A 56,903-nucleotide genomic window follows, 5' to 3' on the forward strand; every position below is an offset into this window, starting at 1 on the left:
GCATCGATCCAATGAAAGTGTCTGTGTCGCGTGGGGACCGCTTTCGGGCGTTGGCCGTCATCGACGATGGGCCACCCTTCAGTGCGGCTGGAGAAGGCGCATCCTCCGGCAAGGTCGCTGGCCATCACTCGTATTGTGGCGTCGACGCATCGGTCCTGTTCGTGGACCCGACATCTTTCGCGCCGGCCGACTCTTGACCGAATTTCCTGTGATCGGTCGCCTGATCAAGAACAAGTGTTCTGGCATACCTAGGGAGCAGGAGGAGAGCAACTGGTGCTGGGCGGCTGCCTCCAAGATGATCATCAAGTATCAGACTGGGAAAGTGGTCACGCAATGCAACATCGTGAAGAACGGTAAGGCCGCATCGGTGTGCAAGAACGTTGCAGGGACTAACGCGAACGTCAGGCGAGCCTTGGATCGGTACGGCGTGAATGCGGGCACCGAGGTCCCCACCGAGTGGGCGAGGAACGTATCGGAGATCAAGGCGGGCCGTCCGGTGTACGGGACGATCCGCTGGCGTGAGGGCGGAGGGCATGCCCTTGTGATTCGGGGCTGGTATGACACGGGCTACTCCTACGGAGTCTCCTACGCCGATCCTTGGACTGGGACGACGACGTCGAAGGAGTGGGGTCAGTATCTTTCGAACTCCAGATGGGCCGCCGGGACCCAACTTATCCATCTCTACAAGAAGTAGGTAAGAGCGTGTCCAAGGTCTTTGTGCGCAGCTTGGCTGTGATCATCAGTTCGGCGGGTTTTCTAGTTGTGCAGACCGCGGGGGCGCAGGCGGCGTCTGACGTCGTCCCGGAATCGGTGTCGGTCTGGTTCGAGCAGGAGGCTGCGAGCGTCGTACGCGATGTTCTTCACGACGGCGCGTTCGGCGTTGAGGGGGAAGGACGGACCGCCGGGGGTGAGTACGCAGTGGGTGCACCGACCAGGCTCTTCGAGTGGAGCGACGATCTCGGGGGTGAGGGAAACCTGCCGCCTGTGGAGGCGACCGAGGTATGGGTGGCGCCCTTCATCTACGGTGGGCAGGTCAGAGGAACGGTGGCGGCAGAGCTCATCGGGCGCGATGTGATCTTTGCCTACCTTGACGATGATGTCACCGGTGGCCTGGCGCTGATGAACTCGCCCGGTGAGCAGGTGGTCCAAGATCCACGGCTCGGCGGCCTGCTGTCACTAGACGAGTCGGGTGCAGCGCAAGGGATGTCAGCGGTTGCCCGGGCGGTCGTTCAGGACGTTGACGATCTGCAGGAGCTGCGCGAGGTGCTGGACGCCGCCGAGGAGCGGGCCAACCATATGGGAGGTGATGCCGCCGTGGCGGGCGGTGCCGGTGACATCTCTCCAGCGTCATCGGGAGGCTCGTTGGGCTCTTCGGGCCCAATCGCCGGAGGGGTGCTCATGGTCATGAGCGTGGGACTGGTGGTGGCCTCCAAGGATCGGCGCGCGACGACGGCTCGCAGAGGTGCCTCCTAGGACGTACGGATTGCCCGCTGCGCCACCGGGCGTCCTCCCGTAGCCTCGGACCGTGCGGCTTCGGGTGATGACCTACAACATCAAGAGCCTCGAGCTCGACGGTGCTGGCGCGCGCCGCGTCGTGCGCGCGCAGCGTCCGGACGTCCTGCTGCTGCAGGAGGCGCCCCGGTGGGTGCGGGGTCGACGTCGCCCCGTCTCATGGCGACGAACTTCTCTCAAGCTTGGCCGCGTCTCCCATCGTGGGTATCTGTGAGATTGGATGACGAGAATGTTGGAAAGTGGCGTGCCTGGGTGGCTCGAGCGCCTTGATACGGCGCTCCGTAACGTGCAAGACGAGCATATTTGTTACTTCCCCGCTCCGGCGCCAGGGATTCCTTTAAGTCAGGCGCCGTGGCCCGCTATTCCGCCGGCCGAGCTCCAGGACATGGAGTCCTGGTGGGACTGGGCGGCCTCCTTCGATCTGGGCGAAGAGGTAGCGCGAAACCTGCTCTACCTCCCCTTAGGGGGCGTGGCGCTGCCCGCGGAGTACGCAGCCGGGCACGCCGATTGGTATTGCATGATTGCGGCCCAGACGCAGCCCGCGGAGACTGCGGACTCGTACTGGAGTCCGTCGTGGATGCCGCTCATCGGATCGCCCGAGGTGGCCTGGGCTGTCGATGTGGCAGACGACCGGGCTCCTGTGATCTTCGCGCCTCTGGACGGAGACTCATCCAAGGTGGTCGGTTACGGAGGCGTCCGGTGGTTGGCGGACACGTTGAGCGAGCTGCTCGAGCACGGATTCTTCCGCAGGAACTATGACCGAGGTGCGCCGTGGGACCGATCGGGGCTGCCGCTGCCCGAGTCTCTTCGGGAGTTGCGCGTGTTCACGGAGCCCGGATACTAGGGTCGCGCGACGCAGCGCGCTCAGAGGTATCGCCGCCCGTCGTTCGGAGTCCCTCGGGCGGTGGCCGCGACGCCAACGGGCGGTGCTGCGCGCCCCGGACGTGCCGCATAGCCTCGCGGTGTGGACCTGCGCGTGATGACGTACAACATCAAGAGCCTCGAGCTCGACGGTGCTGCCGCGCGCCGTGTCGTGCGCGCGCAGCGTCCGGACGTCCTGCTGCTGCAGGAGGCGCCCCGGTGGGTACGGGGTCGACGCCGCACGCGCAGCTTCGCGCGGGACGTCGGCATGGTCGTGGTCGCGGGTGGCATCGCGGGACGGGGTGCGGCGATCGCCGTCGCCCCACATCTCGTGCCTCAGGTCGTCGAAGGGCGGGGCGTGGCGTTCGAGCCACGGACGGTGCGCTTCCGCCAAGGGTTCCCGACGCCGCGCGGCTACGCGCTCGCCCGTCTTGCCCGCAGCGACGGAGAGGGCGGGGTGCTCACGTTCGTGTCGGTGCACCTGTCTGCGCAGCGCCCGCAGCGTGCACAGCACGTCCCCGTGTACGTGGAGCTGGCGGCTCGCGAGGCGCCGGACCTGGTGCTCGGCGGCGACCTCAACGAGAACCCGCGCGGGCCGAGCGTCCTCGCGCTCCAGCCGCCGCTGCGGGACGCCGACGCCGACCAGGCGCACACCGAGCCCGTGGACGTGCCACGCACCAGGCTCGACGGGTTCCTCGTCGGCAGCACAGTCACGGTCCACGGGGTCACCGTGCCGGACGGGCCCGACGTCCTCGTCGGAAGCGACCACCGTCCCGCCGTGCTCGACATGAGCTGGTAGGGCCGCGGCCCGGGCCCCGTCAGGCCGGGCGGGGCAGGTGGACGCGGAACGTCGTCGCGCCGGGCGTGGTCGTGACGCTGAGCTCGCCGCCGTGCGCGGCGACGATCGCGTGCGCGATCGCGAGCCCGAGACCGGTCGATCCGGCCTCGTGACCGCGTGCCGAGTCGCCCCGGGTGAAGCGGTCGAACAGGAGCGGCAGCAGGTCCGGGGTGATGCCGGGACCGTCGTCGGACACGTCGACGTCGACGCCTCCGTCGGCAGCCGCGCGCAGCCGGAGGGTCACGCTCGTCCCCGGTGAGGTGTGCACGCGCGCGTTCGACAGCAGGTTGACGAGCACCTGGCGCAGGCGTGCGTCGTCGCCCGTCACCTCGAAGGCTGTCGCGTCTTCGTCCTCGGCGGGCAGGTCGAGCCGCCAGACATGGTCCGGGCCCGCAGCGTGCGCGTCCGCCAGGCACTCGACCGCGAGCTGCAGCAGGTCGACCGTCTCGCGCTCGAGCGGCCGGCCGGCGTCGAGCCGCGCGAGCAGCAGGAGGTCCTCGACGAGCCCGGACATCCGCACCGACTCGGACTCGATCCTGGCGAGAGCCTGGGAGGTCGCCGCGGGCACCTGGTCGTCGGAGCGGCGCACGAGCTCCGCGTAACCGCGGATCGAGGCGAGCGGGGTCCGCAGCTCGTGGGAGGCGTCCGCGACGAACTGCCGGACCTGCGTCTCCGAGGTGAAGCGAGCGGAGAGCGCCTTCTCGACGTGGTCGATCATCCGGTTCAGCGCGGCCCCGACGCGACCGACCTCGGTGCGCGTGTCGTCGTCGTCGACCCGCTCGGGGAGGTTGACCGCGCCCTCGTGCAGAGGAAGGTGGGCGATGCGCGTCGCAGTGTGCGTGACGTGCGCGAGCGGGCGCAGCGCACGCCGCACGAGGATGCTCGCGGCGATCGCCGCGAGCAAGCCCGCTGCGACGCCGATGCCGATCTCGACCGTGAGGTACCTCGTCAGGGTCGCCGTCGTGCCGTCGAGCGACAGGCCCGTGACCTGGATCGACGACGGCGTTGTTGCGGTCGCGCCGTCACGCTCGACCGCGACCACCCGGTAGGAGCCCAGCCCGGGCAGGTCGACCGTCCGTGGAGTGCCGTCAGGTTCGACCGATGTGAGGATCGCGAGCTGGTCCGCTGTGAGGTCTTGCACGGTGCCGTCATCGTCGAGATACCCCTGCTCGCGCACCTCGCCCTCCTGGAGGCGCAGCCCCAGGGTCCCTGTGGACTGGCCCGGTACCGCGAGGAATGGTGGGCGGCCGTCGCCGACGTGCGGGGCGCCCGGCGCCGTCGTCGACGGATCGGTCACGTCCGACGGCGACGGTACGTCGTCAGGGACCGGGAAGGCGGGAGCGCTGCCGTCCGGCGCACGGCCCGCACGCATCGACGCGGCACCGAGCGAGTCGTCGATCCGCTCGACGAGGCTCGCACGCAGTGCGAGCGTCGAGACGGTGGCGAGAGCGAGGCACACGCCCGCGAGGAGCGCGACGACCGTGACGACGAGGCGGCGCTGCAGCGACCAGGCTCGACGCGGGGCGCGACCCGCAGCGTCCGCGACCGGGGCACGGGCGCCAGGTCCGGCCGTCACACGACGTCCACGCCAGGCTTGAGCACGTAGCCCACCCCGCGCAACGTGTGGATCATGGGCTCGCGGCCAGCATCGATCTTCTTGCGCAGGTACGAGATGTACAGCTCGACGATGTTCGCCTGCCCGCCGAAGTCGTAGCTCCACACCCGGTCGAGGATCTGCGCCTTCGACACGACCCGACGGGCGTTGCGCATGAGGAACCGCAGCAGCTCGAACTCGGTCGCCGTGAGGTGCACGGGCGTGCCCGCCCGCACGACGTCGTGGGCGTCCTCGTCGAGCACGAGGTCACCGACGACGAGAACCGCCTCCTCGCGCTCCTGTCGTGCGCCCGCGCGGCGCAGCAGGACGCGGAGCCGCGCGACGACCTCCTCGAGGGAGAACGGCTTCGTCACGTAGTCGTCGCCCCCCGCCGTCAGTCCCGCGACCCGGTCCTCGACCGCGTCCTTCGCCGTGAGGAACAGGACAGGCGCGTGGCAGCCACGCTCCCGGATGCGGCGCAGGACCGCGAGGCCGTCGAGGTCGGGAAGCATCATGTCGAGCACGACGACGTCGGGATCGTGGGTGCGTGCGACGTCGACTGCGGACCGGCCGTCGTGCGCGGTACGCACGTCCCAGCCCTCGTAGCGCAGGGCGGTCGCGACGAGCTCTGCGAGGTTGGGCTCGTCATCGACGACGAGTGCGCGGATCGGCTGTCCGTCCGGGCGGGTGAACTCCGAACGGTCGACAGCGGGCGGGCTCATGGGACGAGCGTGCCCCGCCGCCCTGCGAACCACGTCAGGGGCTCCTGTGCGTCACCTGTGAGGCTGCTGTCCCCAGCGGACACTCTGGGCGAAACGACGCGACGCCCCGACCGGGTCTGCGCGAGATCCACACACCGACGCCCTACGGTGGACGGGTGAGTCTTCCGCCGACCCGCCCGCACGAGCAGCAGCGCCCCGATGCCCCGACCGTGCCGATCGCACGAGTCGAGCCGCGGACGCCAGCTCTCGGCACCCCCGCGCTCGGGACGCCCGCCGCTGCCCCCGGGGGCTCGCACGCGCCCGCGCACGCGCGACCCGCAGGCGACACGACGGCGTCGACCCGCACCGTCGTCGACGCGACGGAAGCGCGTGTCGCACCGCGCGTCGTCGGCCTTCTCGTCGCCCTCCTCGGCGTGGTCGCGCTCGCGTACGTGACCCGGCTGGCCCTCGGGACCGTCTGGGGGCAGGCGCTCGACGAGAGCGCGCTCGCGGGCACGTCGTTCGGCAAGGGCACGCTGTGGAAGGTCGGCGAGCCCGTGCTCGACGTCGTCTCCAACTCGTTCGTCGTCCTCGCCCTCGGCGGGGCGATCCTCATCTCCCTCCTGCGTCGCCGTTGGGGCCTCGCGGCCCAGGTCGTGGTCCTCGTCGCGGGAGCGAACCTCACGACGCAGATCCTCAAGCACCAGGTGCTCGAGCGTGGGCACCTCGGCGTGCTGACCGAGCGTCCGGGCAACTCGCTCCCGTCCGGGCACACGACGGTCGCGGCGTCGGTGTCGATCGCGCTGCTGCTCGTCGTGCCGCGCAGGATGCGGCCCGCGGTCGCGCTGCTCGGCGCCGTGTACACGGCGCTCACGGGAGTCTCGACGCTCGTGGGGGGCTGGCACCGGCCGTCCGACGTGGTCGCGGCGCTCCTCGTCGTCCTCGTGTGGACGGCGCTCGTGCTCGCGCTCACCCCGTCGACAGGTATCGACCGGAAGGCGAAGCACACGTCCGTCGGGACGACCGTCGCGACGACCCTCCTCGCGATCGGCACGGCCGTCGCGGGAGTGCTCGCGGCCGGTCTGCTGACCGGCGCGGTCAGCCTGTTCGCAGACCGGGGCCAGGAGGTCGTCGACTACGTGGGGACGGCGTTCGCCGTCGTCGCGACGACGGGACTCGTCTTCATGGTCAGCCTGCTGCTGCGCCAGTCCACGGCCCGGGGCCGCGCGGAGTACTGACCACCGGGCACCCCGGGGCCGCGCTCAGCGGTGGTGGCGTTCGTGCACCGCGCCCACCGCGGCGACGGCCAGCGTCACGAAGGCCGACGCCGCAAGACCCGCCGCGAGGTCGATCCGCAGCAGCAGCGCACCCGCACCAGCCCCGGCAAGGATGAGCACGACCGCGAGGAAGCGGCGCCCGCTCCCGCTGCCCGCGGCGCGCGCCGCACCCGAACCGAGCACGGAGTCCGCAGCCAGACCCGTGATCGTCGACGTCACGACGACCGTCGTCACGTCCTTGACCGCGATGACGCGGGCGACCGCCGCCTGCAACCCCATGACGGCGCCGAGGACGCACGTCACGCTCACCGCGAGCACGTGCGGAAGCTCGGGGACGAGCAGCACGGTCAGCGCGAGCGCCGCCATGACACCACCGACCACGCCGAGCAGCGCCGTCGACCGGCTGCTCCAGCCGCCACGGCCGCGCAGCGCCCGCCCCGCCACCGCAGCCCCCGCCATGAACCCGCCGAGGGCGACGACCGGGCCGAGCACGGGCAGCCCGTCGGCACCCATGAGGCCCATGCCGAGGATGACGACGTTGCCCGTCATGTTGCCGGTGAACACACGGTCGAGGCCGAGGTAGCCGACCGCGTCGATGATGCCGGTCGAGAAGGTCAGGATGAGCATGAGCGCCAGGTGCATCCGGTCGGACGCGACGCCGCGAATTCGGTCGATCACGTGGACCATTGTGCGGGGCCGTCCGCTCAGCCTTGTGACACGTTCGTTTCATGGCGGAAAACTGCTGTTCGCAGCGTCCTCCTACCGTGGCGGCATGTCACACGAGATCTTGCACCGGGGAGCGGGCCCGACGACGTCGCCCACCTATCTGCCTGCCGAGCTCGACACCGTGCTGTGGGGACGCCTCCCGTGCGCCGCTGACGCGCCGGTCCTGACGATCGACCCGGGCACCGCGGTCACGTTCGACACGATCAGCCACGAGGGGATTCTCGAGGACCAGGGCCGCGACCCGCGCGCCTTCTTCGGGGGCCACGGCGTGGACGGCGACCACGTGCTCGACGACGCGGTCGAGCTCGCGGCGTCCGACCATCCCCGCACGTGGGGGGTCGACGGGCCGCACGTCGTGACGGGCCCCGTCCGCGTCGCCGGAGCGCGTCGCGGCGACCTCCTCGCGATGACGCTCGTCGACGCGACGCCGCGCGTCCCGTACGGCGTCATCTCGAACCGGCACGGCAAGGGCGTGCTGCCCGGGGAGATGCCCGCGGACGGTGAGACGTTCTCGGCGTTCGCCGCGGTCGACGAGGCCGGCACGCACGGCCTGCTGCCGCTCGTCCCGGGCGGTGAACGGCACGTGCGGTTCCCGCTCGCGCCGTTCCTCGGGATCATGGGCGTCGCGGTCGACGACGACACACGCCCCCACTCGGTCCCCCCGGGCGCGCACGGCGGCAACATCGACATCAAGCTCCTGACGGCCGGCAGCACGCTGTACCTGCCGATCCAGGTCGACGGCGCGCTCGCGTACGTGGGCGACCCGCACTTCGCGCAGGGGGACGGCGAGGTCGCGCTCACGGCGATGGAGGCGTCGCTGCGCGCGACCGTCCGGTTCGACGTCGTGGCGCGCGAGGACGCGGTCGCGCAGTTCGGCGACCTCGTCGGGCCGCTCGCACGCACGAGCGAGCACCTCGTGCCGACGGGCATGGACGAGGACCTCGACACGGCGGTCGCGAACTGCGTGCGGGCGGCGCTCGCGCTGCTCGAGGCGCGGTACGGCATGGACCGGCGGATGGCGTACGCCTACCTGAGCGCTGCGACGGACTTCGACATCTCGCAGGTCGTCGACGTGGTCAAGGGCGTGCACGCGCGCATCCGTCTGGCGGACTTCGCATGAGCGCGGACCTGCTCACGGCGGCCGTCCTGCACGCAGACGGCGAGGTTCCCGACGGCCTGCTCGAGGCGTTCTGGGCGTACGAGCGCGCCCTCGGCACGGACGACGTCGCGGAGCTCGACCGGCTCTTCGCTGCGGGCCCGCACACGCTCCGGGGCGACGCTGCGGGCCTCCTCGTGGGGCACGCGCAGATCGCCGCGTTCCGGTCCTCGCGCGGGGGAGCGCCGAGCCGCACGGTCCTCGAGGTGCACGTCCGGACGATCACGCCCGACGACGCTCTCGTCGTCGCCGTGACCGCGCTCGCGCGCGGAGGACGGGGGCGGCAGACGCAGCTCTGGCACCGCGGGTCCGACGGATGGGCCGTGCGCGCGGCCGACGTGACCGTCCCGGCGCCGCGCGTGGACGGGCGGGTGTGGCGCGTCGTCGGCGAGCCCCTCGTCCCTGGAGCGCGCCCGGAGGCGCACGCGCAGCGCGGGCACGGCGCCGCTCCGGGGGCCCCGCTCCCGCTCGCAGGCGAGACCGTCGCCGTGAAGGACCTCTTCGCGGTCGCCGGCCAGCGCATCGGCGCAGGCAACCCTGCCTGGCTCGCGGGAGCGCCCGTCGAGACGCAGCACGCCTGGGCGGTCGCGGCGCTCGTCGACGCGGGCGCCGACGTCGTCGGCATCGCGCGCACCGACGAGCTCGCGTACTCCCTCGCCGGGACCAACGCGCACCACGGCACCCCGCCCAACCCCGCCGCTCCTGGAAGAGTCCCCGGCGGCTCGACCTCCGGCCCGGCGTCGGCCGTGAGCCTCGGGCACGCGAGCATCGCGCTCGGCACGGACACCGGTGGCTCCGTCCGCGTTCCCGCTGCTTACCAGGGCCTGTGGGGACTGCGCACGACCCACGGCGCAGTCCCGCGCGACGGCCTCGTGCCGCTCGCCCCCTCGTTCGACACGGTCGGCTGCCTCGCCCGCACACCCGAGGTGCTCGCGCGGGCGACGCACGCGCTCCTTCCCGGCACCTCCGTCCCGGCGGACGGCGCGAGCCGCGCAGCCGACGTCGTCGTGCTGCCCGCGCTCGTCGCGCACGCAGACCCGGACGTCGCGGACGCGATCCGCGCCTTCGCCGCACTGCAGGGCTGGGAGACCGCAGAGATCCTGGGCGGCGCCGACCTGCCCGCCTGGCGCACCGCCTTCCAGACCGTCCAAGCCTGGGAGGCGTGGCGCGCGCACGGCGCATGGCTCGAGGAGGTCGGCCTCGACGTCCTCGGCGCGGACGTGCGCGCCCGCTTCGCGCACGCCGCGACCGTGACCGACGCCGCCGCCCGCAGCGCCCGCGAGGTTGTCACCCAGGTCCGCGAGACGATCCGCGCCGCCCTCGGCGACGCGATCGTCGCGCTGCCCGCAGCCTCGTCCGTCGCACCCTCCCTCGCGGGCGGTACCGCCGACGCGGCCACCGTCGACGCGGCCCGGCAGCGGACGATGGAGCTGACCTGCATCGCCGGGATCGCAGGCCTGCCCGCGCTCACCGTCCCCCTGCGCACCGCCGCAGGACTGCCGTGCGGAGTGAGCCTCCTCGGCGCCCCGGGGCGCGACGCCGAACTGCTCGCCGTCGCCGTCACCCTCGCCGCCCGGCACCGCTGACACAGGTTTTACCTCACCGAAACAGGCGTTGCAGCCCGCTTAACATCCGCTCCGTACCGTCGAGAGCGGAGAGGAGGTGACGCATGAACGTCACCGAGTTCAACGCCCTGACCAGGGACGACGCGATCGCCGCGCTCGTCGCGTGCGCCGCCGTGCCCGCCTGGGCCGCCCAGGTCGCCGACGGGCGGCCCTATGCCGACACGCAGTCGCTGCTCGCCCACGCCGACCACCTCGCGGCCGCCTGGACCGACGACGAGGTCGACGCCGCGCTCGCGGACCACCCCCGCCTCGGCGAGGACCACGCGGGGACGGGGGCGAGCGCCGAGGCGTCCGCCCGCGAGCAGGCCGCCCTGCGCGCGAGCGCCGACCCGGGCGAGCGCCTCGCCGCGGGCAACCGCCTGTACGAGCAGCGCTTCGGCCGCGTCTACCTCGTCCGCGCCGCAGGCCGCACCGCCCCCGAGATCCTCGCCCTCCTCGACGAGCGGCTCGGAAACGACCCCGTGACCGAGCTGCGCGTCGTCGCGCGCGAGCTCCGCGAGATCTGCGCGCTGCGCCTCGCCGGTCTCCTCGACCACGCGCTGACCAGCGCAACTCTCGACCCGACGGGCGGACCCGCATGACCACGTTCTCCTCGCACGTCCTCGACGCCGCCCACGGCGGCCCCGCCGTCGGCGTCCACCTCGAGCTGCGCGACGCCGCAGGCAGCGTCGTCGCGAGCGCCCGCACCGACGGTGACGGCCGCTTCCGGCTCGACCGCGAGATCGCCGGCGGCCCTCACGACCTCGTCATCGCTGCAGGGGACTACCTCACCGCGGTCGACACCCCCACGTTCCTCACGCGGGTCGTCCTCGGCTTCGAGGTCGACCCCGCCCAGGACCACTACCACGTGGCTCTCCTCCTGAGCCCGTTCGCCTGCACCGCCTACCGAGGGAGCTGACATGACCACCGCCTCCGACATCGTCCTGGGAGCCAACCAGTACGGGAAGGGCGAGGTTCGCCTCGTGCGCGTCACCCGGGACTCCGCGACGCACCAGATCGAGGACCTCAACGTCACGACGCAGCTCCTCGGCGACTTCACCGACTGCCACGCGACCGGCGACAACGCCAAGGTCGTCGCGACCGACACGCAGAAGAACACGGTGTACGCGTTCGCTCGCGAGCACGGCATCGGCACCCCCGAGGAGTTCCTGCTGCGGCTCAGCAAGCACTTCACCGGCAGCTTCGAGTGGGTCACCGGCGCGGTGCTGTCCGCGGAGTCGTACGCGTGGGACCGGATCGCGGTCGACGGCGTCGGCCACGACCACGCGTTCGCCCGGGCGGGCGGCGAGGTGCGCCGCACGACCGTCATCACGGAGGGTGACGAGACGGTCGTCGTCTCGGGCTTCACCGACGCGACCGTGCTGAAGTCGACCGGTTCCGAGTTCCACGGCTTCCCGCGCGACCGCTACACGACCCTCACCGAGACGGACGACCGCATCCTGGCGACGTCGGTCACGGCCTGGTGGCGCTACGCGAGCACCGACGTCGACTTCGACAAGACCTACGACGCCGTGCGCCGGCTCATGCTCGAGACGTTCGCGACGCAGCACTCGCTGTCGCTCCAGCAGACCATCTTCGAGATGGGCAGCGCCGTGCTCGAGGTGTTCGACGAGATCGTCGAGGTACGCCTCTCCTGCCCGAACAAGCACCACTTCCTGGTCGACCTCGAGCCGTTCGGGCTCGACAACCCGGGCGAGGTCTTCTTCGCCGCCGACCGCCCGTACGGGCTCATCCAGGCGACGGTCGAGCGTTCGGGCGGCACGCGTCGCCCCGACGTCTGGGCTGCCGTCGCCGGGTTCTGCTGAGGGCGGCGCGATGACTCCCGACGTGCGGACGGCCCCGGTGCAGGCGCCCACGCCTGGGCCCGGCCCGGTCGGCGTGCTGCGCGCCCGCCAGGTGCTCGTCGACGGCGCGCTCCGGCCGGCGACGCTCGTCCTCGCCGAGGGCCGGGTCGCGGCCGTCGCACCGTACGACGCCGCACCGTACGACGCCGCATCCGCGGACACGTGGACCGTGCCGGACGGGCACGTCGTCCTGCCGGGCGTCGTCGACACGCACGTGCACGTCAACGAGCCAGGCCGCACCTCCTGGGAGGGCTTCGCGTCCGCGACGCGCGCCGCGGCACGCGGCGGCGTCACGACGGTCGTCGACATGCCGCTCAACTCGGTCCCGCCCACGACGACCGTCGCGGGCCTCGAGGCGAAGCGCGCGGCGGCGACCGCTGCGGGGCTCGCGGTCGACGTCGCCCTGTGGGGCGGCGCCGTCCCCGGCAACGTGCGCGAGCTCGCGGGCCTGTGGGACGCGGGCGTCATGGGTTTCAAGTGCTTCCTGTCACCCTCGGGGGTGCCCGAGTTCGGGCACCTCGAGGACGACGCGGCGCTCGACGAGCACCTGCGCGAGATCGCCCGGCTGGACGCGCTCATGGTGGTCCACGCGGAGGACCCGGCCGAGCTCGAGGCCGCCGCCCACGGGCCGAGCCGCTCCTACCAGGACTTCCTCGCGTCCCGCCCCGACTCCGCCGAGACCGCAGCGATCGCGCGGCTGATCGACTCCGTCCGGCGCACGGGCGCCCGCACGCACCTCCTGCACCTGTCGAGCGCCCGCGCGCTCGACCTCCTCGTGGACGCCCGCGCTGAGGGCCTGCCGCTCACCGTCGAGACGTGCCACCACTACCTGTGCTTCGCCGCCGAGTCCATCCCGGACGCGGCGCCGCAGCTCAAGTGCTGCCCGCCGATCCGCTCCGAGGCCAACCGCGACCTGCTGTGGCAGGCGCTCGCCGACGGCGTGATCGACTGCGTCGTCTCCGACCACTCGCCCTCGACCGCCGACGAGAAGCAGCGCGGCGACGGCGACCTGCAAGCCGCGTGGGGCGGCATCTCCGGCCTCGAGGTCGGATTCGTCGCCCTCGCCGACGAGGCCCGACGCCGCGGCGTCTCCCTCGCGGACGTCTCACGCTGGACGTCGGCCGCGACCGCGCGGCTCGTCGGCCTCGACGCGCGCGGCAGCCGTCCGGCCAAGGGCCGGATCGCCGTCGGCTCCGCCGCGGACCTCCTCGTCTACGACCCGCACGCGCGCGTCGTCGTCGACCAAGAGCTCCTCGCGCACCGCAACCCGATCTCCGCGTACCACGGGCGCCAGATCCGTGGCGCCGTCACGACGACCGTCCTCGGCGGGCGCGTCCTCGACCTCGAGGCGCCCGCGGGAGGCGCGCTCCTGACCCGGCCCTGACCCTCCCGACCCTCGCCGCCCGACCCGCACCCGACCCCCGAAGGACCACGATGTCGAGCCAGATCGCACCACCGCCCCGCCTGCTCATGGGCCCGGGCCCGGTCAACGCGGACCCGCGGGTGCTGCGCGCGATGTCCGCCCAGCTCGTCGGTCAGTACGACCCGGTCATGACCGGCTACATGACCGAGACGATGGGTCTCCTGCGCGGCGTGCTCCGCACGGACAACGAGCAGACGCTCCTCGTCGACGGCACCTCCCGCGCGGGCATCGAGGCGGCGCTCGTGTCGCTCGTCGAGCCGGGCGACCGCGTGCTCGTCCCCGTGTTCGGGAGGTTCGGGCACCTCCTCGTCGAGATCGCCGAGCGGTGCGGCGCCGAGGTGCACACGATCGAGAGGCCCTGGGGAGAGGTGTTCGAGCCCGAGGAGATCGAGGCGGCCGTCGAGCGCGTACGGCCGTCCGTCGTCGCGGTCGTCCACGGCGACACGTCGACGACCCTCGCGCAGCCGCTCGGCGGGCTCGGCGAGATCTGCCGACGCCACGACGCGATCCTCTACGTCGACGCGACCGCGTCCCTCGGCGGCAACGACCTCGCGACGGACACGCTCGGGCTCGACGTCGTCACGGCCGGCCTGCAGAAGTGCCTCGGCGGGCCGTCGGGCAGCGCACCGATCACGCTCTCCGAGCGTGCCGTCGAGCGGATCGTCGCCCGCCGCCACACCGAGGCGGGCATCCGCGACGCCGACGAGCAGGACGCGGCCGGCCGCCGCATCGCGTCGAACTACCTCGACCTCGCGCAGATCATGGACTACTGGGGGCCGCGCCGCCTCAACCACCACACCGAGGCCACGACGATGCTCTACGGCGCCCGCGAGTGCGCCCGCCTCCTCGTCGAGGAGGGCATGGACGCCGCCGTCGAGCGCCACCGCCTGCACGGCGCGGCCATGGCCGCGGGCGTCGCGGGCCTCGGCCTCGAGCTCTACGGCGACCAGCGGCACAAGATGAACAACGTCGTCGGCGTCGTCATCCCCGACGGTGTGGTCGGCGACGCGGTCCGCAGCGAGATGCTCGCCGACTACGGCATCGAGATCGGCACGTCCTTCGGGCCGCTGCACGGCCGAGTGTGGCGCATCGGCACGATGGGCTACAACGCCCGCAAGGACGCCGTGCTCACGACGCTCGCCGCGTTCGAGCAGGTGCTGCGGCGCGCAGGCGTGCGTGTCCCGCCGGGCGGCGGCGTCGACGGAGCCCAGGCGGTGTACGCCTCATGACGGCCACCACGCTCAGCCCTCTCGTCACGGACGTCCTCGCGCGCTGCGACGAGCTCGCCGCGATCTCCGCGCGCCCCGACCGCCTCGAGCGCCTCCACCTCACTCCCGAGCACGCCCGCGCGCACGACCTCGTCGAGCAGTGGATGCAGGCCGCCGGCATGCGCACGTGGCAGGACGCGGCAGGCAACCGCTGGGGCCGCGTCGAGGGCGCGACGCCCGGCCTGCCCGCGCTCGTCCTCGGCTCCCACACCGACACCGTCCCCGACGCAGGCCGCTACGACGGCATGCTCGGCGTGGTCCTCGCGATCGCCGTCGTGTCCCAGGTCGCCGACCTGCTCGCGGACGCGCCGTTCGCGATCGAGGTCGTCGCCTTCAGCGACGAGGAAGGCACCCGGTTCGCGACGCCGCTCCTCGGCTCCCGCGCCGTCGCCGGCCTGTGGGACCCGGCGCTCCTCGACGTGACCGACGCCGACGGCGTCAGCCTCTGGGGTGCCCTCGAGGCGTTCGGCCTCGACCCCGAACGCGTCGGCGAGGCCGCCCGGCACCCTGCCGAGATCGTCGGCTACCTCGAGACGCACATCGAGCAGGGCCCCGAGCTCGAGGCAGCCGACCGGTCGCTCGCCGTCGTCTCGTCGATCGCCGGCGCCCGACGCTTCGCGATCACCGTCACGGGCGAGGCCCGGCACGCGGGCGGCACGCCGTACCCGCGGCGGCGCGACGCGCTCGCCGGCGCGAGCGAGATCGTCGTCGCGATCGAGGCAGCCGCCCGCCCGACCGCCTGCCTCGCCACCGTCGGCCGCCTCACGGTCGAGCCGGGCGCCGTCAACGTCATCGCGGGCCGTGCCGAGCTCACGCTCGACCTGCGCGCCGAGAGCGACACCGAGCGCGACGCGATGTACGAGCGCCTCCTCGACGAGATGCACGTCGTGTGCGCGCGCCGCGGCCTCGCCCTCGACGTCCGCGAGACGCACTCCGCGCCGTCGACCCCGTGCGCCCCCTGGCTGCAGGACGCCGTCGCGGACGGCGTGCGCGCCTCGGGAGACCCCGACCCGACCGTCATGTGGAGCCGTGCAGGTCACGACGGCATGGCGGTCGCTGCGGTCGCCGACGTCGGCATGCTGTTCCTGCGCTGCCACGACGGCATCAGCCACCACCGCGACGAGGACGTCCGTGCGGTCGACGTCGCCCGCGCCCTCGAGGCGTTCGAGGCGGCGGTCCGCTCGTGCGCCGGCCGCGTCGCCGGGAGCCAGGCACGATGACCGCCCGCCCGGCCGACGCCGCGCACCGCACCGTCGTCGACGTCCCCCCGGCCACGCGCATCGAAGCGCGTATCGAGGCCGCGATGAGCGAGCTGTCCCGCCAGGAGCGGCGCGCCGCCGAGACCCTGCTCGAGCACCTCGGCGACCTCGCCACCTACCGTGCGAGCGAGCTCGCCAGGCTCGCGGACGTCTCCAAGGCGACGATGAGCCGGCTGTTCCGCAGCCTCGGCTTCGCCGACTTCGAAGAGGTGCGCGAGCACCTGCGCGACCTGCGGTCCGCAGGCGAGCCCCGCCACGTCGAGGCGCCGTCGTCCCTCGTGGCGCGCGCCCACGCGGAGGCGGAGGTGGTCCGTGAGGCGCTCGCCGTGCTCGACGACGCCGTCGTCGCCGACGTCCAGGACCACCTCGTCGCCGCGCGGCGCGTGCTCGTCCTCGGCTGGCGCAACAGCTACCCCGTCGCGCTCCACCTGCGCGAGCAGCTCCTGCAGGCGCGCAGCCTGGTCGTCGTCGCACCGACGCCCGGGCAGGTCGTCGGCGAGGAGCTCGTCGATCTCGGTCCGGACGACGTCGTCGTCGCGGTCGGCTTCCGGCGCCGTCCTACAGTCTTCGGGCCGGCCGTCGCCGCAGCCGCCGCGACCGGCGCCTACGTCGTGCTGCTCTCCGACCCGTCAGGGCACCGGCACGCCGCGTCCGCCCACGCGTGGCTGAGCTGCCCCGTCGCATCGGGGCTCGCGTTCGACAGCTACGCGGCGCCCATGGCCGTCGCGGCAGTCCTCGCCGACGGCGTCCTGGGACGCACGGGGCCCGCCGGTCGCGAGCGCACGAGCCGCATCTCGCACAGCTTCGAGGCTTTGCAGGAGGTCGAGCGATGGATCTGACCACCGTCACCAGCTACCGGCGCGCCCGGACCGTCGACGACCTCGAGCTCGCCCCCGGCGAGACCTTCGTCGCGGGCGGCACCTGGCTCTTCTCCCAGCCGCAGCCTGGCGTGACGGGGCTCGTCGACCTGACCAGCCTCGGGTGGGAGGACTGGGAGGTGCTGCCCGACGGCGACCTGCGCGTCGCCGCGACCTGCACCGTCGAGCGCCTCCAGCAGGTCCCGGCGGGCGTCGTCGGCCCCGCGCACGCGCTCGTGCGGTCGTGCGCGGACGCGTTCCTCATGTCGTTCAAGGTCCAGACCGCCGCGACCGTCGGGGGCAACGTCGCCATGGCGCTCCCGGCCGGCGCGATGATCTCGCTCCTGGCCGCCCTCGACGCGACCGCCGTCGTGTGGGGGCCGGGCGGCCCGCGGCGCGAGGCCGTCGCCTCGCTCGTGCGCGGGGTCCGCGAGACGAGCCTCGCGCCCGGAGAGGTGCTGCGCGCGATCGACGTGCCGCGCCGCGCGCTCGCAGGCCGCCACGCGATGCGCAAGATCGCCCTGACGAGGCTCGGGCGCTCGTCGTGCGTCGTCGTCGGCCGCGTCGATCTTGACGGCACCGCGACCGTGACCGTCAGCGCGGCCACGCCGCGCCCCGCCGTCCTGCGCTTCCCGACGCTCCCGACATCCGCCGACCTGCGCGACGCCGTCGCGCACGTCGGCACGGACGTCGGCTGGTATGCCGACGCGCACGGCCCCGCCGACTGGCGCGCCGCGATGGCCGCCCAGCTGGCCGAGCAGGTGCGGGACGAGCTCGCGACACCCGAGCAGGAGCAACCTGCCGGACAGGAGGACCGATGAGCATCACGATCGACGGCCGCACCGCGGCGAGCGAGCCCGCGCCGGGTCAGTGCCTGCGCACGTTCTTGCGCGACGAGGGCGCGCTCGGCGTGAAGAAGGGCTGTGACGCGGGCGACTGCGGCGCGTGCACCGTCATGCTCGACGGTGCCCCCGTGCACTCGTGCCTCACCCCCGCCCACCGCGCCGAGGGGCGCGAGGTCACGACCGTCTCCGGGCTCGGTACGCCCGAGGCGCTCAGCACTGTCCAGCAGCGCTTCGTCGACGCCGCGGGGTTCCAGTGCGGCTTCTGCACCGCCGGCTTCGTCGTCACGGCGTCCGCGCTCGCCGACGACAGCGGCGACCTGCCGCCCATGACGGACACCGAGCTCGAGCGCACGTTCAAGGGGAACCTGTGCCGCTGCACGGGGTACCGCTCGGTGCGCGACGCGCTCGCCGGGACGTGCAACGTCGACCGGGCGGCGCACAGCAGCGCGGGCGACGCCCCGCACGGACGCTCCCTCGCCGCGCCCGCGGGCCCGCGGATCGTCACGGGGACCGAGGAGTTCACGCTCGACCAGCCGACCGTCGGGGTGCTCCACCTCGCGGTGCTGCGCAGCCCGCACGCGCACGCCCGCATCACCGCGATCGACGCGACACGTGCCCGCTCCCTCCCCGGTGTGCGGCTCGTGCTCACGCACGAGGACGTGCCCGACGTCCTGTACTCGACGGGCCGCCACGAGTCACGGCTCGACGACCCGGACGACACGCGCATGCTCGACCGTGTGGTCCGCTTCCGCGGGCAGCGCGTCGCGGCGGTCGTCGCGGAGTCGGTGCGGATCGCGCACGCGGCGATCGAGCTGATCGACGTGACGTACGAGGTGCTCGCGCACGTCGTCGACCCCGAGCTGGCGCGTCAGCCGGGCGCGCCGCTCGTGCACGGCGACAAGGAGCCGGACGCGAGCCGCATCGCCGAGCCGGGGCGCAACGTCGTCGCGCAGACGCACGGCGAGGTGGGCGACGTCGCGGCGGGCCTCGCGGAGGCGGACGTCGTCGTGACGGGCACGTGGCGCACTGCTCGCGTCACGCACGCGAGCCTCGAGACGCACGGCGCGCGCGCGTGGGTCGACTCGGCGGGGAGGCTCGTCGTGCGCAGCTCGACGCAGGTGCCGTTCCTCGTGCGCGACGAGCTCGCGCACGTCCTCGACCTCGACCCTGAGCGGGTGCGCGTCTTCACCGCGCGCGTCGGCGGCGGGTTCGGCGGCAAGCAGGAGCTGCTCGTCGAGGACCTCGTGAGCCTCGCCGCCCTGCGGCTCGGGGAGCCCGTGCAGTGGGAGCTGACGCGCGAGGAGCAGTTCGCGGCCGTGCCGCTGCGGCACCCGATGCGCGTCTCGGTGACCCTCGGCGCTCGCTCGGACGGGACGCTCACGGCGATGCAGGTCGACGTCCTCTCCGACACGGGCGCGTACGGCAACCACGGCCCCGGCGTGCTGTTCCACGGCTGCCACGAGTCGGTCGCGACGTACCGCTGCGCCAACAAGCGTGTCGACGCCGAGGCCGTCTACACGCACAACCCGCCGTCGGGCGCGTTCCGCGGGTACGGGCTCGGCCAGGTGGTGTTCGGCATCGAGTCGGCGATGGACGAGCTCGCGCAGCGGCTCGGCATGTCGCCGTTCGACCTGCGGCGGCGCAACGTCGTCGTGCCTGGTGACGACTTCGTCGTCAACGGACCGCCCGGCGGCGACCTGGCGTTCGGGTCGTACGGCCTCGACCAGTGTCTCGACCTCGTCGAGGCAGACCTCGCCGCGGCGGTCGCGCGCGGGGTCGACGCCGACGTGCCCGCGGGCTGGCGCGTCGCCGACGGCATGGCGGCCGCAATGATCGCGACGATCCCGCCGCGCGGCCACCACTCCTACGCCGCAGTCACGATGGGGCTCGACGGGTCGGTGACCGTCGCGGTGGGGACGGCGGAGTTCGGCAACGGCACCGCGACCGTGCACACGCAGCTCGCCGCGACCGAGCTCGGCGTCCCCGCGGACCGGGTGCGGCTGCAGACGGCGGACACGGACACGTCCGGCTACGACACGGGTGCGTACGGCTCGACCGGGTCCGTCGTCGCCGGCGGCGCCGTCGTGAACGCCGCGCGGGCGCTGCGCGACGCGCTCGTGGCGCGCGCCGAGGAGCGCGTCCTCGCCCCGGTCGGGGCCGTCGCCGGGACGAGCGCGGGGGCCCGGGTCGCCGAGACGCCGCGAGAGACGGGTCGCGTCGACGCCGACGGCGTCGTCGTCGCCGGGGTCCTCGTGCCGTGGCAGGTGCTGCTCGACGAGCCGATGACGTGCGAGGGCGAGCACCACGGCTCGCCGCGCTCGGTCGCGTTCAACGTGCAGGGCGTGCTGGTCGCCGTCGACCCCGCGACGGGAGAGGTGCGGGTGCTGCACGCGGTCCAGGCGGTCGACGCGGGCGTCGTCGTCAACCCGGAGCAGCTGCGAGGGCAGGTCGAGGGAGGGTTCGCGCAGGGCCTCGGTGGCGCGTTGTACGAAGAGGTCATGCTCGACGACGGCGCCGTCACCACCCGGACGTTCCGCGACTACCGGGTGCCGCAGATGGCGGACGTCCCGCCGATCACCGTCCTGTTCGCCGACACGTACGACGCGATCGGGCCGCGCGGCGCGAAGTCCATGAGCGAGGCGCCGTACAACCCGGTCGCCCCGGCGGTCGCGAACGCGATCGCTCGCGCGCTCGGCGTGCGGCCGCACGAGCTGCCGATGTCCCGCGACCGCGTCTGGCGTCTCGCGAACGCCTGAGGCGGGTGCGGGACGGCCGTGGTCCCGCCGGGCGGCGCCGTCGCCGAGGGAGGCCACTGCCCGCGAGGTAGGCCCCTGCACGGGAGGTAGGGGGCTGCAAGGCACTGTCTCGCGTGGGCGCCTCTGTCTCGCGTGGGTGGCCCTACCTCGGCGGCCGGGTTCGGGCTGGCGAGCCCCAGCACGCGAGGTAGGCCCCAGCACGCGAGGTAGGGGGTTGCAGGGCCCTGTCGCGCGTGGAGGGCCCTACGTCGGCGGCCGGGGTAGGGCCGAGGGCGGGGGGATGAGCGTGGCGCCTGGGATCGGCGGCGCTCAGGCCGCCGAGAGCGGTCGCGCCGCGCGGCCCGCGCGGGCCGCGAGGATCTCCGCGAGGACGGAGACGGCGAGCTCGCCCGGCGTGCGGGCGCCGACGTCGAGCCCGAGCGGGGAGCGTACGGACGCGACGAGCGCGGGGTCGACGCCGTCGGCCAGGAGCGTCGCGGCGCGGCGGTCGCGCGTGCGGCGGGACGCCATCGCCCCGACGAACCCGGTGCCGGCGCGCAGCGCCAGGCCGAGGGCCGCGGCGTCGTACCGCTCGTCGTGCGCCATGACGCACAGCGCGTCGCGCACGCCGAGACCGAGCGTCGGCAGCACGCGCTGCGGCCACGCGGCGACGACGTGCGTCGCGTCCGGGAAGCGCTCCTTCGTGCAGAACACGGGGCGCGGGTCGCACACGACGACGGACCAGCCGGCGGCGGCTCCGAGCGTGCACAGGGCTGCCGCCTCGGCGGTCGCGCCGAGGAGGACGAGCCGTGGCGCCGCCGCCTGCTCCTCCCAGAACAGGGGCGCGCCGTCGGGCGCGGACGCGTGGTCGCGACCGGTCGCGGGACCGTCTACGACGACGCCGTAGCGCGCCGAGAGCCCCTCCGCCGCGCGCTCGAGCTGGTGCAGGGCGTCGGGGGAGTCGTCGAGGAGGCGCACGAGCACCTCGATCCGACCACCGCAGGTGACACCCATGGACAGGTCGTCGGTCAGCGGGCCGAGGCCGAGCTGGTCGGGCGGCGAGCCTGCGGGCTCGAACAGGGCGGCGACGTCCGCGGCACGGTCAGCGTCCGACGACGCGGCGTCGGCCCGGCCGAGCACGTGCGCGGGCGCGCCCGCGAGCACGGCGACGCACGCCTCGTGGACCTGGGACTCGACGCAACCGCCGGTCAGCGAACCGAGGACGGCGCCGTCGTCGCGCACGGCCATCGACGTTCCCACGGGCCGGGGCGCGCTCCCGTGCACCGCGACGATCGTCGCGACGGCGACGCGGTGACCCTGGCGCTGCCACGCCAGCAGGTCTCGGGAGAGCTCGAGCATGCGGACGACGCTACGGAACAGATGTTTCAGGGCCGTAAGCGCCCGGAGACGTCCGCGCAACACTCCCCGCGCAGCATGGTCGCAGCAGCAGGACCAGACGAGGGAGACCACCATGACCATCACCACCGAGCCCACCACCGCCATCGAGACGCGGTGGCTCGACCTGGCCGTCGACCTTGCCGTCCGCAACGTCGCTGAGGGCGGCGGACCGTTCGGCGCCGTGATCGTGCGCGGCGGGGAGCTCGTCGCGACGGGCCAGAACCGCGTGACGCGCGACCTCGACCCGACGGCTCACGCGGAGGTCCAGGCGATCCGCGCCGCGTGCCGCAAGCTCGGCTCGTTCTCGCTCGCGGGCTGCGAGCTGTACACGTCGTGCGAGCCGTGCCCGTTGTGCGCGTCGGCCTCGCTGTGGTCGCGGATCGACCGCGTCGTCTTCGCCGCGGACCGGCACGACGCCGCAGCCGGCGGCTTCGACGACCGCGCCTTCTACGAGCTCATGACGCAGGAGCCCCGCACGTGGCCGACGCCGGTCGAGGGTGTGCGGACCGCCGCAGCCTTCACGCCGTTCGACGCGTGGAACTCGCACGCGGCTCGCACGGACTACTGAACGCCCCGGCTGCGCAGAGGTTTACCGCAGTGAAACGTCCGTTGCGCCCTCCTGAAATACGTCCCACCTAGTTTCAGTGGCGTAGGGGAAAAGCGGGTGCGGCTGGGGCCGCCCGACAGAAAAGAGATCCGCATGACCGTCTCGACCACGACCCACCGCCGTCGTCTCGGCCTGAAGGCTGCAGCGTTCGCCGCAGCCGCCACGCTCGCCCTCGCGGGGTGCAGCAGCGAGAGCGACGCAGCGGACAGCCCGGCGCCGGGTGGCGCGGCCGCCGACCTCGGCACGCTGACCGTCCAGCTCTCCTGGATCAAGAACGCCGAGTTTGCGGGCGAGTTCTTCGCGATCGAGAAGGGGTATTTCAAGGACGCCGGGTTCAGCGACGTCATCCTCAACGCGGGCCCGGGCGCGACCGAGTCGATCGTCCTGTCGGGCGGCGCGGACTTCGGCCTCTCGAACGCGGTCTCCGTCGGTTCTGTCATCGCGGAGGAGGGCGCGCCGCTGAAGATCGTCGGCACGACGTTCCAGAAGAACCCGTTCACGATCCTGTCCCTCAAGGACGGCGGCAACATCGCGACGCCCGCCGACCTCGTGGGCAAGAAGATCGGCGTCCAGGCCGGACCGAACGAGGCGCTGTTCGACGCGCTCCTCGTGGCGAACGGCATCGACGCGAGCACGGTCGAGAAGGTCCCGGTCGAGTACGACCCGGCGCCGCTCGTCAACGGCGACGTCGACGGGTTCCTCGCGTATGTGACGAACGAGGCGATCACGGTCGAGGCGGAGGGGCACCCGGTGACGAACCTGCTCTTCGCCGACAACGGTCTGCCGTTCGTCGCGGAGTCGGTCGTCACGACCGACGAGATGATCGAGAAGAGCCCGGAGAAGGTCAAGGCATTCCTCAAGGCCGAGATCCTCGGCTGGAAGGACGCGGTCGCCGACCCTGAGGAGGGTGCGCGCCTCGCTGTCGAGAAGTACGGCAAGGACCTCGGGCTCGACCTGGAGAAGGAGGTCGAGCAGGCGACCGTCCAGACGTCGCTGATCGTCACGGACGACACGAAGGCCAACGGTCTGTTCACGATCTCGGACGAGCTGGTCGCGCAGAACCTTGCGACGCTCAAGGCGTCGGGCATCGAGCTCGAGGCGTCCGACCTGTTCGACCTGTCGCTGCTCGCCGAGCTCCTCGCGGCTGAGCCGGACCTCACGAAGTAGGGGAAGCACGATGACCGTCACGGTGGCGGGCTCCGCTGCCCAGGGAGTCGCGGGCTCCCTGGGCACGGGGGTCCGGATCGAGAACCTCACGAAGACCTTCGGCTCGGGCAGGCGCACGGTCACGGCGCTCGACGACGCGACGCTGTTCACGGACCAGGGGACGTTCCTGTCGCTCCTCGGTCCGTCCGGCTGCGGCAAGTCGACGATCCTGCGGATCCTCGCGGGGCTCGAGCAGCCGACGAGCGGGACGGCCCTCGTCGACGGCCGCACGCCGCTCGAGCTGCGCGAGGCGCACGAGCTGGGGATCGCGTTCCAGGACTCGGCCCTGCTGCCGTGGCGGTCGGTCGTAGCGAACATCCGCCTGCCGTTCGAGGTGGCCGGTGTTCGCCCCGACGACGCGCTCGTCGAGGAGCTGATCAGGCTCGTCGGTCTCGAGGGGTTCGAGAAGGCGAAGCCGTCGCAGCTCTCGGGAGGCATGCGGCAGCGCGTGTCGATCGCGCGTGCGCTCGTCGTCCGGCCGAGCGTCCTCCTCCTCGACGAGCCGTTCGGTGCGCTCGACGACATGACGAGGCAGCGTCTCAACCTCGAGCTGTTGCGGATCTGGACGGAGAAGCCGGCGACGACCCTCATGGTCACGCACGGCATCTCCGAGGCGATCTTCCTCTCGGACCGTGTCGCGGTGATGAGCGCACGCCCGGGGCGGGTCAAGGAGGTCATCGAGGTAGACCTCCCGCGGCCGCGCCTCCCGGAGATGCAGCGCACGCCGGAGTTCCACGCGCTGTGCGACCACGCGTCCGACCTGCTGTTCGGGTCGGGCGGGGTGGTCGGGGAGGAGCCGTGACGACGGCCGAGCGGCTGCGGGGCTGGCTCCCGGGCGCCGTCGGCCTCGTGGCCCTCGTCGCGCTCTGGTGGGTCGCGGCGGTGACGGTCCTCGCGGGCTCGACGCTGCCGACGCCGGGGGGCGTCGTCAGGGTGCTCGTCGACGACGGGTGGGCGTTCTACTCCGCGAACTTCGGGGTGACGATCGAGGAGGCGGTGCGGGGGTTCCTGATCGGCAACGGGCTCGCGCTCGCGCTCGCGTCGCTCGTCCTGCTCGTGCCGGTGGTCGAGCGGGTCGTCATGCAGGTCGCGGTCATCAGCTACTGCCTGCCGCTCGTCGCGATCCTGCCGATCATCTACATCGTCATCGGACCGCCGCCGTCGGGCGAGCCGTCCGGGACCGCGGTCGTCCTCGCTGGGCTGTCGGTGTTCTTCACGACGGTCGTCGGCGCTGTCCTGGGGCTGCGCTCGGCGGACCGAGCGAGCCTCGACGTCGTGACGGTCTACGGCGGCGGCAGGTGGAAGCAGCTCACGAAGGTGCAGCTCGTCGCGTCGCTGCCGAGCGTCGTCTCGGCACTGCAGGTCGCGGCGCCTGCAGCGGTGCTGGGCGCGATCCTCGGCGAGTACATCGGCGGGATGGACCGCGGTGTCGGTCCGGCGCTCGTCAACGCGCAGCAGTCGCTCGCGTCCGAGCGTGCGTGGGGGATCGCGCTCGTGTGCGCGCTCGTCGCAGGGGCGGGCTACGCGTTCTTCGGCCTCGTCGCCCGGTGGGTGACGCCGTGGGCCGACGGTCGGACGGAGGCGGCACGATGAGCCAGACCAGCACGGGCGTGGCGGTGCGCGCCGGAGGCCCGGGGACGCTGCGGGCCGCAGGCCACGGGACGCTGCGCGCGGCGACCCGGGGGACGCTGCGCGTCGTGGTCGACGCCGCCACGACCCTGGCGATCGTCCTCGTCCTGTGGGTGGGCGCGCTGCGCGTCTTCGACGTCTCGCCGTACGTGGGCAAGGGACCGCGCGACGTGTGGGAGTACCTCGTCGAGGTGCCGAAGGCGGCCGCGAACCGCGCGGAGATCGTCACGCTGCTCGGCGAGACGCTGCGCGACGCGTCGCTGGGCTTCGTCACGGGCATGGTCGCCGCGCTCGTCCTCGCGGGGGCGATCGTGCTGTCGCGCGGCGTCGAAGCGACGGTCATGCCGGTCGCGATGCTGCTGCGCTCGGTGCCCCTCATCGCGCTCGCGCCGATCATCTTCCTGCTGCTGGGGCGTGGCGCGGTCACGGTCGCGGTCATGAGCGGGATCGTCGTGCTGTTCCCGGCGCTCGTGACGATCGTGTTCGGGCTGCGCTCGGCGTCGCCCCAGATGCGCGACGTCGTGCACGTGTTCGGCGGCTCGGACCGGGCGGTCCTGACGAAGGTCGCGCTGCCCTCGGCGCTGCCGGCGCTGTTCGCGTCGGTGCGCGTGGCGGTCCCCGCGGCGATCACGGGGGCGCTCATCGCGGAGTGGCTCGCGACGGGGCAGGGCATCGGGTACGGCGTCGTGTCGGCGGTGGGGCGCGCGCAGAACACCAAGGTCTGGGCGATGGTCGCTGCGATCACGCTGGCCTCGCTCGTGCTGTACACGCTCGCGCAGCTCGTCGAGCGCCTCGTGCTGGCCCGGTTCGGGGACGGCGGTGGTCCTCGCTGACGGCCGCGGCGTCGAGCCGCGGCCGTGGCAGCGTCCCCGTGCGTCGGGGCTCGTGCTCGCGGCTGGCGCCGGCACGCGGATGGGCGTACCCAAGGCGCTCGTGCGCGACGTCGACGGGCGCACGTGGCTGAGCCGCGCCGTCGAGGTCCTCGAGGAGGGTGGATGCGAGGACGTGACGGTCGTGCTCGGGGCGCAGGCCGACGTCGCGCGCACGCTCGTGCCAGCGGGTGTGCGGGTCGTGACGGCGCACGGCTGGGCGGCGGGCTTGTCGGCGTCGCTCGCGGCGGGGCTCGCGTGCTTCCTCGGTGACGACGAGCGCGCCCGCGCTGACTGCGCGGTCGTCTCGCTCGTCGACCTGCCGGGCCTGAGGCCTGCCGCGGTGCGCCGCGTGCTCGGCTCCGCGCCGTGCGCGGCGAGCCTTCGGCGCGCGGTGTACGACGACGCTCCCGGGCATCCCGTGGTCGTCGGGAGGGACCACTGGGTTGCGCTCCTGCGGCAGGTGGATCGTGCTGGTGGCGACCGCGGTGCGGGCCCGTACCTGCGTCGCGCGGGCTGCGAGCCGGTCGACTGCACGGACATCGGCGGAGGGTGCGACGTCGACTCCCCGCCGCGCGGGTGACGTCCACAGCGGGCTGACGCCCCGGCTCGCGCGGTCCGATGCATCCCTTACGCTGGCTGCGAGTGCGCCGCGGTGGCGCGCTCGCTCGGCAGAGGAAGCAGGCTGGCCATGTCGCAAGGACGCAAGCTCGTCATCGTGGAGTCCCCCGCGAAGGCGCGCACGATCGCGTCGTACCTGGGTGACGGGTACGAGGTCGAGGCGAGCGTGGGGCACATCCGTGACCTCCCGCAGCCGTCCGAGCTGCCTGCCGAGATGAAGAAGGGCCCGTTCGGCAAGTTCGCGGTCGACGTCGAGAACGGCTTCACGCCGTACTACGAGGTGTACGGCGACAAGAAGAAGAAGGTCGCCGAGCTGAAGCGTCTGCTCAAGGACGCCGACGAGCTCTTCCTGGCCACTGATGAGGACCGCGAGGGCGAGGCCATCGCGTGGCACCTCCTCGAGGCGCTCAAGCCGAAGGTTCCGGTCAAGCGCATGGTGTTCCACGAGATCACCCGCGAGGCGATCACGCGGGCGCTCGAGAACACCCGGGAGATAGACGAGCGTCTGGTCGACGCGCAGGAGACGCGCCGCATCCTCGACCGCCTGTACGGCTACGAGGTGTCGCCGGTGCTGTGGCGCAAGGTTCGGCAGGGCCTGTCTGCGGGGCGTGTGCAGTCGGTCGCGACACGGCTGGTCGTGGAGCGCGAGCGGGAGCGCATGGCGTTCGTCGCCGCCGAGTACTGGGACCTCACGGCCGAGTTCACGACGCCGCAGGGCGAGCGTGACGACCAGTGGTTCAACGCTCGTCTGACGTCGCTCGACGGCGCGCGCGTCGCGTCGGGCCGCGACTTCTCGGACCGTGGTGAGCTCAAGTCCTCGTCGACGGTGCACCTCGACGAGGAGACGGCTCGCGCCGTCGCCGCGGCGATCGAGGGTCAGGCCGCGACGGTGCGCAGCCTCGAGACCAAGCCGTACACGCGCCGTCCGGCGGCGCCGTTCACGACGTCGACGCTCCAGCAGGAGGCGTCGCGCAAGCTCCGCATGAGCTCTCGCCAGACGATGCGCACCGCGCAGACGCTCTACGAGAACGGGTACATCACCTACATGCGTACGGACTCGCCGGCACTGTCGACGCAGGCGATCGACGCCGCGCGCCGTCAGGCGTCCGAGCTGTACGGCGCTGCGTACGTCCCCGACAAGCCGCGCCACTACGCGTCGAAGGCGAAGGGTGCGCAGGAGGCTCACGAGGCCATCCGCCCTGCTGGTGACTCGTTCCGCACGCCTGCGCAGGTCGCGGGCGAGCTGTCGGGCGACCAGTTCAAGCTGTACGAGCTCATCTGGAAGCGCACGGTCGCATCTCAGATGGGTGATGCGCGCGGGTCGACGGCGTCGGTGCGCCTGGGGGTCGACGGCACCCGCGCGGACGGCACGAAGGTCGACGCCGTGTTCTCGGCGTCGGGCACGGTCATCACGTTCCGGGGCTTCCTCGCCGCGTACGAGGAAGGTCGCGACACCGACCGGTATGACGACGACGCGAAGAAGGACGGTGAGTCGCGCCTGCCCGAGATGGCGGAGGGGGACGCGCTCGCGAGCCGCGACCTGACGGCGGACGGGCACACGACGTCGGCTCCGCCGCGCTTCACGGAGGCGAGCCTCGTCAAGGCGCTCGAGGAGCGCGGCATCGGCCGCCCGTCGACGTACGCGTCGACGATCTCGACGATCCTCGACCGCGGCTACGTGTTCTCCCGCGGGCAGGCGCTCGTACCGTCGTGGATCGCGTTCGCGGTCGTGCGGCTCCTCGAGGAGCACTTCGACCGTCTGGTCGACTACGACTTCACGGCCGCGATGGAGGCGGACCTCGACCAGATCGCTGCGGGCGACGTGGACCGCACGGCGTGGCTGTCGAAGTTCTACTTCGGCGACGGCGCCGACTCGAAGGACAGCCTCAAGGCTCTCGTCGACAACCTCGGCGACATCGACGCACGCGACATCAACTCGGTCCCTATCGGCGAGGGCATCGTCCTGCGCGTCGGCCGCTACGGGCCGTACATCGAGGACACCGCCGCCGAGGTCAAGGAGGGTGAGAACCCGCCGCGCGCCTCGGTGCCGGACGACGTCGCGCCCGACGAGCTGACGGTCGCGAAGGCTCGTGAGCTGATCGAGACGCAGGCGGACGGCGACATCGTGCTCGGGGCTGACCCGCAGAGCGGTCACCCGATCGTCGCGCGTTCCGGCCGGTACGGCCCCTATGTCACGGAAGTGCTGCCCGAGCCGAAGCTGGAGGAGGGGCTGTCCGCGGCGGCGAAGAAGCGAGCGCTCGCGGCGCTCCCGAAACCCCGCACGGCGTCCTTGTTCAAGGACATGTCGCTGCAGACGATCACTCTCGAGGATGCGCTGCGGTTGCTGTCGCTCCCGCGCGTGGTGGGCGTCGACCCGGAGACGGGCGCGGAGATCACGGCGCAGAACGGCCGGTACGGGCCGTACCTGAAGAAGGGCACGGACTCGCGGACGATCGCGAGCGAGGACCTGCTGCTGACGATCACGCTCGAGGAGGCGCTCGCGATCTACGCGCAGCCCAAGCGTGGCCGCGGCGCGACGGCGGCGGCGCCGCTCAAGGAGCTGGGCGAGGACCCGACGTCGGGCAAGCCGATCGTCGTCAAGGACGGCCGCTTCGGCCCGTACGTGACTGACGGGACGACGAACCGGACGCTGCCGAAGGACGCGTCGATCGAGTCGATCACGCACGAGCAGGCGGTCGAGCTCCTCGCGGAGAAGCGCGCGAAGACCCCGGCGAAGAAGACGGCTGCGAAGAAGGCGCCGGCCAAGAAGCCGGCGGCGAAGAAGGCCCCGGCGAAGGCACCTGCCAAGAAGCCGGCGGCGAAAAAGACGGCCGAGTAGCGGCGTCGCACGCCCGCGCCGGACGCCCCTCCCCTCCCTCCCCTCTGCCTCCCTCCCTTCTCCCTCCCTCCCTCCTCCCTCGCGACCGATCGCCCCAGTGCACACGTGGGGTGTGCACCAGGGCGATCGGTGCGGCAGGGCTGGGCGCTTCCTGCGGGGCGGATCGCCCCGCTGCACACGCGAGGGGTGGGACCAGGCGATCGGCGAGGGAGTCGGGCGGGTCGCTACGTGGCGGGCCGCTCAGATTGCGGTGCGCTCGGCGAGCACCGCGCGGATCGTCCTGACAGTCTCGTCGGGGCGCTGCACGATGTCGTCGTACGTGAAGCGGAGCACGAGATAGCCAGCCGCTGCCAGGCGGTTGTCCCGGGTGCGGTCCTGCTGGAAGCGGTCTTCGTGCGCACGTCGACCGTCGATCTCGACGATGACGCGTTGTGCAGCGAACAGAACGTCGGCTCGCCCGATCAACCGTCCGTGCACGTCCCGCACGGACGCGTCGGCCTCCCACCCGGTGATCTTCGCTGTGTCGAGAAGATCGTGGGCGCAGCTCTCGGCGTGACTGTGGGCGCCGCGCTCAGTGAGGTCGAGGAGCTTGCGAACCTGTGCGTTCCCGCGAGCACGCGGCTGCGCTGTGAGGCGGTTGCGCAGCTCGTCCCTGCTCAAGAGGTCGCGGGACGCGAGCCACGCGAGCAGGTCGCGGGCGGCGACGAGCGGCAGCCAGGCGAGGGCGTCGACGAACGCTCGCTCCCGGGCGGCGACGAACGCACTCGGCAGCGCGAGGGACGGGACAGCGGCGACCTCGCTCCGTTCCAGTCGGACGCGTCGGGGCCGGATCCCGCCCCCGTGGTCGTCACCGGGGCGGTCCGTCCAGACGTCGACCGTCGACAACGCGGGGATCGGCGCTCCGTGGAACGCGGCCGCAGCCGGACCGAGCAGGATCGACCCGGGGCGCGTGAGCCAGGCTGCCACTCCCAGGCAGCGCGCGGTCACGTCCTCGTCAGACAGGACAAGCCCGCGACCGACGATTCTCTTCCAGGATCCGGTCGCGATGCGGTAGTCGACCTGGCGGCGGGACATCCCTGCGTCCCGCGCCTGGGCTGAGGTGAACACGCCGAGCTGGCGGCGCGCGACGGGAGGGATCCAGGTTCGGTCGATCAACGAGGGCATTGTCAGAGAGTGCTCGCTCGAGCGTCTGCACGAGCAGTCGATCTCTTCCCAGGGGACGAGGCCGTCACCCTCGAGCGCTGTGGGCCTCTACCGGAGCAGCGGCCAGCCGCGGTCGATCGGGCCACCGTGGCCCGACCGATCGCCCGGTTGCACGCGTGAGATGTGCAGCAAGGGGATCGGTGCGAAGCAGGGGGCGGGAGACAGGCGACCGATTGCCCGGGTGCACACGTCACGTGTGCACCCGGGCGATCGGAGCTTCCGGGAAGGGAGTCTCAGGCATCCGAGAACGGAGCCTCAGGCTTCCGGGAGGGTTCCCTCGGGGTTTCTGGAGGGCACCCGGTCGAGTCCGTGGGCTACTCGGCGGCGAGGCCGTCCAGGACCGGCATGCGGGCCGCCCGGATCGACGGCCACACGGCCGCGACGAGCCCGACCAGCGCTGCGAGCACGACCATCCCGCCGAGAGTGCCCCACGGGATCACGAGCTGCGTCATGCCCTCGTCCTTGAACACGGCGGGCAGCGCGGTCGCGATGCCCACGCCCACGCCGACGCCGAGGATCGTGCCGAACAGGGCGGTCAGCACCGACTCGATCGCGACCATCGTCGAGAGCTGGAGCCTGCCCAGACCGACGGCCCGCAGCAGCGCCACCTCGCGGGTGCGTTCGATGATCGACAGCGCGAGCGTGTTGACGATCCCGAGCACCGCGATGAGGACGCTCAGGCCGAGCAGCGCGTAGATGACCGTGAGCATCATGTTCACCTGGTCGGCGAGCGCGTTGACCATCTCCTCGGAGTCCATCACCGAGATCACGAAGTACGGCTTGGCGATCTCGACGAGGTCGGCGCGAAGCTGGTCCGTCGTGACGCCGTCGGCTGCGGTCGCGAACGCGACGGCGATCCCGGAGAGCTCCGGTCGCACGACCTTCTCGTAGACGTCGCGAGGGACGAACATCGCGCCGCCGAACGCCTGCGAGTCGATGATCGCGCCGATGCGGACCTGCGTGCCGGCCGTGCCGTCGGTGACGCCCTGCTCGGAGCCGAGGGTGACGACGTCGCCGACCTTCCAGCCGTTGCTCTTCGCCGCCGGCTTGAGCGCGAGGGCCTCACCGCGTCCGTAGGAGGCGAGCTCGCCGTCCTCCACCGTGACGTCGATCGAGCGTTCCCAGAGCGCAGGCTCCGCGGAGAACACGAACTGCGGGGTGCTGATGCCGGACGCGAACGTCACGCCGTAGTCGGCGACGTCGAGCGCGGCGACCGACGGTGTGGCCGCCATGGCGTCGGCGACCTGCTGAGGGAGGTCTCCGCCCTGCGACTGGACGATGAGGTCCGCCTTGAGGTCGGACTCGATGACGGAGCCGATCGACGCGGTCGTGGACGCCGCGAGGACGCCCGAGGCGCTCACGAGGACCATGCCGATCATGAGGGCGCCAGCGGTCGACGCCGTGCGGCGGGGGTTGCGCACGACGTTGCCGCGTGCGAGCCCGCCGAGCGGCTTGCCCAGCGCGGCGAACGGCGCCGCGAGCACCGGGACGACCCAGCGGGCGAGGATGGGAGCGAGGACCAGCATGCCCACGACGAGCGTGACCGCACCGATCCCGAGCATCGTCGGGGCGCCCTCGACCACGAGGCCGTCGGCGGTCTTGGCGAGCGACGCGTACGCGACGCCGCCGATGCCCGCGAGCGTGAGCACCGCACCGATCGCGGTGCGCACGCGCAGCCCCTTCTCGGAGGGCGCCTCCGCGCGCATCGCCTCGACGGGCGCGGTCAGGGCCGCCCGCCGGGCGGGGATCGCGGCCGCGACGAGCGAGACGACGGTGCCGACGACGAGCGAGATCACGACCGTGTCGGCGGTCAGCTCGACCGCGCCGCCCATCTCCATGCCCATGCCGGACAGGAGTGCGGACAGGCCCGCGGCGATGCCGATGCCGAGCCCGATGCCGACCGCGGAGCCGAGCACGCCGATGACGAGCGCCTGGCCGAGGATCGACGCGAACACCTGCGACGGGCTCGCACCGATCGCCCGCAGGAGCGCGAACTCCCGCATGCGTTCGCGCACGCTCATCGAGAACGTGTTGGCGATGAGGAACCCGCCGACGAAGAGCGAGACCCCGGCGAACACGAGGAGGAACACCTGGATGAAGCCGAGCATCTCGCCGATGGCGTCGCTCTGCTCCTCGCGCATCGCGTCGCCCGTGACGACCTCGGCGGTGGCCGCGCCGTCGACGGAGGTGCTCGCGAGCTTCTGCGCGACGGCGTCGCGGAGCTGGGTCTCGCTCACCCCGGGCTTGCCGAACACGGAGATGGTGGGGACGGTGCCCTCGGGGGCGTAGGCGGCCGCGGCGACCTCGGGGTCGAGGCCGATGAGCAGCGCGCCGGCCATCGTCGCGTCGAAGTGCGCGAGACCGGAGACGGTCACGTCGCGGATGTCGCCCGCGAGGATGATCTTGGTGCGGTCGCCGGTCGTGAGGCCGGCACGCTCGGCGGTCGACTCCTCGAGGACGATCTGCTCGGGCCCGACGGCGTAGTCGCCGTCGGTCACGCGCACGACCGTGTCGTCGCGGGCGAGCGCGACGCCGAGCGTCGGTGCGCCGGACGTCGTCACCGCGGTGCCGTCCTTGCCGACGAGGACGAGCGTGCCGCCGTAGTCGGCGTACGCGCGGTCGACGCCGTCGGCCTCACGGACCGTTTCGACGAGGCTGGCGGGGACGGGGGCGTGGACGCTCCCGGCGGAGCCGGTCGTGGAGTCCATGCCGACGACCATGTCTGCGCCGCGGACGTAGGTCTGGGCGGAGTAGGAGGAGTCGACGATCGCGTCGAAGGTGCTCGCCAGCACGGCGCGCAGGGAGTAGGTGCCGGCGACGAAGGCGACGCCGAGGGCGACGGCGAGGACCGCCATCCCGAAGCGGACGAAGTGGGCGCGGATGCCGCGCAGCGCGACGCGGATCATCGGGCCGGCACCTCGGCTGCTTCGTCGAGGGCGCTGCGTGCACCTTCGCTGCGGGCGGGGGTGAGCTCGGCGAGCTGGGCGAGGATCGCGTCGTGGGTGGGCTCGCGCAGGTCGGCTGCGAGGCGGCCGTCGGCGAGGAACAGGACGCGGTGCGCGTACGACGCCGCACGCGGGTCGTGCGTGACCATGACGACGGTCTGCCCGAGCTGCTCGACGGAGCGGCGCAGGAACGACAGGACCTCGGTCGCGGAGTGGGAGTCGAGGTTGCCGGTCGGCTCGTCGGCGAAGATCACGGCGGGCTTGGACACGAGGGCGCGGGCGCACGCGACGCGCTGCTGCTGGCCGCCGGAGAGCTCGTCGGGGCGGTGGCGCAGTCGGTCGCGCAGGCCGACGGTCTCGATGACCTCGTCGAACCAGGCGCGGTCGACGGGGCGCCGGGCGATGTCGAGGGGGAGAGTGATGTTCTCCTCGGCGGTGAGCGTGGGGATGAGGTTGAACGACTGGAAGATGAAGCCGAGGTGGGTGCGGCGGAGCTTGGTGAGGTTCCGCTGGTTCATGCGGCCGATCTCGTGGCCGTCGACGACGGCGCGGCCCGACGTGACGCGGTCGAGGCCTGCCATGCAGTGCATGAGCGTGGACTTGCCGGAGCCGGAGGGGCCCATGATCGCGGTGAAGCGGCCGGACGCGAAGTCGACGTCGATCCCGTCGAGAGCGGTCACGGCGGTCTCTCCCGAGCCGTAGACCTTGGTCAGGCCGCGGGCCCACGCCTGCGGGGCGGTCCCGTCGGTGAGGACACCGAGTGTCGCGGTCGAGCTGTCGGGGGTGGCGGTCATCATCGTTCCGTTCGTGTCGTGGAGAAGCGTGGGTGTGGTCTGTGTCTCCATGAGCCTCCCGCGCCGGGCTCTCGGGCGTCATCGGGATTTCCCCCCAGTGCACCCCTGATTCCCCACCCTGAGAGCTCCCTGAACGGGGCACGCGGGCGGGGGTGGTGCGCGCTAGCGTTGCCCCATGAGCAACGACGCCTCCCTGATCCAGTCCATGCCCTCCGCGACCGTCCCTGACCCGGCGACGGCGCCGTCGATCCGCTGGGGCATCCTCGGTGCCGGCAACATCGCGGGCTCGTTCGCCGCAGCGGTGACGGCTCACACTCGTGCGCAGCTCGTGGCGGTCGGGTCGCGCGACCGTGTGCGCGGGGAGCGGTTCGCCTCGGCGCACGGCATCCCGACGACGCACATCGGCTACGAGGAGCTCGTCGCGGACGACCACGTGGACGCCGTGTACATCGCGACGCCGCACTCGGAGCACAAGGACCAGGCGCTCCTCGCGATCTCGGCGGGCAAGCACCTCCTCGTGGAGAAGTCCTTCACGCGCAACGCGGCGGAGGCTCGTGAGGTGTTCGACGCTGCTCGCGCGGCGGGCACGTTCGTCATGGAGGCGATGTGGACGCGTTTCCTGCCGCACGTCGCCGCTCTGCGCGCTGTCGTGGGGTCCGGGCTGATCGGCGAGGTCGTCAACGTGTCGGCGGACCACGGGCAGAAGTTCGTGCACGACCCGTCGTCGCGGCTGTTCGACCCGGCGCTCGCGGGCGGTGCGCTGCTCGACCTGGGCGTGTACCCGGTGTCGTTCGCGCACGACCTGCTCGGGGCGCCTGCGTCGGTGACGGCGGTCGGTGCGCTGACGGACACGGGCGTGGACGGTCAGATCTCGATGGCGCTGGCGTACGGCGAGCGTGCGCACGCGACGCTGTCGACGACGTTGTGGGCGCGGACGCCCACGGCCGCGCTGGTCTCGGGCACCGAGGGCTACATCGAGGTCGCGGGGAGCTTCTACTCGCCGACGTCGTTCACGGTGACGTTGAACGACGGTTCGCGCTGGACGTACGACCGTCCTGCGGTGAAGGGCCTGCAGTACGAGGCGGCGGAGGTCGCGCGCTGCGTCGCCGAGGGCCGCACGGAGTCGGAGCGCATGACGTGGCAGGGGACGATCGACGTCCTGGAGACGATGGACGAGGTCCGTCGTCAGATCGGCGTGGCCTACCCGGGCGAGTGACGTGGAGGCCGGGCCCTGCGGGGCCCGGCCCGCGGTCCGCTGCGTCGGAGGGGGTCGGTAGGCTGGCGCCGTGACTGTCTCCTCCCTCGGATCGCCTTCGGCGTCGGGTGTCTTCGTGTCCTTCGAGGGCGGCGACGGCTCCGGCAAGACGACCCAGATCTCCTTGCTCGCCGACTGGTTCTCGCGGATCGGCTACGAGGTCGTCACGACGCGTGAGCCGGGCGGCACAGCGATGGGCCTCGACCTGAGGCGCCTCGTGCTGCACGGCGAGGACATGGACCCACGCACCGAGGCTCTGCTGTACGCCGCGGACCGGGCGCACCACGTCGACACGGTGGTGCGGCCTGCGCTCGAGCGTGGCGGCGTCGTCATCACGGACCGCTACCTCGACTCGTCCGTCGCCTACCAGGCTGGCGGCCGCGAGCTGGGCGCCGCCGAGATCGAGAACCTCTCGCTGTGGGCGACGCACGGTCTGCTGCCGCACGTGACGATCCTGCTCGACGTCGACCCGGCGGTCGGGGTTGCCCGCGTCCCGGGTGGCCTCGACCGGCTCGAGCGCGCCGGCGCCGAGTTCCACGTCCGCACACGCGAGGCGTACCTCGCGCGCGCCGCCGCGCACCCCGGTCGGATCGTCGTCGTCGACGCGGCACGGTCGATCGAGGAGGTGCACGCGCACGTCGTCGAGCTCGTCGCGCGCCGCCTCGGCATCGACGTCGACTCGTCGCTCGCGGTCGTCGAGGACTCCCCGCGCGATCCGGCGGTGGGGGACGCGTGACGGACGTCTGGGCGGACGTCGTCGGGCAGGAGGACGCGATCGCGCCGCTGCGCGCGGCAGCAGCCGACGACGCGGCGATGACGCACGCGTGGCTCGTCACGGGCCCGCCCGGCTCGGGCCGTTCGAACGCCGCGCGCGCGTTCGCGGCCGCGCTGCAGTGCACGGGTGACCCGGCCGTGGACGAGCGCGAGATCGCTGCGGTCATGCGAGGCGCGCACCCTGACGTGACGGTCGTCGCGACCGACAAGGTCACCATCTCGATCGACGAGGTGCGCGGGCTCATCGGCCTCGCGCAGCGCAGCCCTGCGCACGGCCGCTGGCGCGTGATCATCGTCGAGGACGCCGACCGCATGCTCGAACGCACCTCCAACGTCCTCCTCAAGGCGATCGAGGAGCCGCCCTCCCGCACCGTGTGGGTGCTGTGCGCGCCGAGCCCGCAGGACGTCGTCGTGACGATCCGCTCGCGCTGCCGCAAGATCGCCTTGCGTGTGCCGCCCGTCGAGGCGGTCGCGGACCTGCTGGTGCGGCGCGACGGCGCCGAGCCGTCGGTCGCGCTCGAGGCCGCGCGCGCGGCGCAGTCACACATCGGCCTCGCACGGCGTCTCGCCCGTGACCCCTCGGCGCGCGAGCGCCGGGACGCCGTCCTGTCGGTCGCGCGGCGCATCCGCGGCGTCGGGGACGCCGTGCTCGCGGCCGGCGAGCTCGTCGACGTCGCGCAGGCGGAGTCTGCTGCGCACTCCGAGGAGCGCAACGCGGCCGAGAAGGCCGACCTGCTGCGCACGCTCGGCGTCGAGCCGGGGCAGACCGTCCCGCCGAACCTGCGTGCGCAGGTCAAGCAGCTCGAGGACGACCAGAAGCGCCGCGCGACGCGCGCGCAGCGGGACACGCTCGACCGGGCGATGGTCGACCTGCTGTCGCTGTACCGGGACGTGCTCGTCGTCCAGCTCGGCTCCGACGTCGAGCTCGTCAACACCGCGCACGCCGAGACCGTGCGCGCGCTCGCCGAGGAGTCGACCCCGGAGCAGACGCTGCGTCGCATGGACGCGATCGGCACGGCGCGCACGCGCCTGACCGGCAACGTCGCTCCGCTGCTCGCGGTCGAGGCGATGATGATCGCCCTGCGTCCCCAGGGCTGAGCAACGTCTCGCACGTCCGACACGCAGCGGCGCGAGCCGTTACGGTGGAGCACGTGCTGAAGACCACCGCCGCCCGCCTGTCCGTCTCGTCCGCCCTGCACGGCGGGAACCGCGGGACCAGGCGTGCCGCCCGGTGGTCCGCAGGCTCCCTCGTGCTCGTGCTGGCCCTCGCCGGGTGCACGGCGGGCAAGGAGGCGATCGACGTCGACCCGAGCGCGACGAGCACCGGGCAGCCCGGTGCCGGCGCCGGGCTCGCCCCGAAGGATCTCGACCCGTCGATGCTGCCGTTCTACGAGCAGTCCGTCGCGTGGGAGGAGTGCAACGACGACCACCTGTGCGCGACGATCGACATCCCCGTCGACTGGGCGGACGCGTCTGCGGGCAAGGCGAGCCTCGCGGTCGAGCGGACCCAGGCGTCCGGGACGAAGCAGGGCTCGCTCCTGATCAACCCGGGCGGTCCGGGCGCGTCCGGCATCGACTTCCTCGACGCAGCGGTCTCGGTCATCAGCCCGGAGGTCCAGGAGGCGTACGACGTCGTCGGTTTCGATCCGCGCGGCGTCGGGAGGTCGAGCCCCGTGACGTGCCTCGACGACGCGGGCAAGGACCAGCTTGTCTCCAGCGACTTCGACATGTCGACAGACGCGGGTCGAGCGGGCTTCCAGGCGGCGTGGACCGCCTTCGGCGCTGCGTGCCAGTCGAACACCGGCGCGATGCTCGAGCACGTCGACACCGGCAGCGCGGCCCGCGACATGGACCTGCTGCGGGCGCTTCTCGGTGACGAGAAGCTCACGTATCTCGGCTACTCCTACGGGACGCAGCTCGGCGGGACGTACGCCGCGCTGTTCCCGGAGCGCGTGGGGCGTCTCGTCCTCGACGGCGCGGTCGACTACACGCTCGAGGCGGACGAGCTCAGCGCCGGCCAGGCCGAGGGCTTCGAGCGTGCCCTGCGCGCGTACGTGACCGACTGCATGGCGGGCGCACGCTGCCCGCTGACGGGCTCTGTCGACGACGGCCTCAAGCAGATCCGCGACCTGACCGAGCGCGCGTTCACGGACCCGCTGCCGACGCAGGACGCAGGCCGCGTCCTGACCCGCACCCTCGCGTTCTACGGGATCGCGATCACTCTCTACGCCGACGAGTCCTGGCCCGTGCTGACGCAGGCGCTCACGATGGCGCTCCAGCGCAACGACGGCTCCGGCCTGCTGTCGCTCGCTGACGCCTACAACTCCCGGGACCTCGACGGCGGGTTCCAGGACAACTCGACCGAGGCGTTCACGGCGATCGGCTGCGCCGACGGCCGCGCCCCCGCCGACCTCGCGCACATGCAGGCCGAGCGGGACAAGATCCTCGCCGTCGCGCCGACCCTCGGCGAGTCGTTCGCGTGGAACGCTCTCGTGTGCGCCGGCTGGCCCACGCCGGCCAAGCCCTTCACGGCCGACCCGTCGGCGCCGGGCGCCGCCCCGATCGTCGTGATCGGCACGACGAACGACCCGGCGACCCCCTACGAGTGGTCGCAGTCGCTCGCGAAGACGCTCGATTCCGGTGTGCTCCTCTCCTGGGAGGGCGAGGGGCACACCGCGTACGGCCGCTCGAACGACTGCATCGCGGGCGCCGTCGACGCGTACCTCCTCGACGGCACCGTCCCCGAGGACGGCCTCGTCTGCTGATGGTGGGGCGCCTCGCGCCGACCGAGTTGGACCGCTCCCGTTGACGTGGTTATAGTTGTCGCGGCTCGACGGGTCCGCCCGTTGATGACCAGCCGCCTTAGCTCAGTCGGCAGAGCGTTTCACTCGTAATGAAAAGGTCAAGAGTTCGATTCTCTTAGGCGGCTCCACCAGAAGGCCCTCGGGATCATCCCGAGGGCCTTCTGCATACCCCGGGCGACGCGGGCCGTGACGGTTCCCGCCGGGCGAGGAAAGGACGGACCCGTGCGTCCACGTGCCACCGGCGGCACCGCGGCAGGGCTGCTGCTCGCTGCCGTCGTGCTCTACGCGCTCAACCTGCGCGGTCCGATCGTCGCTGTCGCCCCGATCGTGCAGGACGTCGCGGCGGGCCTCGGGATCTCCGTCGCCGCGGCGGGGGTCTTCTCGAGCATCCCCGTCGTGCTGTTCGCGGTCGCGACCCCGCTCGCGGCGTTCCTCATGCGCAGGGCCAGCCTCGAGACGACGATCCTCCTGTCCCTCGCCGTCGTCGCGCTCGGCACGGTCGTCCGGTCGCTCGGTGACTTCACGTGGGCCGTGACGGGCACCGTCGTGATCGGTGCGGCGATCGCGGTGGGCAACGTCGTCGTGCCGGTGATCGTGCGGCGGGACTTCCGCGGGCGCGAGGGGGTCGTCAACGGCGTGTACACGGCGTCGCTCAACGCGGGCTCGGTCCTCACGACGGCGCTCACGGCGCCGCTCGCCGACCTTGTCGGGTGGCGGTGGGCGCTCGCGTCGTGGGCGCTGCTCACCCTCGTCGCGGGCGCCGTGTGGTGGCGGGTGCGCGGTCGTGCAATGCCGGGCCCACAGGCTGCCGCAGGGGAGGAGGCGGGCGTCGACGCGGCGCCAGGGCGCGCACGCGACGCCTCGGCGGCCGGCCGCCCGTCCGCCGCGGCGCGCAGCGCGGGCGCTGCCCTCGAGCGGGGCAGCGGCGGCCCGGCGCGCCCCGTGTGGCGGCGGGGCGACGTCTGGCTGCTCGTCGCCGCGATGGGCGGCCAGTCGTTCTCGTACTACGCGCTCAGCGCGTGGCTGCCGACGCTCCTCGCGGACACGGTCGGCCTCGACGCGAACGGGGCCGGCGTCGCGTCGGCGGCGTTCCAGGCGTTCGCTGTCGTCGGAGCGATCGGCGCGCCGGTGCTCATGGCGCGAGGGGTGTCGACCCGCGTCGTGCTCGTCGGCCTCGCGCTGCTGTGGGTCGCGCTGCCGGTCGGCCTGCTCCTCTCGCCGGGGGCGAACGTCGTGTGGATGTCGTGCGCGGGCGTCGCCCAGGGCGGCAACTTCACGGTGCTCATCACGATCATGGGGCGGCGCGCGCGGGACGGCCGCGAGATGCAGCGCATGTCGGCGTTCGTGCAGGGCTGCGGGTACGGGTTCGCGGCGACGGGGCCGACGCTGCTCGGGGTCGTGCACATCGCGAGCGGTGGCTGGACCGTGCCTCTCGTCGTCGTGCTCGGTGCGCTCACCGTCATGGCGACGGCGGGTCTCGCCGTCGCGTCGGCGCGCCCGCTGCCGGCGCGGCCGGTCTAGCCGACCGCGCCAGGCACGGGCCAGCTCAGGGCTGGCGGCGCGAGGGTCAGGTGCGCACGATCGTCACGGGGCACGGCGCGTGCTCCATGAGCTGGCTGGAGACCGAGCCGAGCATGAGCCGCTCGAACCCGCCCATGCCGCGCGAGCCGAGCACGAGCCACGTCGCACCTGCCGCGCTGCGCAGGAGCCCGCGTCCGGGGCTGGACCTCAAGATCGTGCGGACGAGCTGGTCCTCGGGGAGGTGGCTGATCCCCGCGCGCTCGATCGCCTCGTCGAGGTGCTGGCCGGAGCGGTCCTCGAAGTCCTCGATCGGTGGCACCCAGCCGAAGGACTCGCTCGGGATGCCGCTCGTGGCGAACTGCCAGCACGTGACGGCGTGCAGGGGGAGGTGGCGACGCTGCGCGGCCTCGGCGGCGAACTTGAGCGCGGCGACCGACGCCGGCGAGCCGTCGACGCCGACGACGATGCGCGGCGTCTCGTCAGCCTCCGCGCCGTCGAGCGCGGCTTCCCGCTGCTGCTCGGCCCGTTCGGGGTCGGGGATGATGGTGACCGGCAGGTGCGCCTGACGGACGATGCCTGCCGAGACGGACCCCATGAAGAGCCGCCCGAGCCGCCCGACGCCGCGGCGCCCGACGACGAGCATCGACGCACCCGCGGCAGCCTCGATGACTGCGGGGACGACCGGTCCCTGCACGGGGGTGCGGATGATCTCGAGCCCGCTGAGGTCGTGCTTCTCCTGCACGCGGGAGATCGAGGAGTCGATCCGCTCCTCGGCGAGCGCGGTGAGGCGCCGGAACGTCTCGTCGACGTCCGTGATCGCCATGATTCCCTCGGAGGCGTGGACCCACGTGGCGTCCCAGGCGAGGACGACCTCGAGGGGCACGTGCCGCGACTCGGCGGCGTCGGCCGCCCAGGCGAGGGCGTGGTCTGAGTTGAGCGAGCCGTCGACACCGACGACGACGCGGTTCGAGGACATGGTCATCACCTGCTCCCGTCGCCGGACGCTCCGTCGCGTCCGTTCTTCCAGTCTGGCCCTGTCCGCGCGGGAGGACAACAGTGCCGGTGGCGACGTGAGATTCCACGGATCGCAGGATGAGCCGCAAGGATGGGGGGCGTGGAGACACATGACGAGGAGAGCGTCTGGTCTGTCGACCTGACGGCGGACCTGGAGGGCGGCGGGGGTGTGACAGGGCACGACCAGGTGTGGTTCGAGGGCATCTTCCGCACGCACGCCCCGGCCGTGCACCGATACTTCGTGCGTCGCACCCACGTCGGTGAGGTGGACGACCTGACGGCGGAGACGTTCGTGGTGGCGTGGCGCAGGCGCGCCGACGTGCCGGACGGCGCGGAGCTGCCGTGGCTCTACCGCACGGCAGGGTTCTTGCTCGCCAACCACCACCGCAAGGGCAGGCCGGTCCCGGTGGACCGCCTCCCGGACCAGGTTGACCACGCCGACCCGGCGCACCTGGTGGTCGTCGACGAGTCGGTGCGGCAGGTGCTCGCGTCGATGTCGTCGCGCGACCGGCAGGTGCTCGTGCTCAACGCGTGGGAGGGCCTCACGGGGGACGACCTCGCGGCGGTGCTCGGGATCTCCCGCGGTGGCGCGGACGCGGCGCTGAGCCGGGCTCGCGCCCGGCTGCGAGAGCAGTGGGAGAAGCGCGAGGCGGTGGAAGGTCGATGAGCGGTGCACGGGGTCCCACGGGTGACGACGGTTCGAGAGGGCAGGAAGACATGACAGGACGCGAGAGCCAGGGGCACCTGGTCGGCGACGACGCGCGGGACGTGGCGTTCGAGGCGCTCGTCCTCAGCGACCCCGCTGGCGCGAGCGTCCCTGACCCGGAGCGACTGTGGCCGCTCGTGATGGCGCGGACCCAGGAGGACGGGGCGGGTGAGTACGGCACCTCGTCGTCCGGCGGGTCGTCGACGCTGCTCGTCGACGTGCCGGGCGCTGCCTCGGACGAGGACGCGGGTGTCGTCGTGAACCTTGCCGCGCGCGGTCGTCGCAGGTTCGTGCGGGTCGCCGCCGCGGCCGCGGTCGTGGCGGTCGCCGCCGGTGGCGGCTACGCGATCGGCACGCAACGAGCGCCGGGTGCGGCGGACGTCGTGGCGTCCGCGCCGCCCGTCCTCGGTGCGGAGTCCGTCGAGGATCCCGCGGAGGAGGCGGACGAGCCGCAGCGCCTCGCGTTCGTCGTCGGGGACCTCCCGGAAGGTCCTGGTACGGCGTCGGTGTGGGTGCTGGACCCGTCGGTCGACCCGAGCGCTCCGTCGGGGGACCTCCCGACGGAGGGTGTGCTCGCGGACGACCTGTTCGAGGACGACGGGACGCTCGTGCGCGGTGAGCTCGTCGGCGAGCTGCCGCTCGTGACGGTCGAGGAGGCTGCGGAGCGGCTCGGGGACCCCGTCTACGCCGTGAGCCGCGAGCGCGGTGCGCCGCTCGTGGCGACGGCGTCGGACCCGGCGGACGTGCCCGACGGGCAGGTGCCGTGGGGTGTGATCGAGGTGCCGATCACTGGTGCCGATGTGTCGAGCGAGATCGTTCGCGGGGGCGACGGCCGTGACTGGGTGGTCCCGGTCTACGCGTTCACGGACGGACGGGACAACGTGTGGCGTGTCCTGGCGCTGCAGGACGACGCGATGGACCTGGTCGGCTGAGGACGGGCCTGGCTGGCTGAGCCGGGCGCGCGGGGCTCCGACGAGCCTCGCGATGGTGCTCAGAAGCGGGCGGCGTGGTTCCGCGTCTCGACGCGCTGCGCGAGCTTGGTGGGGATCCAGGTGGCCTCGGTCGTCTCGATGGGCGCGTGCTGGTTGAGGTACGCGTCCATCCAGAGCATCTCCTTCGTCATCCAGCGGGTGGCGACGTCGCTCAGGGGCGACGCGACCGGCTGGCCGGCGGCGTCGGTGAGCAGGAGCGTGGTGGGCCGGCAGTCGGCGATGACGCGCCACTCCAGCTCGGGGCGGCGGGCGCGCATGAGGTCGCCGACGACGACGCCGATCGCGTTGATCGACGTGTTGGGGTTCCAGCGGTCGCTCTCAGGTGTCCCGTGCCAGCGGCTGCAGTAGTCGATGTAGAGGGCCTGCACGGCGGCGGCGTTGTCGAGCCGCATGGTGGGCTCGCGGAGGAACTCGCGGAGCTCCTCCATCCAGACGAGCTGCGCAGGGTCGGGGAGAGCCGTCCGCGGCGCCGTGCGTGGAGGCGCGGCGGTCTCGGCAGCGCGTGAGCTGCTCGAGGCGTCGGTCGACCAGGCGAACATCTTCATACCCTACGTATCGGCACGGGCGTGCCGAAAGATGAGCCGGTCAGGCTTCCGCACGGGTGAGTGACCGGGTGAAGTAGCGGGTGAGAACCAGGGTGAGTCCGCTCGCCGTGCCGGGTGCGGCGACCGTCGATACATTCGAGGAACAGTCACCCCATACCTCTGGAGGACGCGATGCCCACGCGCAAGGCACGGACCGCATGGAACGGCACGCTCGAGCAGGGCTCGGGCCAGGTCGAGCTCTCGAGCTCCGGGATCGGTACGTACGAGGTCTCCTTCCCGAGCCGCTCGGCCGACGAGGCCGGCGGCCGCACGAGCCCTGAGGAGCTGATCGCCGCAGCGCACTCCTCCTGCTACGCGATGCAGCTCAGCGCTCTGCTGGGCGAGGCAGGGTTCACGCCCCAGGCGCTGCACGTCTCCGCCGAGGTCGCGCTCGGCCCTGACCCCGCGGGCGGCTTCCAGATCCCCAGCATCACCCTGACGGTGAGCGGGGAGGTCGACGGCGTCGACGAGGCGAGGTTCGTCGAGATCGCCCAGGCCGCGAAGGACACGTGCCCGGTGAGCAAGGCGCTCGCGGGCACGTCGATCTCCCTCGAGGCGTCGCTCGCCTGACCAGATCCGCGGCGGGCTTCCCCCTTCGTCGCCCGACGCGCACGAACGACCGCGGCCGTGCTCGCCCGCGGTCGTTCGTGTGCGTCGCGGTGAGACGACCGGGTCCAAGGTCTGAACGTCTGCCGGTGTGACGTGGGAAACTGGTCGCGTGGCCAGCACCCTCGAGACCCCCGCGACCCCACCAGCACCCCAGCCTCTCGCCGACGTGGACAGCTCCGCGCTCGTCGCGTCGCTGAGCTCCGCGGTCTCGGGTGAGGTCGACGGCTCGACGCTGCGCCGGGCCCAGTACTCGACCGACGCCTCGAACTACCGGGTCCCGCCGCAGGTCGTCGTCTTCCCACGCTCCACGGACGACGTGCTCGCGGCGCTCGAGGTCGCCCGCGGGGCCGGCGTGCCGATCACCTCGCGCGGCGCGGGGACGTCGGTCGCGGGCAACGCCGTCGGACCGGGCGTGGTCCTCGACTTCTCCAAGCACCTCAGCACGATCCACGAGATCGACCCCGAGGCGCGCACCGCGCGCGTCGAGCCGGGCGTCGTCATGTCGAGCCTGCAGGCGGCCGCCGCACCGCACGGCCTGCGCTTCGGCCCTGACCCCTCGACGCAGAACCGCGCGACCCTCGGCGGCATGATCGGCAACAACGCGTGCGGCCCGCACGCGGTCGCCTACGGCCGCACGGCCGACAACACGCTCGAGCTCGACGTCGTCGACGGTCTGGGACGCCGCTTCACGGCGGGCGCAGGGAAGGGCGCGCTCGACGTCGTGCCCGGGCTCGGCGACCTCGTCACCGCGAACATGGCGCTCATCCGCACCGAGCTCGGGCGATTCGGCCGGCAGGTCTCGGGCTACAGCCTCGAGCACCTGCTCCCCGAGAACGGCACGGACCTCGCGAAGGCGCTCGTCGGCACGGAAGGCACGGTCGCGACGATCCTCGGCGCGACCGTCCGCCTGCACCCGGTGGCCGCGGCGCCCGTACTCGTGTGCCTCGGCTACCCGGACATGGCGACGGCGGCCGACGACGTCCCGGCGCTCCTCGCGCTCGACCCGCTGGCGATCGAGGGGCTCGACGCGCGACTCGTCGAGGTCGTGCGCCGCCACAAGGGCGACGGCGCCGTCCCGCCGCTGCCGCCGGGCGGCGGCTGGCTCATGGTCGAGGTGACGGGCGCGGACGTCGAGGAGGCGCTCGGCAAGGCCTACGCGATCGCGGATGCGGCGTCGACGGACGCGAAGACCGTCCTGCCCCCGGGCCCCGACGCGCGTGCCATGTGGCAGATCCGGGCTGACGGAGCCGGACTCGGTGGGCGCACGCCGTCGGGCAACCAGGCGTGGCCGGGCTGGGAGGACGCGGCCGTGCCGCCCGAGCGGCTCGGCACGTACCTGCGGGAGTTCGAGGCGCTCATGTCGTCGTACGACGTCGAGGGCCTGATGTTCGGCCACTTCGGCGACGGGTGCATGCACGTGCGCCTCGACGTCCCGCTCGAGCACGACGCCGCGGTGTTCCGACGCTTCGTCACGGACGCGGCGACGCTCGTCGCGTCGCACGGCGGCTCGCTCTCGGGCGAGCACGGCGACGGGCGCGCCCGCGGCGAGCTGCTGCCGCTCATGTACAGCCCGGACGCGATCCGGCTGTTCGAGGAGTTCAAGGCGCTCCTCGACCCGGCAGACCTGCTCAACCCGGGGATCATCGTGCGGCCCGCGGCGATCGACGCGGACCTGCGCCGTCCTGCGGCCGCGCCCGTGCGGGTCGACCGGCCGGGGAAGAAGGGCACGGGCTTCGCCTTCACGCACGACGACGGCGACTTCACGAAGGCCGTGCACCGCTGCACGGGCGTCGGCAAGTGCCGTGCGGACAGCTCCGGGTCGGGCGGCTTCATGTGCCCGTCGTACCAGGCCACGAAGGACGAGACCGACGTGACCAGGGGCCGCGCCCGCGTCCTGCAGGAGATGGTCAACGGCCGCCTCGTGCGCGGCGGCTGGCGCTCGCCCGAGGTGCACGCGGCGCTCGACCTGTGCCTCTCCTGCAAGGCGTGCTCGCGCGACTGCCCGGCCGGCGTCGACATGGCGGCGTTCAAGTCCGAGACGCTGTACCGCACCTACCGGGGACGCGTCCGCCCCGTCGACCACTACGCGCTCGGCTGGCTGCCGCGCTGGACGCGCCTCGTCACCGCCGTCCCCGGCCTGGCGTCGGTCGCCAACGCGGTGCTCGGTGTGCGCCCGGTCGCGAAGGCCGTCATGAGGCTCGGCGGCATGGACCCGCGCCGGACGATGGTCAGCTTCGCGACCGAGCCGTTCCGCAAGACCTGGCGCCGCCGCCGCACCGAGCTGGGCGTGACCCCGTCGAGCGAGGTGAGGCCCGCGACGGGCGTCCTGGGCGTCGCGGGCGACCAGCCGCAGACTCCCGGCGTGCGCTCTCGCACGCAGGTCGTGCTGTGGACCGACTCCTTCAGCGACACCCTCGCCCCGAGCGTCCCCGAGGCAGCGGTCAGGGTGCTCGTCGCCGCGGGCTACGACGTGATCATCCCCGAGGACGAGGCGTGCTGCGGCCTCACCTGGATCTCGACCGGCCAGCTCGACGGCGCCCGCAAGCGCCTCGAGAACCTCCTCGGCGTCCTCGGCCCGTTCGCGGTCAACGGCGTGCCGATCGTCGGCCTCGAGCCGTCCTGCACCGGCGTCCTGCGCTCCGACCTGCTCGAGCTCCTGCCCGACGACCCGCGCGCCCACGCCGTCGCCCGTGCGACCCACACGCTCGCCGAGCTCCTCACGGCGCCCGCGCCGCTCGGCCCCGACCTCGCCGTGTGGCAGGTGCCGGACCTGTCCGACGTGACCGCCGTCGTGCAGCCGCACTGCCACCAGCACTCCGTCATGGGCTTCGCCGCGGACGAGGCGCTCATGCGCGGTGCGGGCGCGACGATCACGACGCTCGCCGGCTGCTGCGGCCTCGCCGGCAACTTCGGCATGCAGAAGGGCCACTACGACGTGTCGGTACAGGTCGCGGAGAACTCGCTCCTCCCAGCCCTGCGGGACATGGCCGACGGCGACACGTACGTCGCCGACGGCTACTCGTGCCGCACCCAGGCGCTCGGGCTCGCGGACGTGCACGGCAAGGCGCTCGCGGAGCTGCTCGCCGAGCACCTGTGAGGCCCGGCTTCATCCTTCCCGTGCGTTGACTTTCCTCGTAGCATGACCACGAGCGACCGGTCTGGGGGGACACGTACGGCGTTCGAGCTGAGTTCGGGGGAAGTGCCTTGCCCATCTATGAGATCGAGTCGGACCGGGTCGTTCCCGTGCCGTCGATGCAGCCTGCGCCCGTCGCGTTCCTGCCCGAGGCGCGCAGCGTCGTCGAGCACCACCTGGACTCCCTCCTCGGCGAGCCCGTCATGCCCGTGCACCACGCGCTGCCCGACGAGGACGCCCCCTACCTGACAGCGCTCGACGCGCACGGTGCGGTCGTGGTCGTCGAGCTCGTCGGCATGCTCGACGACTCGGCGCTCGTCGCGGCCCTCGGCCGCGCGGGTCGCGCGGGCGGCCAGTCGCGCGGCGAGCTCGTCGCCGGCTACGACCACGGGCCTGAGGCTTTCGGCACCGACCACGCGATGTTCCTCGCCCGTGTCCCGTCGCTCGGCGCGACGCAGCCGCACGTGCGCACGGGCGGCGTCCGTCTCGTGCTCGTGTGCGCGTCGGCAGGGCTGACGACGGTCGACGCGCTGGACTTCCTGCGCCAGCCCGGCATGCAGGTCGACGTGTTCCGTCTCGGCGTGGTCCGCGCACCCGACGGGCGCCGCTACGTCGACGTGTCGCCGCTCGGAGACAGCGCCCGCGGCCCGCGTGGCATGGAGTCGATGCCGTCGGCGGCCTCGTCCGTCTCGTCGCCGTCCGCCCGGACCGCGCACGCGCCCGCCGCGTCGGCCCCCGCCGGCCCGGACACACCTGCGCCCGTGCGCATGCCGGTCGGCGGTGGCGCTGCCGCCGTCGCGCCCGCCGCAGCCGTCCAGGCGACGGCCGCCGCCGGCTACGCCGCTGCGATGGCTCACGTCCCCGCCGGCGTGGCCCTCGCGTCCGTCCCGGCGCTCGCGCCCGGGTCCGCGATCGAGGTGGATCCGAACCCGGTCGCCCCGGTGGCGCCCGCGCCCTCCGTCGGCGTTCGTCCTGTCGCCGACCCGCGCGGATCGGCCGCCGCAGTCGTCTCACCGACCGCCCGCGCCAAGCGGACGGTCACCCTCGGAGCCTCCGGCGCAGGATCGTCGACGACTCCGCGTCTCGCGGGTCCCACGCCGTCCGTGACGGGTGCGGCGACGCACCCTGCAGCGTTCGCGGGCGCCCGGTCGCGCGCGCGGCTCGCGTCGGTCGAGGAGACGTCGATCGACACGAACCCGAACGACCTGTCTGCGCTGCGCGAGTCGTCGCGCAGCTATGCCGCCGCTATGTCGTACGGCTCGGTCACGGAGCCCACGCCGCCGCCGCGCGGCCCGCGCCAGCCGATCCCGCAGGGGTGGCGGGACGCCGCGCTGAAGAAGCTCGCCGGCCGCCTCGAGGAGCCGACGCCGCTCCTGTGGGTCCGGCACCGGCGCAACGAGCGCTTCGAGGTGACGCTCCACCCGGACGGCGTGATCGAGCTGCCGGACGGACGCCGGTTCATGTCCCCGGACGTCGCCGCGACGATCGTGTCGGACGCCGAGCACACGGTCGACGGCTGGGGTGCGTGGCGCGTCGGCGAGGAGACTGGCCCGACGCTGCGCGACCTGCGCGCCCAGGGCTGACCAGCCCGCTCCGTGGCTCAGGGGTGGGGGCTCACTGCCACCCGTACGCGACGACCCACCGGGTGATCTGCTCGTAGAACGCGGCCCGCGGGCCGGGGCGTGAGAGTGCGAGATCGTGGATGCCGCCGGGGATGCGGACGAGCGTGACGACGTTCCCGAGGTTCGGCACGCGTCGCGCGATCGCCTCGACGTCGAGCACGGCGTCGGCCTCGCGCATGTCCTCGCTCCAGCGAGGGCTGATCGCGGAGCGTCCCGACAGGAGCGTCAGCACGGGGATGTCGAGCCTGAGCCCGCGTGCGACGGCGGCGTGGCCGACGAGGATCGCGTTGAGCCATCCGGCCCGCACGGGGAACGACGGCGTCGGGCGCCACCGAGGGTCCGTGTCCCACTCGCCGCCGGAGGCGCGGTCGACTGTCCGGGAGTAGAAGCCGGGGTCGATGTTCGGCAGGGCGGTGCGCGGCTGGAAGCGTGCGAGCTGAGCGATCGCGGGTGCGGAGACGGTCCGTGCGACCGAGGAGCCCTGCAGCTCGAGCCAGGGGGAGTTGAGGACGAGCCCCGAGACGATCCCCGGGTGCCGGTCCGCCCACAGGGCAGCCGTGAGGCCGCCGGTCGAGTGCGCCATGAGCAGCAGCGACGCGTGCGCCCCGAGCTCGGCGCGCACGACGTCGAGCGCGGCGGCGATGTCCTCGTCGTACGTCGTGAGGTCCTCGACGTACCCGGGCGTCTGGTGCGCGCGCATCGAGCGACCGTACTTGCGCAGGTCGAGCGCGTAGAACGCGACGCCCTGGGCGTGCCAGTACGCGGCGAGCCCGGTGTGGAAGAAGTAGTCGGACCAGCCGTGCAGGTAGAGCACGGCGCGTGCGGGGCGCGGGTACGGGTCGGGCTCCGGCGCGAACCGGACGAGGGTCGCGACGACGTCGCCCTCGTCGTCGGCGGCCAGGTCCAGGTCGAGAGCCCGGAAGTCGGGGCCGAGGACGTCCTGCCGCCACCCGGGCGGGTAGCGGCGCGGGCTCACGGCAGGACCACGACCTTGCCGAAGTGGGTGCCCTCGGCCATGAGCCCGATCCCGCGCGCCGTGTCGGTGAGCGGCACCTCGAGCGCGATCGTGGGGCGCAGGTCGTGCGTCCCGAGGAATGCGAGCAGCGCGGCGAGGTCGTCGCGGCTGCCCATGGTCACGCCCTGGACGCGGATCTCCTGGAAGAAGATGCGGGTGAGCTGGGCGGCGTCGGCGTCGCCCGTCGTCGCGCCGGCGACGGCGATGGTCCCGCCGGGGCGGACGCTCGCGGCGGAGTGCGCCCACGTCGCGCGACCGACGGTCTCGACGACGGCGTCGACGCGGCGGGGGAGCCGGGCGCCGGGCTCGACGGCGGTCGCGCCGAGGGCGGCCGCGCGTTCGCGCTTCTCGGCGGAGCGGCTCGTCGCGAAGACCTCGAGGCCGGCGGCGACGCCGAGCGCGATCGCCGCCGACGAGACGCCGCCGCCTGCACCCTGCACGAGGACGCTGCTTCCGGGGCGCAGCTCGGATGCGCGGAAGAGCAGGGAGTAGGCGGTGAGCCAGGCGGTCGGGAGGCATGCGGCCTCGGCGAAGGACAGTGTGGCGGGCTTGTCGAGGAGGTTGGCGGTCGGGACGGCGACCTGCTCGGCGAGCGTCCCGGGGTACTTCTCCGAGAGGAGCGTGCGGCGCTCGCGCGGCCCGACTCCGTGTCCGTCGGCGCCGATGACGCCGTGGACGACGACCTCGCGACCGTCGGGGGTGACGCCTGCCGCGTCGGTCCCCAGGATCATCGGCAGCGCCTCGTCGGGCAGGCCGACGCCGCGCAGCGACCACAGGTCGTGGTGGTTGAGGGACGCGGCACGGACGTCGACGACCGTCCAGTTCTCGCGCGCCTCGGGCGCGGGGCATTCCCCGACGACGAGGCCGCTGAGGGGATCGGTGGGGGACGTCGACGCAGCGTAGGCAGCCAGCATGTCCCTAACATACCGACCCGGTCCTGCCGCGCCAGGGGCGGCGCGGCTCAGAACAGCGGGAGCATCCTGCCGAGGTCGGGGACGCCGGTCGCGGTGTCGCCCGTGCGCAGCGCGCGGGCGAGGGCGTCGACGTCGTACGGCTGGCGGCCGCTCGCGAGACGCACCCACAGCAGCGGCTCGACGACCTCGAGCGACCAGCCGCCGCGCGTGACGACGATCCTGAGGAGCTCGTCCGCGACGATGCGGGTCGCCTCGGGGTCGCGCGGGTCGGCGGGGCCGGTCGAGTCGACGGTGCCGTGCAGGGACGTCACGAGGTCGTCGGCGTGGACGACGAGCTCGACGAGGCGGGAGACGGCGAGCTCGCGCAGCTTGATCGGCGCGCGGCGGGCCTGGACGACGCGGTCGCCGTCGTCGCCGAGCGCCACGAGGTGCTCGAGCGCGTCGTGCGCCATCTCGCGGACGGTCGCCTGCGGCGTCGCGGCGATCTCGTGCGCGAGGTCCTTCGTCGTGTCGGTGATCTCCTGCGCGCGGCCCGGATAGGTGCCGAGGTACTCGGCGAGGCTCAGCGGGTGGCTGCCGGGAGGGCACGGCATCGCGGCGGTGACGGCGCTCATCGCGCGGCCGAGGTGGGCCAGCAGCTCGCCGTTGGTCCAGCCGGGCAGCGCGCTCGGCTGGTCGGCGGTGCCGAGCAGGTCGTCGCCGAGCGGCTCGAGCCACCGCTCGAGGAGGTCCCACTGGCGGTTGAGGGCGGCCGCGACGTCGGCGAGGGGCGTGGTCATGACGCCAATCCTGCCATCGGCTCCCACGCACGTCCGGTGCTGCGACGTAGGGGCGTGCTCGCGAGGTAGGGGGTTGCTCGCGAGGTAGGGCCTTCGGGGCCCCTGTCTCGCGTGCGCACCCCTACCTCGGCGCAGGAGGACGGCTCTAGGTTGGGCACATGGGAGCGAGCCCGGTCGTGCGTCGCGCGCTCGTCGTGGTCCTCGTGACCGTGGCGGTCCTCGGGGTGCCCGTCGCGCTCGCGGCGGGCTGGGCCCACCGCGTCGTGACCGACCCGGACGCCTACGCGTCGGCGATGGCGAGGATCGCCGACGACCCCGGGCTGCGGTCGGTCGCGTCAGCCGAGGTGAGCGACAGGCTGCTGGGCGCGGTCGACGTCGACGCCCTCGTGCGCCGCTCCCTCGACGCGACGCTGGGACCTGCCGGGGAAGCCGACCGGGTCCGCGAGGCGCTCGTGGCGGCGTCGACCTCGCTGCTGCGGGCGACGGTGCGCGACGGCGTCGAGCGCGCGCTCGTGTCGGACGCCGCGTCGGCGACCTGGGACGGCGCGAACCGACGGATGCACGAGGGGCTGCGGTGGGTCCTGACGACGGACGCGCCCGCGTCGGCGGGAGGTACGGGCGTGGCCGGGGTGTCGGCGTCGGGCGAGGTGCTGCTCGACCTCGGTGCGGTGGCCGACCAGGTCGCGGCGCGCCTCGAGGCCGAGCGGCTGCCGGTCCCGGACGTGCTCCGCCGCGTCGACCTGACGGTCGTCGTGCTCGACCGGGAGGAGGTCGCGCAGGCCCGGACGGCATACCGGTGGGCGGGTGCGGTGCGCGTGTGGGGCTGGTGCGTCGTGGCTCTCGCTGGGGCGGGGGCGGTCACCGCGTCACGACGACGCGGCCTCGTCGGTGCGGTCATCGGTGCGGGGCTCGTCGTGGCGACCGCGGTGGCACGGGCGCTCGCGGGGACGGTCCCGGCTGTCCTGCAGCGCGAGCTGGACGATCCGGACGGCCTCGCTGGTCTCGTCGTTGCGCGCGGTGGCGAGGTGCTCGCGGACAGCCTCCGCAGCGCGGTCGCGCCGGGGCTGTGGATCGGTGGTGGCGTGCTGCTCGCGGTGGCGGTCGTGGCCGTGCTCGGCCGTGCACCCGGGGCGCTCAGCGACCGCGGACGGCCTCGGTCGCGAGGAACTCGGTGACGATCGGGCCGAGCTGGTCGAACTCGATGAGGAACCCGTCGTGGCCGTGCTCCGAGCGCAGCGTCCGCAGCGGGCCTGCACCGGGCAGGTGCCGGGCGAGGCGAGCACAGTCGGCGGGGAGGAACAGCCGGTCGGAGTCGACGGCGACGACGAGCGCGCGGGCCGTGACGAGCGAGAGCGCGTGCTCGACGCCGCCGCGGTCGCGGCCGAGGTCGTGCGTGAGCATCGACTGCGTGAGCGCGAGGTAGCTGTTCGCGTCGAACCGCAGGGCGAGCTTGTGAGCGTGATGGTCGAGGTACGACTGCACGGCATAGCGACCGCCGCGCAGCGGGTCCTCCCCGCCCTGGGGGATGCGGCCGAAGCGCTGGTCGAGCTCTGCGGCGCTGCGGTACGTGGCGTGGGCGATCTGCCGCGCGATGCCGAGGCCGACGTGCGGGCCGTCGCCGTCGGGCGCGTCGTAGTAGTCGCCGCCGCGGAAGCCTGGATCAGCGAGGATCGCGGCGATCTGCGGGTGGGCCCAGGCGATCTGGTCGCCGGTCGTCTGTGCGCCGGAGGCGATGACGCCGATCGCGGCGACGTCGACGCCCTGCTCAGGTCCGAGCAGCGCCCACTCGAGGACGCGGAGCCCGCCCATGGACGCGCCGACGACGAAGCGCCACGACCGGATGCCCAGGCTCTGGGCGAGCCGGATCTCAGCGGCGACCTGGTCACGGACGGTGACGTCGGGGAAGCGGCTGCCCCACGGGCGGCCGTCGGGTGCGTCGGACGCGGGACCGGTCGAGCCCTGGCACCCGCCGACGACGTTGGGGGCGACGACGAAGTACGTGTCGGTGTCGATCGGCGCGCCGGGGCCGATCATGTCCTGCCACCAGCCTGCGCTCGGGTGTCCGGGGCCTGCGGGGCCGGTCACGTGCGAGTCGCCGGTGAGGGCGTGCAGGACGAGGACGGCGTTGGAGGCGTCGGCGTCGAGCTCGCCCCACGTCTCGTAGGCGACGGTGACGCCGGGGAGGACCTGGCCGGACTCGAGGTCGAGGTCGCCGACGTCGACGAGCTGGCGGCGGCCCGGGTCGTCGCCGGGGCGCCAGGCGCCGGTCGCGGGCACGGGCGCGGTCGGGAGCGGGGTGCGGGGCGGGAACGCGGCGAGGCGCTGGGGGGCGCCCGCGAAGGCGGGTGCTCCTCGGCGCACGGACGGGCGGGGCCCGGGGCGCGCCGATGCGTCGTCGGTCCTCATGTCACGGGAATCTAGGGCCGGTGCGGCGCCGGGGCACGGCGTGTCCACGCTGTGGCCGTCGCGTCCGGAGTCTGGACGCGGGGCTGAAGGGGTGGAGACGGCGGCGCCCGGCGCCGCACCGGGACACATCAGGCGCCCTGCTCGATCGCGGCCTTGGCCGCCGTGAACCCGGCGTCGAGGTCCGCGAGGATGTCGACGATGTTCTCGAGGCCGACGCTCAGGCGGACGAGGCCGGGCGTGACGCCCGACAAGGCCTGCTGCTCGGGCGTGAGCTGCGAGTGCGTCGTCGACGCCGGGTGGATGACGAGCGAGCGGACGTCGCCGATGTTGGCGAGGTTGGAGTGCAGGCTCAGGCCGTCGACGAACGCCTTGCCGGCTTCGGCGCCGCCGTCGAGCTCGAAGGCGAGCACCGCGCCGGCGCCGCGCGGGAGGTACTTCTGCGCGTTCGCGTGCCATTCGCTCGAAGGCAGACCGGCGTAGTGGACCTTGCGGACATCGTCGCGCGCCTCCAGGTACTCCGCGACCTTGGTCGCGTTCTCGACGTGGCGCTCAAGACGGAGGGAGAGCGTCTCGATGCCCTGTGCGATGAGGAACGCGTTGAACGGGCTGATCGCGGCCCCGAGGTCGCGCAGGAGCTGGACGCGGGCCTTGAGGATGAACGAGAGGTTCGCACCGAACTGGCTGCCGACGCCGAGGTCGCGCGCGTAGACGAGGCCGTGGTAGCTCTCGTCCGGGGTGTTGTAGTTCGGGAAGCGCTCGGGGTGCTGTGCGTAGTCGAAGGAGCCGCCGTCGACGATGACCCCGCCGATCGCGGTGCCGTGGCCGCCGAGGAACTTCGTCGCGGAGTGGACGACGACGTCCGCGCCCCACCGCAGCGGGTTGAGCAGGTAGGGGGTCGCGACCGTGTTGTCGACGACGAGCGGCACGCCGGCCTCGTGGGCGACGTTCGCGACGGTCTCGATGTCGAGGACGTCGGCGCGCGGGTTCGGGATCGTCTCGGCGAAGAAGAGCTTCGTGTTGGGGCGGACCGCGTCGCGCCACGCCTGCGCGTCGTGCGGGTCGGAGACGAACGTCGTCTCGATGCCGATCTTCCTGAGCGTGTAGTGCAGCAGGTTGTACGTGCCGCCGTAGAGCGAGGGGCTCGCGACGACGTGGTCGCCGGCCTCGGCGATGTTGAGGATCGCGAGGTGCGCCGCCGCCTGGCCGGACGAGACGAGGAGTGCGGCGACGCCGCCCTCGAGCGAGGCGATGCGGTCCTCGACGGCGCCCTGGGTCGGGTTGCCGATGCGGGTGTAGATGGGGCCGAGGTCGGCGAGCGCGAACCGTGCGGCTGCGGTGTCGGCGTCGGGGAAGACGAACGAGGTCGTCTGGTAGATCGGGAGGGCGCGCGCGCCGGTGGTCGGGTCGGGCGTCTGGCCGGCGTGGATCTGGCGGGTCTCGAACGACCAGCTGGCGGGGTTGCTCATGAGTGGCTCCTGGGACTGTTGTGGCGGTTCCTGCGGAGCGGCGGCCTGGGCTCGGCGCGTCGGGAGCTGAGAGCCAGGTGGGTTTCCGCCGCTCGTGAGGGAGGGGGCGTGGTCCGCACCTGCGCGTCGCCACGGTGGCGGGACGGGGAGCGTCGGCGACGACGTCCGTCCGGCTGTCCGGGCATGCGGATGTGCGGCTGGTCAGCTACACATTCGACGGCTCATGCGGCTGACTCTAGGGGCGGTCGATCGGTCGGCGATACTGGTGTCTCACAATCTGGTCAATGGTGAGACGGGTCCCCCGACGGGCCGGACGCGATGTGACAAAAGTGGCTGGTGTGGCTGCTGTGACACCTGTGACTGAAGTGATTCCTGGGGCGGGTGTTCCCAACGGGCCGTGGGGCAGATAGCCTCGAGCTGCTCACGTCCTGGAGGTCGTCCATGCTTCGTCCCGCCCGCAAGCGCACCCGTCGGGTGCGCGGCGCCGCCGTCCTGGCCTCCTCAGCGCTGCTGCTGAGCCTGGGGGCGGCCGTGCCGGCGATCGCCGACCCCACGCCGCCGTCGTCAGACGACGTGAACAAGGCACGCCAGGACGAGGACGCCCTCGCGGGCACCGTCGCGCAGATGGAGGTCGAGCTCGCGACGCTCGGCTCCACCGCGCAGGCCGCCGTGGACGC

50 protein-coding genes and 1 tRNA gene (2 of these 51 only partly in view) are annotated in these 56,903 nt (G+C 73.0%); 37 read left to right on the forward strand and 14 right to left on the reverse strand.

Translation table 11 applies throughout. From position 1 onward, the window contains the following. The 5 genes from AC4F3Q_RS08930 to AC4F3Q_RS08950 all read left to right on the forward strand — a co-directional run. Positions 1 to 197, forward strand: the 3' end of a protein-coding gene (locus tag AC4F3Q_RS08930; protein ID WP_491039658.1) for a hypothetical protein. Its footprint begins 289 nt before the window's first position; only the last 197 of its 486 coding nucleotides appear in the window; its start codon lies beyond the left edge, outside the window; it ends in the stop codon at positions 195 to 197. A gap of 11 nt (positions 198 to 208) precedes the next feature. Continuing rightward, positions 209 to 694 (forward strand): papain-like cysteine protease family protein, encoded by a 486-nt coding sequence (locus tag AC4F3Q_RS08935; RefSeq protein ID WP_491039659.1) that lies wholly within the window; start codon positions 209 to 211, stop codon positions 692 to 694. Positions 695 to 702: 8 nt separating this feature from the next. Beyond that, on the forward strand, positions 703 to 1,473 hold the full coding sequence (locus AC4F3Q_RS08940) for a hypothetical protein (protein WP_491039660.1): 771 nt from the start codon (positions 703 to 705) through the stop codon (positions 1,471 to 1,473). Between the two features lie 52 nt (positions 1,474 to 1,525). After that, a complete protein-coding gene (locus tag AC4F3Q_RS08945) occupies positions 1,526 to 1,726 on the forward strand; it encodes an endonuclease/exonuclease/phosphatase family protein (protein ID WP_491039661.1) in 201 nt (66 codons plus the stop codon). A gap of 750 nt (positions 1,727 to 2,476) precedes the next feature. After that, a complete protein-coding gene (locus AC4F3Q_RS08950; protein ID WP_491039662.1) occupies positions 2,477 to 3,172 on the forward strand; it encodes an endonuclease/exonuclease/phosphatase family protein in 696 nt (231 codons plus the stop codon). Positions 3,173 to 3,191: 19 nt separating this feature from the next. Here AC4F3Q_RS08950 and AC4F3Q_RS08955 read toward each other — a convergent pair whose 3' ends face one another. Both AC4F3Q_RS08955 and AC4F3Q_RS08960 read right to left on the reverse strand, forming a co-directional pair. Next, complete coding sequence (locus AC4F3Q_RS08955; protein ID WP_491039663.1) at positions 3,192 to 4,787, reverse strand: sensor histidine kinase; 1,596 nt, start codon at positions 4,785 to 4,787, stop codon at positions 3,192 to 3,194. Beyond that, positions 4,784 to 5,527, reverse strand: a complete 744-nt coding sequence (locus AC4F3Q_RS08960; protein ID WP_491039664.1) for a response regulator transcription factor — start codon at positions 5,525 to 5,527, stop codon at positions 4,784 to 4,786. Before AC4F3Q_RS08960 ends, AC4F3Q_RS08955 begins: the two co-directional genes overlap by 4 nt. Positions 5,528 to 5,682: 155 nt before the next feature. Here AC4F3Q_RS08960 and AC4F3Q_RS08965 point away from each other — a divergent pair, with 155 nt between their 5' ends. Further along, on the forward strand, positions 5,683 to 6,744 hold the full coding sequence (locus AC4F3Q_RS08965) for a phosphatase PAP2 family protein (RefSeq protein WP_491039665.1): 1,062 nt from the start codon (positions 5,683 to 5,685) through the stop codon (positions 6,742 to 6,744). 24 nt (positions 6,745 to 6,768) lie between these two features. Here the strand turns inward: AC4F3Q_RS08965 and AC4F3Q_RS08970 are convergent, their stop codons facing one another. Next, entirely contained in the window at positions 6,769 to 7,461 is a 693-nt protein-coding gene (locus AC4F3Q_RS08970) for a YoaK family protein (protein ID WP_491039666.1), read from the reverse strand. Between the two features lie 94 nt (positions 7,462 to 7,555). Between AC4F3Q_RS08970 and AC4F3Q_RS08975 the strand changes: the two genes are divergently transcribed. The 11 genes from AC4F3Q_RS08975 (at position 7,556) to AC4F3Q_RS09025 (ending at position 20,542) form a co-directional block, all read left to right on the forward strand. Then, positions 7,556 to 8,629, forward strand: a complete 1,074-nt coding sequence (locus AC4F3Q_RS08975) for an acetamidase/formamidase family protein (RefSeq protein WP_491039667.1) — start codon at positions 7,556 to 7,558, stop codon at positions 8,627 to 8,629. Next, complete coding sequence (locus tag AC4F3Q_RS08980) at positions 8,626 to 10,251, forward strand: AtzH-like domain-containing protein (RefSeq protein ID WP_491039668.1); 1,626 nt, start codon at positions 8,626 to 8,628, stop codon at positions 10,249 to 10,251. The genes AC4F3Q_RS08975 and AC4F3Q_RS08980 overlap by 4 nt, the downstream gene beginning before the upstream one ends. 83 nt (positions 10,252 to 10,334) lie before the next feature. Next, positions 10,335 to 10,871 (forward strand): 2-oxo-4-hydroxy-4-carboxy-5-ureidoimidazoline decarboxylase, encoded by a 537-nt coding sequence (gene uraD / locus AC4F3Q_RS08985; protein WP_491039669.1) that lies wholly within the window; start codon positions 10,335 to 10,337, stop codon positions 10,869 to 10,871. Continuing rightward, the gene (locus AC4F3Q_RS08990; protein WP_491039670.1) at positions 10,868 to 11,188 is read left to right on the forward strand and encodes a hydroxyisourate hydrolase; all 321 of its coding nucleotides are present in this window, start codon (positions 10,868 to 10,870) and stop codon (positions 11,186 to 11,188) included. Before uraD ends, AC4F3Q_RS08990 begins: the two co-directional genes overlap by 4 nt. A gap of 1 nt (position 11,189) precedes the next feature. Further along, the gene (gene pucL, locus AC4F3Q_RS08995) at positions 11,190 to 12,095 is read left to right on the forward strand and encodes a factor-independent urate hydroxylase (protein ID WP_168448092.1); all 906 of its coding nucleotides are present in this window, start codon (positions 11,190 to 11,192) and stop codon (positions 12,093 to 12,095) included. Between the two features lie 10 nt (positions 12,096 to 12,105). Then, on the forward strand, positions 12,106 to 13,518 hold the full coding sequence (gene allB / locus AC4F3Q_RS09000; protein ID WP_491039671.1) for an allantoinase AllB: 1,413 nt from the start codon (positions 12,106 to 12,108) through the stop codon (positions 13,516 to 13,518). A gap of 50 nt (positions 13,519 to 13,568) precedes the next feature. Further along, positions 13,569 to 14,786 carry a pyridoxal-phosphate-dependent aminotransferase family protein gene (locus tag AC4F3Q_RS09005; protein WP_491039672.1) on the forward strand — a complete coding sequence of 406 codons (1,218 nt, stop codon included), beginning with the start codon at positions 13,569 to 13,571 and terminating at the stop codon, positions 14,784 to 14,786. Further along, the gene (locus AC4F3Q_RS09010) at positions 14,783 to 16,045 is read left to right on the forward strand and encodes an allantoate amidohydrolase (RefSeq protein WP_491039673.1); all 1,263 of its coding nucleotides are present in this window, start codon (positions 14,783 to 14,785) and stop codon (positions 16,043 to 16,045) included. The genes AC4F3Q_RS09005 and AC4F3Q_RS09010 overlap by 4 nt, the downstream gene beginning before the upstream one ends. After that, positions 16,042 to 16,923: a MurR/RpiR family transcriptional regulator gene (locus AC4F3Q_RS09015; protein ID WP_491039674.1), complete on the forward strand. Its 882-nt coding sequence runs from the start codon at positions 16,042 to 16,044 to the stop codon at positions 16,921 to 16,923. The genes AC4F3Q_RS09010 and AC4F3Q_RS09015 overlap by 4 nt, the downstream gene beginning before the upstream one ends. After that, positions 16,914 to 17,762: an FAD binding domain-containing protein gene (locus AC4F3Q_RS09020; RefSeq protein WP_491039675.1), complete on the forward strand. Its 849-nt coding sequence runs from the start codon at positions 16,914 to 16,916 to the stop codon at positions 17,760 to 17,762. The genes AC4F3Q_RS09015 and AC4F3Q_RS09020 overlap by 10 nt, the downstream gene beginning before the upstream one ends. Then, entirely contained in the window at positions 17,759 to 20,542 is a 2,784-nt protein-coding gene (locus tag AC4F3Q_RS09025; RefSeq protein WP_491039676.1) for a molybdopterin-dependent oxidoreductase, read from the forward strand. The genes AC4F3Q_RS09020 and AC4F3Q_RS09025 overlap by 4 nt, the downstream gene beginning before the upstream one ends. Positions 20,543 to 20,851: 309 nt before the next feature. On the opposite strand, the gene AC4F3Q_RS09030 is transcribed toward AC4F3Q_RS09025, so the two are convergent. Further along, entirely contained in the window at positions 20,852 to 21,880 is a 1,029-nt protein-coding gene (locus AC4F3Q_RS09030) for an XdhC family protein (RefSeq protein WP_491039677.1), read from the reverse strand. Positions 21,881 to 21,992: 112 nt separating this feature from the next. Between AC4F3Q_RS09030 and AC4F3Q_RS09035 the strand changes: the two genes are divergently transcribed. The 7 genes from AC4F3Q_RS09035 to topA all read left to right on the forward strand — a co-directional run bounded on the left by AC4F3Q_RS09035 (position 21,993) and on the right by topA (position 29,690). Then, positions 21,993 to 22,487 carry a nucleoside deaminase gene (locus tag AC4F3Q_RS09035; RefSeq protein WP_210727458.1) on the forward strand — a complete coding sequence of 165 codons (495 nt, stop codon included), beginning with the start codon at positions 21,993 to 21,995 and terminating at the stop codon, positions 22,485 to 22,487. Between the two features lie 132 nt (positions 22,488 to 22,619). Then, complete coding sequence (locus AC4F3Q_RS09040; protein WP_491039678.1) at positions 22,620 to 23,693, forward strand: ABC transporter substrate-binding protein; 1,074 nt, start codon at positions 22,620 to 22,622, stop codon at positions 23,691 to 23,693. 10 nt (positions 23,694 to 23,703) lie between these two features. Continuing rightward, positions 23,704 to 24,534 carry an ABC transporter ATP-binding protein gene (locus AC4F3Q_RS09045; RefSeq protein ID WP_491039679.1) on the forward strand — a complete coding sequence of 277 codons (831 nt, stop codon included), beginning with the start codon at positions 23,704 to 23,706 and terminating at the stop codon, positions 24,532 to 24,534. Further along, complete coding sequence (locus tag AC4F3Q_RS09050; protein ID WP_491039680.1) at positions 24,531 to 25,325, forward strand: ABC transporter permease; 795 nt, start codon at positions 24,531 to 24,533, stop codon at positions 25,323 to 25,325. Before AC4F3Q_RS09045 ends, AC4F3Q_RS09050 begins: the two co-directional genes overlap by 4 nt. Further along, on the forward strand, positions 25,322 to 26,194 hold the full coding sequence (locus AC4F3Q_RS09055; protein ID WP_491039681.1) for an ABC transporter permease: 873 nt from the start codon (positions 25,322 to 25,324) through the stop codon (positions 26,192 to 26,194). The genes AC4F3Q_RS09050 and AC4F3Q_RS09055 overlap by 4 nt, the downstream gene beginning before the upstream one ends. Then, positions 26,181 to 26,813 carry a nucleotidyltransferase family protein gene (locus AC4F3Q_RS09060; protein ID WP_491039682.1) on the forward strand — a complete coding sequence of 211 codons (633 nt, stop codon included), beginning with the start codon at positions 26,181 to 26,183 and terminating at the stop codon, positions 26,811 to 26,813. The genes AC4F3Q_RS09055 and AC4F3Q_RS09060 overlap by 14 nt, the downstream gene beginning before the upstream one ends. Before the next feature lie 108 nt (positions 26,814 to 26,921). Next, positions 26,922 to 29,690, forward strand: coding sequence for a type I DNA topoisomerase (topA, locus tag AC4F3Q_RS09065; RefSeq protein ID WP_491039683.1), 2,769 nt, complete (start codon positions 26,922 to 26,924; stop codon positions 29,688 to 29,690). Positions 29,691 to 29,930: 240 nt separating this feature from the next. Here the strand turns inward: topA and AC4F3Q_RS09070 are convergent, their stop codons facing one another. From AC4F3Q_RS09070 to AC4F3Q_RS09080, 3 genes are all read right to left on the reverse strand, one after another. Next, positions 29,931 to 30,845 (reverse strand): DUF559 domain-containing protein, encoded by a 915-nt coding sequence (locus AC4F3Q_RS09070; RefSeq protein ID WP_491039684.1) that lies wholly within the window; start codon positions 30,843 to 30,845, stop codon positions 29,931 to 29,933. Between the two features lie 362 nt (positions 30,846 to 31,207). Continuing rightward, a complete protein-coding gene (locus tag AC4F3Q_RS09075) occupies positions 31,208 to 33,799 on the reverse strand; it encodes an ABC transporter permease (RefSeq protein WP_491039685.1) in 2,592 nt (863 codons plus the stop codon). After that, positions 33,796 to 34,683 carry an ABC transporter ATP-binding protein gene (locus AC4F3Q_RS09080; RefSeq protein WP_491039686.1) on the reverse strand — a complete coding sequence of 296 codons (888 nt, stop codon included), beginning with the start codon at positions 34,681 to 34,683 and terminating at the stop codon, positions 33,796 to 33,798. The genes AC4F3Q_RS09075 and AC4F3Q_RS09080 overlap by 4 nt, the downstream gene beginning before the upstream one ends. A gap of 124 nt (positions 34,684 to 34,807) precedes the next feature. Here AC4F3Q_RS09080 and AC4F3Q_RS09085 point away from each other — a divergent pair, with 124 nt between their 5' ends. From AC4F3Q_RS09085 to AC4F3Q_RS09110, 6 genes are all read left to right on the forward strand, one after another. Further along, positions 34,808 to 35,848 (forward strand): Gfo/Idh/MocA family protein, encoded by a 1,041-nt coding sequence (locus tag AC4F3Q_RS09085; RefSeq protein ID WP_491039687.1) that lies wholly within the window; start codon positions 34,808 to 34,810, stop codon positions 35,846 to 35,848. A 70-nt stretch (positions 35,849 to 35,918) separates the two neighbouring features. Continuing rightward, the gene (gene tmk, locus AC4F3Q_RS09090) at positions 35,919 to 36,623 is read left to right on the forward strand and encodes a dTMP kinase (RefSeq protein WP_491039688.1); all 705 of its coding nucleotides are present in this window, start codon (positions 35,919 to 35,921) and stop codon (positions 36,621 to 36,623) included. Continuing rightward, positions 36,620 to 37,759, forward strand: a complete 1,140-nt coding sequence (locus AC4F3Q_RS09095; protein WP_491039689.1) for a DNA polymerase III subunit delta' — start codon at positions 36,620 to 36,622, stop codon at positions 37,757 to 37,759. The genes tmk and AC4F3Q_RS09095 overlap by 4 nt, the downstream gene beginning before the upstream one ends. Positions 37,760 to 37,812: 53 nt before the next feature. Beyond that, positions 37,813 to 39,426: an alpha/beta hydrolase gene (locus AC4F3Q_RS09100; RefSeq protein ID WP_491039690.1), complete on the forward strand. Its 1,614-nt coding sequence runs from the start codon at positions 37,813 to 37,815 to the stop codon at positions 39,424 to 39,426. Positions 39,427 to 39,517: 91 nt separating this feature from the next. Further along, positions 39,518 to 39,593 (forward strand) — tRNA-Thr (locus tag AC4F3Q_RS09105). A 94-nt stretch (positions 39,594 to 39,687) separates the two neighbouring features. Next, entirely contained in the window at positions 39,688 to 40,986 is a 1,299-nt protein-coding gene (locus AC4F3Q_RS09110) for an MFS transporter (protein ID WP_491039691.1), read from the forward strand. A gap of 46 nt (positions 40,987 to 41,032) precedes the next feature. On the opposite strand, the gene AC4F3Q_RS09115 is transcribed toward AC4F3Q_RS09110, so the two are convergent. Then, positions 41,033 to 41,962 (reverse strand): universal stress protein, encoded by a 930-nt coding sequence (locus tag AC4F3Q_RS09115; RefSeq protein WP_168448110.1) that lies wholly within the window; start codon positions 41,960 to 41,962, stop codon positions 41,033 to 41,035. A gap of 138 nt (positions 41,963 to 42,100) precedes the next feature. Between AC4F3Q_RS09115 and AC4F3Q_RS09120 the strand changes: the two genes are divergently transcribed. Continuing rightward, positions 42,101 to 42,667 (forward strand): RNA polymerase sigma factor, encoded by a 567-nt coding sequence (locus AC4F3Q_RS09120; RefSeq protein ID WP_350308888.1) that lies wholly within the window; start codon positions 42,101 to 42,103, stop codon positions 42,665 to 42,667. Positions 42,668 to 42,717: 50 nt separating this feature from the next. Continuing rightward, a complete protein-coding gene (locus AC4F3Q_RS09125; RefSeq protein WP_491039692.1) occupies positions 42,718 to 43,638 on the forward strand; it encodes a hypothetical protein in 921 nt (306 codons plus the stop codon). Positions 43,639 to 43,697: 59 nt separating this feature from the next. Here AC4F3Q_RS09125 and AC4F3Q_RS09130 read toward each other — a convergent pair whose 3' ends face one another. Further along, the gene (locus AC4F3Q_RS09130; protein ID WP_491039693.1) at positions 43,698 to 44,237 is read right to left on the reverse strand and encodes a DUF3806 domain-containing protein; all 540 of its coding nucleotides are present in this window, start codon (positions 44,235 to 44,237) and stop codon (positions 43,698 to 43,700) included. Between the two features lie 177 nt (positions 44,238 to 44,414). Here AC4F3Q_RS09130 and AC4F3Q_RS09135 point away from each other — a divergent pair, with 177 nt between their 5' ends. The 3 genes from AC4F3Q_RS09135 to AC4F3Q_RS09145 all read left to right on the forward strand — a co-directional run bounded on the left by AC4F3Q_RS09135 (position 44,415) and on the right by AC4F3Q_RS09145 (position 49,607). After that, entirely contained in the window at positions 44,415 to 44,852 is a 438-nt protein-coding gene (locus AC4F3Q_RS09135; RefSeq protein ID WP_491039694.1) for an OsmC family peroxiredoxin, read from the forward strand. 205 nt (positions 44,853 to 45,057) lie between these two features. Then, a complete protein-coding gene (locus AC4F3Q_RS09140; protein WP_491039780.1) occupies positions 45,058 to 47,988 on the forward strand; it encodes an FAD-binding and (Fe-S)-binding domain-containing protein in 2,931 nt (976 codons plus the stop codon). 107 nt (positions 47,989 to 48,095) lie between these two features. Further along, positions 48,096 to 49,607, forward strand: a complete 1,512-nt coding sequence (locus AC4F3Q_RS09145; RefSeq protein WP_491039695.1) for a restriction system modified-DNA reader domain-containing protein — start codon at positions 48,096 to 48,098, stop codon at positions 49,605 to 49,607. Positions 49,608 to 49,638: 31 nt separating this feature from the next. On the opposite strand, the gene AC4F3Q_RS09150 is transcribed toward AC4F3Q_RS09145, so the two are convergent. The 3 genes from AC4F3Q_RS09150 to AC4F3Q_RS09160 are packed head-to-tail and all read right to left on the reverse strand — an operon-like array spanning position 49,639 to position 52,354. Beyond that, positions 49,639 to 50,622, reverse strand: coding sequence for an alpha/beta hydrolase (locus AC4F3Q_RS09150; RefSeq protein WP_168448117.1), 984 nt, complete (start codon positions 50,620 to 50,622; stop codon positions 49,639 to 49,641). Continuing rightward, positions 50,619 to 51,575 carry a zinc-binding dehydrogenase gene (locus tag AC4F3Q_RS09155; protein WP_491039696.1) on the reverse strand — a complete coding sequence of 319 codons (957 nt, stop codon included), beginning with the start codon at positions 51,573 to 51,575 and terminating at the stop codon, positions 50,619 to 50,621. The genes AC4F3Q_RS09150 and AC4F3Q_RS09155 overlap by 4 nt, the downstream gene beginning before the upstream one ends. 47 nt (positions 51,576 to 51,622) lie before the next feature. Continuing rightward, positions 51,623 to 52,354 carry a maleylpyruvate isomerase N-terminal domain-containing protein gene (locus AC4F3Q_RS09160; protein WP_491039697.1) on the reverse strand — a complete coding sequence of 244 codons (732 nt, stop codon included), beginning with the start codon at positions 52,352 to 52,354 and terminating at the stop codon, positions 51,623 to 51,625. A 158-nt stretch (positions 52,355 to 52,512) separates the two neighbouring features. Between AC4F3Q_RS09160 and AC4F3Q_RS09165 the strand changes: the two genes are divergently transcribed. Beyond that, positions 52,513 to 53,529, forward strand: coding sequence for a hypothetical protein (locus tag AC4F3Q_RS09165; RefSeq protein WP_491039698.1), 1,017 nt, complete (start codon positions 52,513 to 52,515; stop codon positions 53,527 to 53,529). Here AC4F3Q_RS09165 and metX read toward each other — a convergent pair. Both metX and AC4F3Q_RS09175 read right to left on the reverse strand, forming a co-directional pair. Then, a complete protein-coding gene (gene metX, locus AC4F3Q_RS09170) occupies positions 53,489 to 54,760 on the reverse strand; it encodes a homoserine O-acetyltransferase MetX (RefSeq protein ID WP_286189609.1) in 1,272 nt (423 codons plus the stop codon). The genes AC4F3Q_RS09165 and metX overlap by 41 nt on opposite strands. 128 nt (positions 54,761 to 54,888) lie before the next feature. Continuing rightward, entirely contained in the window at positions 54,889 to 56,226 is a 1,338-nt protein-coding gene (locus tag AC4F3Q_RS09175) for a bifunctional o-acetylhomoserine/o-acetylserine sulfhydrylase (RefSeq protein ID WP_491039699.1), read from the reverse strand. Positions 56,227 to 56,667: 441 nt separating this feature from the next. Between AC4F3Q_RS09175 and AC4F3Q_RS09180 the strand changes: the two genes are divergently transcribed. Next, on the forward strand, positions 56,668 to 56,903 hold the 5' portion of the coding sequence (locus AC4F3Q_RS09180; protein ID WP_491039700.1) for a C40 family peptidase. 1,198 nt of this gene lie beyond the right edge of the window; 236 of the gene's 1,434 nt are visible here — the first part of the coding sequence; the start codon lies at positions 56,668 to 56,670; its stop codon lies beyond the right edge, outside the window.

The organism is Flavimobilis sp. BM9, from assembly GCF_058313055.1.

Coding starts and splice junctions, on each gene's coding strand:
- AC4F3Q_RS08960 (WP_491039664.1), bottom strand. CDS start 5,527: ATGAGCCCGCCCGCTGTCGACCGTTCGGAGTTCACCCGCCCGGACGGA.
- AC4F3Q_RS08975 (WP_491039667.1), top strand. CDS start 7,556: ATGTCACACGAGATCTTGCACCGGGGAGCGGGCCCGACGACGTCGCCC.
- AC4F3Q_RS08980 (WP_491039668.1), top strand. CDS start 8,626: ATGAGCGCGGACCTGCTCACGGCGGCCGTCCTGCACGCAGACGGCGAG.
- uraD (WP_491039669.1), top strand. CDS start 10,335: ATGAACGTCACCGAGTTCAACGCCCTGACCAGGGACGACGCGATCGCC.
- AC4F3Q_RS08990 (WP_491039670.1), top strand. CDS start 10,868: ATGACCACGTTCTCCTCGCACGTCCTCGACGCCGCCCACGGCGGCCCC.
- pucL (WP_168448092.1), top strand. CDS start 11,190: ATGACCACCGCCTCCGACATCGTCCTGGGAGCCAACCAGTACGGGAAG.
- allB (WP_491039671.1), top strand. CDS start 12,106: ATGACTCCCGACGTGCGGACGGCCCCGGTGCAGGCGCCCACGCCTGGG.
- AC4F3Q_RS09005 (WP_491039672.1), top strand. CDS start 13,569: ATGTCGAGCCAGATCGCACCACCGCCCCGCCTGCTCATGGGCCCGGGC.
- AC4F3Q_RS09010 (WP_491039673.1), top strand. CDS start 14,783: ATGACGGCCACCACGCTCAGCCCTCTCGTCACGGACGTCCTCGCGCGC.
- AC4F3Q_RS09015 (WP_491039674.1), top strand. CDS start 16,042: ATGACCGCCCGCCCGGCCGACGCCGCGCACCGCACCGTCGTCGACGTC.
- AC4F3Q_RS09020 (WP_491039675.1), top strand. CDS start 16,914: ATGGATCTGACCACCGTCACCAGCTACCGGCGCGCCCGGACCGTCGAC.
- AC4F3Q_RS09025 (WP_491039676.1), top strand. CDS start 17,759: ATGAGCATCACGATCGACGGCCGCACCGCGGCGAGCGAGCCCGCGCCG.
- AC4F3Q_RS09030 (WP_491039677.1), bottom strand. CDS start 21,880: ATGCTCGAGCTCTCCCGAGACCTGCTGGCGTGGCAGCGCCAGGGTCAC.
- AC4F3Q_RS09035 (WP_210727458.1), top strand. CDS start 21,993: ATGACCATCACCACCGAGCCCACCACCGCCATCGAGACGCGGTGGCTC.
- AC4F3Q_RS09040 (WP_491039678.1), top strand. CDS start 22,620: ATGACCGTCTCGACCACGACCCACCGCCGTCGTCTCGGCCTGAAGGCT.
- AC4F3Q_RS09045 (WP_491039679.1), top strand. CDS start 23,704: ATGACCGTCACGGTGGCGGGCTCCGCTGCCCAGGGAGTCGCGGGCTCC.
- AC4F3Q_RS09055 (WP_491039681.1), top strand. CDS start 25,322: ATGAGCCAGACCAGCACGGGCGTGGCGGTGCGCGCCGGAGGCCCGGGG.
- topA (WP_491039683.1), top strand. CDS start 26,922: ATGTCGCAAGGACGCAAGCTCGTCATCGTGGAGTCCCCCGCGAAGGCG.
- AC4F3Q_RS09075 (WP_491039685.1), bottom strand. CDS start 33,799: ATGATCCGCGTCGCGCTGCGCGGCATCCGCGCCCACTTCGTCCGCTTC.
- AC4F3Q_RS09080 (WP_491039686.1), bottom strand. CDS start 34,683: ATGGAGACACAGACCACACCCACGCTTCTCCACGACACGAACGGAACG.
- AC4F3Q_RS09085 (WP_491039687.1), top strand. CDS start 34,808: ATGAGCAACGACGCCTCCCTGATCCAGTCCATGCCCTCCGCGACCGTC.
- AC4F3Q_RS09115 (WP_168448110.1), bottom strand. CDS start 41,962: ATGTCCTCGAACCGCGTCGTCGTCGGTGTCGACGGCTCGCTCAACTCA.
- AC4F3Q_RS09125 (WP_491039692.1), top strand. CDS start 42,718: ATGACAGGACGCGAGAGCCAGGGGCACCTGGTCGGCGACGACGCGCGG.
- AC4F3Q_RS09130 (WP_491039693.1), bottom strand. CDS start 44,237: ATGTTCGCCTGGTCGACCGACGCCTCGAGCAGCTCACGCGCTGCCGAG.
- AC4F3Q_RS09135 (WP_491039694.1), top strand. CDS start 44,415: ATGCCCACGCGCAAGGCACGGACCGCATGGAACGGCACGCTCGAGCAG.
- AC4F3Q_RS09155 (WP_491039696.1), bottom strand. CDS start 51,575: ATGCTGGCTGCCTACGCTGCGTCGACGTCCCCCACCGATCCCCTCAGC.
- AC4F3Q_RS09160 (WP_491039697.1), bottom strand. CDS start 52,354: ATGACCACGCCCCTCGCCGACGTCGCGGCCGCCCTCAACCGCCAGTGG.
- AC4F3Q_RS09165 (WP_491039698.1), top strand. CDS start 52,513: ATGGGAGCGAGCCCGGTCGTGCGTCGCGCGCTCGTCGTGGTCCTCGTG.
- metX (WP_286189609.1), bottom strand. CDS start 54,760: ATGAGGACCGACGACGCATCGGCGCGCCCCGGGCCCCGCCCGTCCGTG.
- AC4F3Q_RS09175 (WP_491039699.1), bottom strand. CDS start 56,226: ATGAGCAACCCCGCCAGCTGGTCGTTCGAGACCCGCCAGATCCACGCC.